The 56,112-nt window shown below is 72.5% G+C and carries 51 protein-coding genes (1 of these 51 only partly in view); 24 read left to right on the top strand and 27 right to left on the bottom strand.

Annotated elements, in window-relative coordinates; translation table 11 throughout:
• Positions 1–838, bottom strand: an 838-nt coding sequence (locus ACH4OA_RS24595; RefSeq protein WP_397970933.1) for a biotin carboxylase N-terminal domain-containing protein, incomplete at its 3' end; no start/stop codon positions are given.
• A gap of 391 nt (positions 839–1,229) precedes the next feature.
• On the opposite strand from ACH4OA_RS24595, the gene ACH4OA_RS24600 reads away from it, so the two are divergent.
• On the top strand, positions 1,230–1,790 hold the full coding sequence (locus ACH4OA_RS24600) for a hypothetical protein (protein ID WP_397941711.1): 561 nt from the start codon (positions 1,230–1,232) through the stop codon (positions 1,788–1,790).
• Here ACH4OA_RS24600 and ACH4OA_RS24605 read toward each other — a convergent pair.
• From ACH4OA_RS24605 to ACH4OA_RS24620, 4 genes are all read right to left on the bottom strand, one after another.
• The gene (locus tag ACH4OA_RS24605) at positions 1,762–2,379 is read right to left on the bottom strand and encodes a Maf family protein (RefSeq protein ID WP_397949017.1); all 618 of its coding nucleotides are present in this window, start codon (positions 2,377–2,379) and stop codon (positions 1,762–1,764) included. The genes ACH4OA_RS24600 and ACH4OA_RS24605 overlap by 29 nt on opposite strands.
• Positions 2,380–2,510: 131 nt before the next feature.
• On the bottom strand, positions 2,511–2,639 hold the full coding sequence (gene mmpB, locus ACH4OA_RS24610) for a morphogenic membrane protein MmpB (protein WP_365878601.1): 129 nt from the start codon (positions 2,637–2,639) through the stop codon (positions 2,511–2,513).
• A 100-nt stretch (positions 2,640–2,739) separates the two neighbouring features.
• A complete protein-coding gene (locus ACH4OA_RS24615; protein ID WP_397941574.1) occupies positions 2,740–2,958 on the bottom strand; it encodes an acyl-CoA carboxylase epsilon subunit in 219 nt (72 codons plus the stop codon).
• Positions 2,959–2,967: 9 nt separating this feature from the next.
• Positions 2,968–4,590, bottom strand: a complete 1,623-nt coding sequence (locus tag ACH4OA_RS24620; protein ID WP_397970936.1) for an acyl-CoA carboxylase subunit beta — start codon at positions 4,588–4,590, stop codon at positions 2,968–2,970.
• Between the two features lie 110 nt (positions 4,591–4,700).
• Between ACH4OA_RS24620 and ACH4OA_RS24625 the strand changes: the two genes are divergently transcribed.
• Both ACH4OA_RS24625 and ACH4OA_RS24630 read left to right on the top strand, forming a co-directional pair.
• A complete protein-coding gene (locus ACH4OA_RS24625; protein WP_397941576.1) occupies positions 4,701–5,561 on the top strand; it encodes a biotin--[acetyl-CoA-carboxylase] ligase in 861 nt (286 codons plus the stop codon).
• Between the two features lie 967 nt (positions 5,562–6,528).
• Positions 6,529–7,656 carry an adenylate/guanylate cyclase domain-containing protein gene (locus ACH4OA_RS24630; RefSeq protein WP_365878609.1) on the top strand — a complete coding sequence of 376 codons (1,128 nt, stop codon included), beginning with the start codon at positions 6,529–6,531 and terminating at the stop codon, positions 7,654–7,656.
• 51 nt (positions 7,657–7,707) lie between these two features.
• Here the strand turns inward: ACH4OA_RS24630 and ACH4OA_RS24635 are convergent, their stop codons facing one another.
• Entirely contained in the window at positions 7,708–8,223 is a 516-nt protein-coding gene (locus tag ACH4OA_RS24635) for a hypothetical protein (protein WP_397970939.1), read from the bottom strand.
• A 180-nt stretch (positions 8,224–8,403) separates the two neighbouring features.
• Here ACH4OA_RS24635 and ACH4OA_RS24640 point away from each other — a divergent pair, with 180 nt between their 5' ends.
• From ACH4OA_RS24640 to hutH, 3 genes are all read left to right on the top strand, one after another.
• Entirely contained in the window at positions 8,404–9,198 is a 795-nt protein-coding gene (locus tag ACH4OA_RS24640; protein WP_397970941.1) for an enoyl-CoA hydratase/isomerase family protein, read from the top strand.
• Between the two features lie 243 nt (positions 9,199–9,441).
• A complete protein-coding gene (locus tag ACH4OA_RS24645) occupies positions 9,442–10,584 on the top strand; it encodes a diguanylate cyclase domain-containing protein (RefSeq protein ID WP_397970944.1) in 1,143 nt (380 codons plus the stop codon).
• A gap of 88 nt (positions 10,585–10,672) precedes the next feature.
• Positions 10,673–12,232: a histidine ammonia-lyase gene (gene hutH, locus ACH4OA_RS24650; protein ID WP_397941713.1), complete on the top strand. Its 1,560-nt coding sequence runs from the start codon at positions 10,673–10,675 to the stop codon at positions 12,230–12,232.
• 71 nt (positions 12,233–12,303) lie between these two features.
• Here hutH and ACH4OA_RS24655 read toward each other — a convergent pair whose 3' ends face one another.
• Together ACH4OA_RS24655 and ACH4OA_RS24660 are read right to left on the bottom strand one after the other, a co-directional pair.
• Positions 12,304–13,098 (bottom strand): hypothetical protein, encoded by a 795-nt coding sequence (locus ACH4OA_RS24655; RefSeq protein ID WP_397970947.1) that lies wholly within the window; start codon positions 13,096–13,098, stop codon positions 12,304–12,306.
• A 42-nt stretch (positions 13,099–13,140) separates the two neighbouring features.
• Positions 13,141–13,473 (bottom strand): LAETG motif-containing sortase-dependent surface protein, encoded by a 333-nt coding sequence (locus ACH4OA_RS24660; protein ID WP_397970949.1) that lies wholly within the window; start codon positions 13,471–13,473, stop codon positions 13,141–13,143.
• A gap of 109 nt (positions 13,474–13,582) precedes the next feature.
• Between ACH4OA_RS24660 and ACH4OA_RS24665 the strand changes: the two genes are divergently transcribed.
• The 5 genes from ACH4OA_RS24665 (at position 13,583) to ACH4OA_RS24685 (ending at position 21,246) form a co-directional block, all read left to right on the top strand.
• Positions 13,583–13,927, top strand: a complete 345-nt coding sequence (locus tag ACH4OA_RS24665) for a hypothetical protein (RefSeq protein ID WP_397941585.1) — start codon at positions 13,583–13,585, stop codon at positions 13,925–13,927.
• A 232-nt stretch (positions 13,928–14,159) separates the two neighbouring features.
• On the top strand, positions 14,160–15,410 hold the full coding sequence (locus ACH4OA_RS24670) for an Ig-like domain-containing protein (protein WP_365942179.1): 1,251 nt from the start codon (positions 14,160–14,162) through the stop codon (positions 15,408–15,410).
• Positions 15,411–15,542: 132 nt separating this feature from the next.
• A complete protein-coding gene (locus ACH4OA_RS24675; protein WP_397970952.1) occupies positions 15,543–16,967 on the top strand; it encodes an ABC transporter permease in 1,425 nt (474 codons plus the stop codon).
• A 44-nt stretch (positions 16,968–17,011) separates the two neighbouring features.
• A complete protein-coding gene (locus ACH4OA_RS24680) occupies positions 17,012–17,695 on the top strand; it encodes an ABC transporter ATP-binding protein (RefSeq protein ID WP_397949027.1) in 684 nt (227 codons plus the stop codon).
• A gap of 302 nt (positions 17,696–17,997) precedes the next feature.
• Positions 17,998–21,246 (top strand): S8 family peptidase, encoded by a 3,249-nt coding sequence (locus tag ACH4OA_RS24685; RefSeq protein WP_397971146.1) that lies wholly within the window; start codon positions 17,998–18,000, stop codon positions 21,244–21,246.
• Positions 21,247–21,363: 117 nt separating this feature from the next.
• On the opposite strand, the gene ACH4OA_RS24690 is transcribed toward ACH4OA_RS24685, so the two are convergent.
• Entirely contained in the window at positions 21,364–22,272 is a 909-nt protein-coding gene (locus ACH4OA_RS24690) for a helix-turn-helix transcriptional regulator (protein WP_365876226.1), read from the bottom strand.
• A 173-nt stretch (positions 22,273–22,445) separates the two neighbouring features.
• Between ACH4OA_RS24690 and ACH4OA_RS24695 the strand changes: the two genes are divergently transcribed.
• Positions 22,446–23,486: an NAD(P)-dependent alcohol dehydrogenase gene (locus ACH4OA_RS24695; RefSeq protein ID WP_397941589.1), complete on the top strand. Its 1,041-nt coding sequence runs from the start codon at positions 22,446–22,448 to the stop codon at positions 23,484–23,486.
• A 67-nt stretch (positions 23,487–23,553) separates the two neighbouring features.
• On the opposite strand, the gene msrA is transcribed toward ACH4OA_RS24695, so the two are convergent.
• Both msrA and ACH4OA_RS24705 read right to left on the bottom strand, forming a co-directional pair.
• On the bottom strand, positions 23,554–24,225 hold the full coding sequence (gene msrA / locus ACH4OA_RS24700) for a peptide-methionine (S)-S-oxide reductase MsrA (RefSeq protein ID WP_397970955.1): 672 nt from the start codon (positions 24,223–24,225) through the stop codon (positions 23,554–23,556).
• Between the two features lie 94 nt (positions 24,226–24,319).
• Positions 24,320–25,438, bottom strand: a complete 1,119-nt coding sequence (locus ACH4OA_RS24705; RefSeq protein WP_397941593.1) for a hypothetical protein — start codon at positions 25,436–25,438, stop codon at positions 24,320–24,322.
• Positions 25,439–25,593: 155 nt separating this feature from the next.
• Between ACH4OA_RS24705 and ACH4OA_RS24710 the strand changes: the two genes are divergently transcribed.
• The gene (locus ACH4OA_RS24710) at positions 25,594–26,748 is read left to right on the top strand and encodes a cystathionine gamma-synthase (RefSeq protein ID WP_397941595.1); all 1,155 of its coding nucleotides are present in this window, start codon (positions 25,594–25,596) and stop codon (positions 26,746–26,748) included.
• 73 nt (positions 26,749–26,821) lie between these two features.
• On the opposite strand, the gene ACH4OA_RS24715 is transcribed toward ACH4OA_RS24710, so the two are convergent.
• The 3 genes from ACH4OA_RS24715 to ACH4OA_RS24725 form a co-directional block, all read right to left on the bottom strand.
• Complete coding sequence (locus ACH4OA_RS24715; RefSeq protein WP_397941597.1) at positions 26,822–27,076, bottom strand: hypothetical protein; 255 nt, start codon at positions 27,074–27,076, stop codon at positions 26,822–26,824.
• Positions 27,077–27,179: 103 nt separating this feature from the next.
• Positions 27,180–27,683, bottom strand: coding sequence for a sigma factor-like helix-turn-helix DNA-binding protein (locus tag ACH4OA_RS24720; protein WP_397970957.1), 504 nt, complete (start codon positions 27,681–27,683; stop codon positions 27,180–27,182).
• A 97-nt stretch (positions 27,684–27,780) separates the two neighbouring features.
• Positions 27,781–28,287 carry a MarR family transcriptional regulator gene (locus ACH4OA_RS24725; RefSeq protein ID WP_365878144.1) on the bottom strand — a complete coding sequence of 169 codons (507 nt, stop codon included), beginning with the start codon at positions 28,285–28,287 and terminating at the stop codon, positions 27,781–27,783.
• Between the two features lie 162 nt (positions 28,288–28,449).
• On the opposite strand from ACH4OA_RS24725, the gene ilvA reads away from it, so the two are divergent.
• On the top strand, positions 28,450–29,676 hold the full coding sequence (ilvA, locus tag ACH4OA_RS24730; RefSeq protein ID WP_365878130.1) for a threonine ammonia-lyase: 1,227 nt from the start codon (positions 28,450–28,452) through the stop codon (positions 29,674–29,676).
• Positions 29,677–29,780: 104 nt separating this feature from the next.
• Here ilvA and greA read toward each other — a convergent pair whose 3' ends face one another.
• Together greA and ACH4OA_RS24740 are read right to left on the bottom strand one after the other, a co-directional pair.
• Positions 29,781–30,278 carry a transcription elongation factor GreA gene (gene greA / locus ACH4OA_RS24735; RefSeq protein ID WP_365878132.1) on the bottom strand — a complete coding sequence of 166 codons (498 nt, stop codon included), beginning with the start codon at positions 30,276–30,278 and terminating at the stop codon, positions 29,781–29,783.
• Between the two features lie 190 nt (positions 30,279–30,468).
• Entirely contained in the window at positions 30,469–30,867 is a 399-nt protein-coding gene (locus ACH4OA_RS24740; protein ID WP_397970960.1) for a DUF4307 domain-containing protein, read from the bottom strand.
• 159 nt (positions 30,868–31,026) lie between these two features.
• Between ACH4OA_RS24740 and mca the strand changes: the two genes are divergently transcribed.
• Together mca and ACH4OA_RS24750 are read left to right on the top strand one after the other, a co-directional pair.
• Positions 31,027–31,908: a mycothiol conjugate amidase Mca gene (mca, locus tag ACH4OA_RS24745; protein ID WP_397941603.1), complete on the top strand. Its 882-nt coding sequence runs from the start codon at positions 31,027–31,029 to the stop codon at positions 31,906–31,908.
• Positions 31,901–32,137 (top strand): hypothetical protein, encoded by a 237-nt coding sequence (locus ACH4OA_RS24750; RefSeq protein ID WP_397941604.1) that lies wholly within the window; start codon positions 31,901–31,903, stop codon positions 32,135–32,137. Before mca ends, ACH4OA_RS24750 begins: the two co-directional genes overlap by 8 nt.
• A gap of 384 nt (positions 32,138–32,521) precedes the next feature.
• Here the strand turns inward: ACH4OA_RS24750 and ACH4OA_RS24755 are convergent, their stop codons facing one another.
• On the bottom strand, positions 32,522–33,088 hold the full coding sequence (locus tag ACH4OA_RS24755) for a Uma2 family endonuclease (RefSeq protein ID WP_397941605.1): 567 nt from the start codon (positions 33,086–33,088) through the stop codon (positions 32,522–32,524).
• A gap of 197 nt (positions 33,089–33,285) precedes the next feature.
• Between ACH4OA_RS24755 and ACH4OA_RS24760 the strand changes: the two genes are divergently transcribed.
• On the top strand, positions 33,286–35,316 hold the full coding sequence (locus ACH4OA_RS24760) for a thioredoxin domain-containing protein (protein ID WP_397941606.1): 2,031 nt from the start codon (positions 33,286–33,288) through the stop codon (positions 35,314–35,316).
• A gap of 32 nt (positions 35,317–35,348) precedes the next feature.
• Here ACH4OA_RS24760 and ACH4OA_RS24765 read toward each other — a convergent pair whose 3' ends face one another.
• The 3 genes from ACH4OA_RS24765 to ACH4OA_RS24775 form a co-directional block, all read right to left on the bottom strand.
• On the bottom strand, positions 35,349–36,068 hold the full coding sequence (locus ACH4OA_RS24765; RefSeq protein ID WP_397970962.1) for a Mut7-C RNAse domain-containing protein: 720 nt from the start codon (positions 36,066–36,068) through the stop codon (positions 35,349–35,351).
• A gap of 33 nt (positions 36,069–36,101) precedes the next feature.
• Positions 36,102–36,761 carry a TetR family transcriptional regulator gene (locus ACH4OA_RS24770; protein ID WP_365882888.1) on the bottom strand — a complete coding sequence of 220 codons (660 nt, stop codon included), beginning with the start codon at positions 36,759–36,761 and terminating at the stop codon, positions 36,102–36,104.
• A 138-nt stretch (positions 36,762–36,899) separates the two neighbouring features.
• Positions 36,900–37,613, bottom strand: coding sequence for a hemolysin III family protein (locus ACH4OA_RS24775; RefSeq protein ID WP_397941609.1), 714 nt, complete (start codon positions 37,611–37,613; stop codon positions 36,900–36,902).
• Between the two features lie 310 nt (positions 37,614–37,923).
• On the opposite strand from ACH4OA_RS24775, the gene ACH4OA_RS24780 reads away from it, so the two are divergent.
• Positions 37,924–39,747, top strand: a complete 1,824-nt coding sequence (locus tag ACH4OA_RS24780) for a phosphoenolpyruvate carboxykinase (GTP) (RefSeq protein WP_397949033.1) — start codon at positions 37,924–37,926, stop codon at positions 39,745–39,747.
• Positions 39,748–39,980: 233 nt separating this feature from the next.
• On the opposite strand, the gene ACH4OA_RS24785 is transcribed toward ACH4OA_RS24780, so the two are convergent.
• Both ACH4OA_RS24785 and ACH4OA_RS24790 read right to left on the bottom strand, forming a co-directional pair.
• The gene (locus ACH4OA_RS24785) at positions 39,981–40,472 is read right to left on the bottom strand and encodes a hypothetical protein (RefSeq protein ID WP_397949035.1); all 492 of its coding nucleotides are present in this window, start codon (positions 40,470–40,472) and stop codon (positions 39,981–39,983) included.
• 88 nt (positions 40,473–40,560) lie between these two features.
• On the bottom strand, positions 40,561–41,772 hold the full coding sequence (locus ACH4OA_RS24790) for a pyridoxal phosphate-dependent aminotransferase (protein ID WP_365873410.1): 1,212 nt from the start codon (positions 41,770–41,772) through the stop codon (positions 40,561–40,563).
• 226 nt (positions 41,773–41,998) lie between these two features.
• Here ACH4OA_RS24790 and ACH4OA_RS24795 point away from each other — a divergent pair, with 226 nt between their 5' ends.
• A complete protein-coding gene (locus tag ACH4OA_RS24795; RefSeq protein ID WP_397970965.1) occupies positions 41,999–42,889 on the top strand; it encodes a serine protease in 891 nt (296 codons plus the stop codon).
• An 18-nt stretch (positions 42,890–42,907) separates the two neighbouring features.
• Here the strand turns inward: ACH4OA_RS24795 and ACH4OA_RS24800 are convergent, their stop codons facing one another.
• Positions 42,908–44,518, bottom strand: coding sequence for an amidohydrolase family protein (locus ACH4OA_RS24800; RefSeq protein WP_397970968.1), 1,611 nt, complete (start codon positions 44,516–44,518; stop codon positions 42,908–42,910).
• Between the two features lie 9 nt (positions 44,519–44,527).
• Positions 44,528–45,823 carry an amino acid deaminase gene (locus tag ACH4OA_RS24805; RefSeq protein WP_397970970.1) on the bottom strand — a complete coding sequence of 432 codons (1,296 nt, stop codon included), beginning with the start codon at positions 45,821–45,823 and terminating at the stop codon, positions 44,528–44,530.
• 258 nt (positions 45,824–46,081) lie between these two features.
• Here ACH4OA_RS24805 and ACH4OA_RS24810 point away from each other — a divergent pair, with 258 nt between their 5' ends.
• The 5 genes from ACH4OA_RS24810 (at position 46,082) to ACH4OA_RS24830 (ending at position 50,541) form a co-directional block, all read left to right on the top strand.
• Positions 46,082–47,068 carry a sugar kinase gene (locus ACH4OA_RS24810; RefSeq protein WP_397971149.1) on the top strand — a complete coding sequence of 329 codons (987 nt, stop codon included), beginning with the start codon at positions 46,082–46,084 and terminating at the stop codon, positions 47,066–47,068.
• Positions 47,065–47,829, top strand: a complete 765-nt coding sequence (locus ACH4OA_RS24815; RefSeq protein ID WP_397970972.1) for an IclR family transcriptional regulator — start codon at positions 47,065–47,067, stop codon at positions 47,827–47,829. The genes ACH4OA_RS24810 and ACH4OA_RS24815 overlap by 4 nt, the downstream gene beginning before the upstream one ends.
• Positions 47,826–48,236: a RidA family protein gene (locus tag ACH4OA_RS24820; protein WP_397941622.1), complete on the top strand. Its 411-nt coding sequence runs from the start codon at positions 47,826–47,828 to the stop codon at positions 48,234–48,236. Before ACH4OA_RS24815 ends, ACH4OA_RS24820 begins: the two co-directional genes overlap by 4 nt.
• Positions 48,237–48,380: 144 nt before the next feature.
• Positions 48,381–49,859, top strand: a complete 1,479-nt coding sequence (locus tag ACH4OA_RS24825) for a GntP family permease (protein WP_397970975.1) — start codon at positions 48,381–48,383, stop codon at positions 49,857–49,859.
• 37 nt (positions 49,860–49,896) lie between these two features.
• Entirely contained in the window at positions 49,897–50,541 is a 645-nt protein-coding gene (locus ACH4OA_RS24830; protein WP_397970977.1) for a hypothetical protein, read from the top strand.
• A gap of 3 nt (positions 50,542–50,544) precedes the next feature.
• On the opposite strand, the gene ACH4OA_RS24835 is transcribed toward ACH4OA_RS24830, so the two are convergent.
• The 3 genes from ACH4OA_RS24835 to ACH4OA_RS24845 all read right to left on the bottom strand — a co-directional run.
• Positions 50,545–51,870: a M14 family metallopeptidase gene (locus ACH4OA_RS24835; protein ID WP_397941625.1), complete on the bottom strand. Its 1,326-nt coding sequence runs from the start codon at positions 51,868–51,870 to the stop codon at positions 50,545–50,547.
• Between the two features lie 261 nt (positions 51,871–52,131).
• On the bottom strand, positions 52,132–52,554 hold the full coding sequence (locus ACH4OA_RS24840) for a contact-dependent growth inhibition system immunity protein (RefSeq protein WP_397941627.1): 423 nt from the start codon (positions 52,552–52,554) through the stop codon (positions 52,132–52,134).
• Positions 52,555–52,577: 23 nt separating this feature from the next.
• Positions 52,578–56,112, bottom strand: partial view of a putative T7SS-secreted protein gene (locus ACH4OA_RS24845; RefSeq protein WP_397970979.1) — the 3' portion only. 1,172 nt of this gene lie beyond the right edge of the window; only the last 3,535 of its 4,707 coding nucleotides appear in the window; its start codon lies off the right edge, out of view; the stop codon is at positions 52,578–52,580.

Below are 56,112 nucleotides of genomic sequence, written 5' to 3' on the forward strand. Positions count from 1 at the left end.
CCTGGCCGACGAGGAACTCACAGGTGCCCGCGCCTTCGTAGCGGGCCTCCTTCAGGATGGCCTTCGACGCCCGGTACAGCTCCGCCACCTGCTCCTGGGTGAGGAACGGGGCGGGGGCCTCCTCCACGAGTTTCTGGTGGCGGCGCTGCAGGGAGCAGTCGCGGGTGGAGACCACGACGACGTTGCCGTGCTTGTCGGCCAGGCACTGCGTCTCCACATGCCGGGGCCGGTCGAGGTAGCGCTCCACGAAGCACTCGCCGCGGCCGAACGCGGCGACCGCCTCGCGCACCGCCGAGTCATACAGCTCGGGGACCTCCTCCAGGGTGCGGGCCACCTTCAGGCCGCGGCCGCCGCCGCCGAACGCGGCCTTGATCGCGATGGGCAGGCCGTGCTCCCGCGCGAACGCCACGACCTCCTCCGCACCCGCAACCGGGTCGGGGGTGCCCGCCACGAGGGGGGCGCCGGCGCGCTGGGCGATGTGCCGGGCGGCGACCTTGTCACCGAGGTCGCGGATGGCCTGCGGGGGCGGGCCGATCCAGATCAGGCCCGCGTCCAGCACGGCCTGGGCGAACTCGGCGTTCTCCGACAGGAAGCCGTACCCCGGATGCACGGCGTCCGCCCCCGACTCGCGGGCGGCGTTCAGGATCTTGTCGATGACGAGATAGCTGGTGGCCGGGGTGTCACCGCCCAGGGCGAACGCCTCATCCGCCGCGCGGACATGCGATGCGTCCCGGTCCGGGTCGGCGTAGACGGCCACGCTCGCGATCCCCGCGTCCCGGCAGGCCCGGGCCACGCGGACAGCGATTTCGCCACGATTGGCGATGAGCACCTTGCGCACGATTGAGGCTCCCTCCTTGAAACAAGCCGAGTTTAGGGACTGCCGACACGACACTTCGACCCGTCCCCACTGGTGAGCTTGCCCACACGGAGCGTGATACGTGGCTCGCTCGACCCGCAAAAGCCCATGTCGTACCGCGGTACGCAGGACTCCTGCGGAAAACCCTAGCCCCGTCATGTGGTCAAGGTCTCTGTGAGGGCGTGCTGCGGCCCACTCGGATTCTTTGTCGAGTCCCTACGAATGGCCCAATGATTCTTTGCTGCCGCCCGAACCCTTGTCCCCCGGTTTACCCGTGAGTAGCGTTCGCGCTGTCTCGAACGTACCTGAGGTAACAGGCTGTCGGCGTGAGAGTGGGTGGGGACCGGTGGTGCGCAGACCGGTGGCAGGGTCGGTGGCGGTCGTCCTCCTCGGGGAGGCGGTGTTCGTCACGGCGTTGAACTGGTTCCTCGGCATGGTCGTGGACCGGCAGAAGATGTCCCTGGCCGGCCTCGACCCGCACGTCATGTCGACGTCCTCGAAGGTCGCCGGGGTCCTCTTCGGGCTCTACTTCGCCCTGTGCGCGCTGGTGGCCGCGCTCGTCGCCGTACGCGACCGCGCCCCGGCCGGTTTCGGCCGGGTCCTGCTGATCAGCGTGGCCGTCGTGCACGGCCTGCTCGGCGCGTTCGCCTGGGGCCTGGTCGGCTGGCCGGCGTTCGTCTTCATGCTCGTGGTCTGCGGCCTGATCGTCCTGGTCCTGATGACCAACGACCGCGCGGCCGGTCCGGAGGAGGGCGCGGGCGGCGGCGGCACGCCCGGCGGGGACGCCGGACCGGCCGCCCGGCCCGAGCCGGGCGCGGCGCCCGTCGACGCGGACGTGCCGGCGAGCCGTACGGACGGACCGCGGGACGGCGCCGGCGGGCCGCAGGACTCCGTGCCCGGCCAGGTCAGCTCCGGGGCGCCCACAACTCCGTGATGCCCACTCCCAGTTCCGCCAGCAGCCGGCGCACCAAGGGCAGGCTGATGCCGATCACATTGCCGTGGTCGCCCTCGATGCCCTCCACGAACGGCGCCGAACGGCCGTCCAGAGTGAAGGCACCGGCGACGTGGAGGGGCTCTCCGGAGGCCACGTAGGCGGCGATCTCGGCGTCGCTCGGCTCGCCGAACCGGACGACGGTGGAGGCGGTGGCCGACACGTACCGACCGGCCTCCGTGTCCCATACGCAGTGCCCCGTCTGGAGTACCCCGGCCCGCCCGCGCATGGCCTTCCAGCGGGCGGTGGCCTCCTCGGCGTCGGCCGGCTTGCCGAGCGCCCGCCCGTCCAGCTCCAGCACCGAGTCGCAGCCGATCACCAGGGCGCCGCGCACCTGGGGCCGCGCCGCGACCACCGACGCCTTCGCCTCGGCCAGGGCGAGCGCCAGCTCGGCCGGGGTGGGCGCGGTGACGGCGTCCTCGTCGACGCCGCTGACGATGACCTCGGGGTCGAGTCCGGCCTGCCGGAGCAGGCCCAGCCGGGCGGGGGACTGGGAGGCGAGCACGAGCCGCCTGCGGGGAGTGGCAGTCATGCGGCCAGGTTAGGGCCTGCCCGGCAGGTCCCGTCCGCGGCCCCGCGGGCGACGGCGCGCAGGGCGGACAGGGCCCGGCGGGCGACGGCGCGCAGGGCCGGACAAGGCCTGGCCGGACCGCGCCGCCGGGCTCACCTCAGGCCGATCACGATCATCGCCAGGACCATCGCGAGGGCCATGAGGAGGCCGAGCCGCCGCAGCATGGCCTGCGCGTCACGCAGTTCCTTCGGCGGCTCGTCCTCCGGGTCTGACCACAGCATCCCTCCAGCGTGCGGCCTGGCGGAAGCGTGCGCCTGAGTACCGGTACTCAATTGGCGCCCCGCGCCGCGCCACTCCGCGCCGCCCCGCGTGGTCCGGAGGTCAGCCGGGCCAGTAGGTGCGGGACCAGGACGCCTGCCCGGGGCTCGGGACGCGGGCCGCCGCGATCCTGGCCGGGTCGGACCACGCGTCCCTCGGGCCGCGCGCGCCCTCCGCCGCGCCCGGCGCCGCCGCTGCCGCCGCGGCGCGGGCACGGACCACCGCCAGGGCGGCGGCCAGCTCCTCGGGGGTCGGGTTGCCCCGTACGACTCTGATCGTCACAGCGGCTCCTTAGAGGGGGATGTTTCCGTGCTTCTTCGGAGGCAGGGATTCCCGTTTGGTGCGCAGTTGACGCAGACCGCGGACGATGTGGGCGCGGGTGTCGGACGGCATGATCACCGCGTCGACGTAGCCGCGCTCGGCGGCGACGTAGGGGTTGAGGAGGGTGTCCTCGTACTCCCGGATGAGGCGGGCCCGGACCGCCTCGACGCTTTCGGCGTTCTCCCCGTTCGCCTCCGCCTCGGCGAGGGTGCGGCGGTGCAGGATGTTGACCGCGCCCTGGGCGCCCATGACGGCGATCTGGGCGGTGGGCCAGGCGAGGTTGAGGTCGGCGCCCAGGTGCTTGGAGCCCATCACGTCGTAGGCGCCGCCGAAGGCCTTGCGGGTGATGACGGTGATCAGCGGGACGGTGGCCTCGGCGTAGGCGTAGATCAGCTTGGCGCCGCGCCGGATGATGCCCTCGTGTTCCTGGCCGACGCCGGGGAGGAACCCGGGCACGTCCACGAAGGTGAGCACCGGGACGTTGAAGGCGTCGCAGGTGCGCACGAAGCGCGCGGCCTTCTCGGAGGCGTCGATGTCGAGGCAGCCGGCGAACTGCATCGGCTGGTTGGCGACGACCCCGACCGGGCGGCCCTCGACCCGGCCGAAGCCGGTGAGGATGTTCGGCGCGAACAGGGCCTGCGTCTCGAAGAACTCGGCGTCGTCCAGGACGTGTTCGATGACCGTGCGCATCTCGTACGGCTGGTTCGCGCTGTCCGGTACGACGGTGTCCAGCTCGCGGTCCTCGTCGGTGACGGCGAGATCCGCCTCCTCGGGGAAGACGGGGGGCTCGGAGAGGTTGTTGGACGGCAGGTACGACAGCAGCTGCTTGACGTACTCGATGGCGTCCTTCTCGTCGCCGGCCATGTGGTGGGCCACGCCGGAGGCGGTGTTGTGGGTGCGGGCGCCGCCCAGCTCCTCGAAGCCGACGTCCTCGCCGGTGACCGTCTTGATGACGTCCGGGCCGGTGATGAACATGTGCGAGGTCTGGTCGACCATGACCGTGAAGTCGGTGATGGCCGGGGAGTAGACCGCGCCGCCGGCGCACGGGCCGACGACCAGGCTGATCTGCGGGATGACGCCGGAGGCGTGGGTGTTGCGGCGGAAGATCTCGCCGTACGCGCCGAGGGAGGCGACGCCCTCCTGGATGCGGGCGCCGCCGGAGTCGTTGATGCCGATGACCGGGCAGCCGGTCTTCAGCGCGAAGTCCATCACCTTGGCGATCTTCTGGCCGTAGACCTCGCCGAGGGCGCCGCCGAAGACGGTGAAGTCCTGGGAGAAGACGGCGACCGGGCGGCCGTCGACCGTGCCGTACCCGGTGACGACGCCGTCGCCGTACGGGCGGTTCTTCTCCAGTCCGAAGTGGGTGGAGCGGTGCTGGGCGAACTCGTCCAGCTCGACGAAGGAACCCTCGTCGAGGAGGAGTTCGATCCGCTCACGGGCCGTCAGCTTGCCCTTGGCGTGCTGCTTCTCGACGGCGCGCTCCGAGCCGGCGTGCGTCGCCTCGTGGATGCGCCGCTGGAGATCCGCGAGCTTCCCCGCGGTCGTGTGGATGTCGATCTCTTGGATCTCGTGACGCTCTTCCGGCTCGGACATCGGGATGCGGCTCCCTGCCTGCTCAAAAGGGGGGACGGTTACTCATTCGTAGAGTAGTGGCGGGCTCACCGATCAGCAGTGCGTCGTTTACCACACCTAGGGTGGCTTGCATGACGCCCCAGAATCCCTCAGACGACAGCCGCTGGTCCGACCTCGACCGTCCGCCCCTGAACGCCGTGTCCCTGCGGCGCGGGCTGGTGCGGGAGGGGAGCCTGTACCGGGAGATCGAGGTGGTGCGGCGGACCGGTTCCACCAACTCCGACCTCGCCGCGCGGGCCGCCGCCGGGGAGGCCGGGGAGGGGGTGGTGCTGGTCGCGGAGGAGCAGACGGCCGGCCGGGGCCGGCTGGACCGGAGCTGGACCGCGCCGCCGCGCTCGGGGCTGTTCTTCTCCGTCCTGCTCGAACCGGGCGAGGTGCCGGTGGCACGGTGGGGCTGGCTGCCGCTGCTGACGGGCGTGGCGGTGGCGACGGGGCTGGCGCGGGCGGCGGGCGTCGATACAGCGCTGAAGTGGCCGAACGATCTGCTGGTGACCGTCGGCGGACAGGAGCGCAAGGCCGGCGGCATCCTGGCCGAGCGGGCCGGCGCGGACGGCGTCGTCGTCGGCGTCGGGATCAACGTCACCCTGCGGGCGGACGAGCTGCCGGTGCCGCAGGCGGGGTCGCTGGCGCTGGCCGGTGCGGTGAGCACGGACCGGGATCCGCTGCTGCGGGCGGTGCTGCGGTCGCTGGAGGACTGGTACGGGCGCTGGCGCGCGGCGGGCGGCGACGCCTCGGCGAGCGGCCTCCTGGAGGCGTACACGGCGGGCTGCGCGACCCTGGGCCGCGAGGTACGGGCGGAACTCCCCGGCGACCGGGCGCTGGTGGGCGAGGCGGTGGCCCTGGACGGGGACGGCCGGCTGGTCATCGCCACCAAGGAGGGCGTGCAGGAGCCGGTGGGAGCGGGGGACATCGTGCATGTGCGTCCCGCTTAGGAGGCGGCTGCGCGCCTGGGGGCGGCGCGGGGGGACGCCGGTGCGGCGGCCCTGGCGGGGGCGTCCGTCGTGGGGACGGCGCGGGACCGGGCACGAGCAAAGGGGCCGGTGCCGCTACGCCGGTTGCCGCGGGCGGCACCACACGGCGCGGGTGCCGTATCGCCTGCCGCGGGCGGACATCCGCCGGGGCGGGCGCCGCGTCTACGGCCGCGGGTGGTCGCCTCCCGGCGTGGACGTTGCGCCGACGGCCGTGGGTGGGCGCCTCCCGCCACGGCTGCCGCGCTGGGTGCTGTGGGTGGTCGCCTTCCGGCGCGGGCGCCGTGTCGGCTGCCGCAGGCGGACATCCGGTGGCGCGGGTGCCGCGTCTACGGCCGAAGGTGGTCGCCTCCCGGCGTGGACGTTGCGTCTACGGCCGTGGGTGGGCGCCTCCCGTCACGGCCGTCGCGCTGGCTGCTGTGGATGGTCGCCTTCCGGCGCGGGTGCCGTGTCGGCTGCTGTGGGTGGTCGCCTCCCGGTGGGGCGCTGTGTCGGCTGCCGCAGGCGGACATCCGCCGGGGCGGGCGCCGCGTCTACGGCCGCGGGTGGTCGCCTCCCGGCGCGGGCGCTGTGTCGACGTCCGCGGGCGGACGCCCCCCGGCGCGGCCCCTTCCCGCCGTACGCGACCGTGGCACCGACAGCCCTGCCGTCGACCGTCCTGCCGCCGCCCCGCCCGGGGGCGTCGGCCGCTCGTGGTGTCGGCCGGGTTCGGGGCGCCGGTGCCCACCGGGCGCCCGGGAAGCGCGGGGCAGCCAGCGCGGGATTGCCTTGGACCTGCTTCGATGCGGGGGACGGGGGTGTGGCCCCGGAGCGGTGGCGGGGGTCCGGGAGGGACCCGTCGGCCCGGCCCGACGGAGTGAGCTGGCGCACACCTGCCGTAGAGTTGAGGCCGGTCGAAACCTGACCGCGGCAGATCGGAAGGGCAGCAGGCGTGACCGTCGACGACACGGGCTCCGGCGCTGGCGGGGACGGCGACCGGGTGGATCCCCACGCCCCCGACACCGGCGAGGACCCGCTGGCCCTGCGGCTCGAACAGCTCATCCTGGGCGCCGAGCGCCGCTACACCCCGTTCCAGGCCGCCCGCAGCGCCGGTGTCTCCATGGAGCTGGCGTCCCGGTTCTGGCGGGCCATGGGCTTCGCGGACATCGGCCAGGCCAAGGCCCTCACGGAGGCCGACGTGCTGGCGCTGCGCCGGCTCGCCGGTCTGGTGGAGGCCGGGCTGCTGAGCGAGGCGATGGCGGTGCAGGTGGCCCGGTCCACCGGGCAGACCACCGCCCGGCTGGCCGAGTGGCAGATCGACTCGTTCCTGGAGGGCCTGACCGAGCCGCCGGAGCCGGGGATGACCCGCACCGAGGTGACGTACCCGATCGTCGAGCTGCTCCTGCCCGAGCTGGAGGAGTTCCTCGTCTACGTCTGGCGCCGCCAGCTCGCCGCCTCCGCCGGCCGGGTCGTGCAGGTCGCCGACGACGAGGAGATGGTGGACCGGCGGCTCGCCGTCGCCTTCGCCGATCTCGTCGGCTTCACCCGGCTCACCCGCCGGATGGAGGAGGAGGAGCTCGGCGAGCTGGTCGAGGCGTTCGAGACGACCGCCGCCGACCTGGTGGCCGCGCGCGGCGGCCGGCTGATCAAGACCCTCGGCGACGAGGTGCTGTACGCGGCGGACGACGCCGGTACGGCCGCGGACATCGCGCTGCGGCTGGTGGAGACGCTGGCGAACGACGAGACGATGCCCGCGCTGCGGGTCGGCATGGCGTTCGGCACGGTGACCACCCGGATGGGCGATGTGTTCGGTACGACGGTCAACCTGGCCTCCCGGCTGACGTCCATAGCCCCCCGGGACGCCGTCCTGGTCGACAGCGCCTTCGCGGAGGAGCTGATCCGCACCGGCGAGGCGCCGGTCTCCGAGGCGGAGGCGGCGGAGGCCGCGGCGGCGGCCGAGAAGGAGGGCGAGGAGCCGCCGGTGTACCGCTTCGCGCTCCAGCCGATGTGGCAGCGCCCGGTGCGCGGGCTCGGCGTGGTCGAGCCCTGGCTGCTCACCCGGCGCGACGCCCAGTCGTAGCCGGTCACCGTCCGTCCCGGCTGAGCACCCGCGACGGCCGGCCCCAGCCGGTCACCGTCCGTCCCGGTCGCCGAGTACGTCCACGCACAGGCCGATCACCGGCAGGCAGACCCCGTCCGGTCCGGGCCGGTCCGGACCGGGTCCCGCCGGGCCGGTGGCGGGCGGGGTGGAGCGGGTGGCCAGGAGGGACGGCGCGGGGGTGGCCGGCGGGCGCGGTGCGCGGGGCTGCTCCGGTCGGTGCGGACGGTCCGGGTACGGCGCGTCCGAGGGGCTCGCGGGCGTGCGGAGGGGGGTGCGGCTCGCGCCGGTCACGGGCGCGGGCGCCGGCGGTGGCGTGGCGGCCCGGGTGCTCGCCGCGGGGCGCGGGGAGCGGTCGGCCGGGCGGGGGACCGCGTCCGTCGTGGCGGGTGCGCCCGTGCCCGGTGCCGGGGCGGTCCGGAGCACGGCGAGCACGGCCGCGGCCAGGATCAGCGCGCCGGCCGTCAGCAGCCACGTGCGGGAGCGGGGCTTGCGGTGCCGTCCGCGGCGTACGCCCGGCGCACTTTGCGGTGCCGCCCTCGGTGTCATGGGTTTTCCTCCCCGGCGCGCGCCATGAAGGAGCGCACGTTATGCGCCACGGTGGGCGAGGTGCCGGGATACGGCCGGGTTGTCACTCGAACGGGCGTAGGGCCCTGGTCTTTTCCGGATCGGTCGCGGCTGCGATGATCGGACGTGTAGGAAGTTAACCCGCGTTAACCGGAGGGCGTCATGAGCGAGGAGCGGTTCGGGGAGTTCGTGCTGGTGCGGCGGCACGGGCCGGTCGTGGAGCTGGTGCTGGACCGGCCCAAGGCGATGAACGCCGTCTCCACGGAGATGGCCCGCTCCCTCGCCGGCGCGTGCGCCGCGCTCGCCGGTGACCGCGAGGCCCGGGTGGTCGTGCTGACCTCGTCGCACGAACGGGCGTTCTGCGTCGGGGCGGACCTGAAGGAGCGGAACTCCTTCACCGACGCCGAACTGGTGCGCCAGCGCCCGGTGGCGCGCGGGGCGTACACCGGGGTGCTGGAGCTGCCGATGCCGACGATCGCGGCGGTGCACGGCTTCGCGCTGGGCGGTGGTTTCGAGCTGGCCCTGGCCTGCGACCTGATCGTGGCGGACCGTACGGCGGTGGTGGGACTGCCGGAGGTGTCCGTGGGAGTGATCCCGGGCGGCGGCGGCACGCAGCTGCTGCCCCGGCGGGTCGGTGCCGCGCGCGCCGCCGAGCTGATCTTCACGGCGCGGCGGGTGGAGGCGGCGGAGGCGGCCGGGCTGGGGCTGGTCGACCAGGTGGTGGAGGAGGGGCGGGACCGGGAGGAGGCGCTGGCCCTCGGCGCCCGGATCGCCGCGAACTCGCCGGTGGGGCTGCGGGCCGCCAAGCGGGCGCTGCGGCTGGGGCACGGGCTGGATCTGCGGGCGGGCCTGGAGGTCGAGGACGCGGCGTGGCGGGCGGTGGCGTTCTCCGGGGACCGGGCCGAGGGTGTGGCGGCCTTCAACGACAAGCGCGAGCCGCAGTGGCCGGGCGAGTAGGCCCGGTCCCGGGCCGGGCCGCGCGGTTCGTCTGATCAGCTTCCCGGCACCCCGGAAGGGGGCAGCCGGGGCCGCGTGGCCCACCTGATCGCCTCCCCGGCATCCCGGAAGGGGACAGCCGGGGCCTCGCCGTCCATCTGCTCGCCTTCACCGGCGTCCCGGAAGGGGCGGCCTGGTCCGCGTGCTCCACCTGATCGCCCTCCCGACATCCCGGAAGGGAACATTCCTCCCTAATCTGGAGTAATGGGTGAGGACGAGCGGCTGGCCGCGGTCGTGGCGCTGGCCCAGGGCATGGCGGCGGCGCACACCCCCCGGGAGTCCTGGCGGGCCGCCGCCCTCGGCGCCTGCCACGCGCTGGACGGCGGCTTCGCCGCGCTGTCGGTGTGGGAGCGCGAGCTGGGCCGGCTCCGGGTCCTCGCGAACGTGGGGGACCGCACGCCGGACGAGGAGGAGTTCCCGGAGTCCGAGACGTATCCGGTGCACCAGTTCCCGGAGATCACCGAGTTCCTGCACGAGCGCTGGGCCGGCGGCGGCGGCCCGCACGCGTGGGTGGAGACCGCCGCCGGCGCGGCCGCCGGCACCCCCGGGTACCTCCACCAGCGGGTCGCGGCCCTGCGCCGCAGGGGCCGCGGCTGCTGTGTGGTCGCCCCCGTCGTCCTGCACGGCCGCGCCTGGGGGGAGCTGTACGTGGCCCGCCCGGTCGGGGCGCCGCTGTTCGCGCGGGCCGACGCCGACTTCGCCACCGTGCTGGCCGCCGTCGTCGCCGCGGGCATGGCGCAGACCGAGCGGCTGGAGGAGGCCCGCCGGCTCGCGTACACCGACCCGCTGACCGGTCTCGCCAACCGCCGGGCCGTGGACGTGCGCCTGGAGGAGGCCGTGGACCGGCACCGGGTGGAGGGCGTGACCGTCAGCCTCGTCGTCTGCGACCTCAACGGGCTCAAGCGGGTCAACGACACCCTCGGGCACGCCGTCGGCGACCGGCTCCTCGAACGCTTCGGCTCGGTGCTGTCGCTGTGCGGCGCGATGGTGCCGGGCGCGCTGGTCGCGCGGCTCGGCGGGGACGAGTTCTGCCTGCTCGCGGTCGGGCCGCCGGCCGGCGAGGTGGTGCGGGCGGCGGACGAAGTGTGCCGCAGGGCGGGGGAGTTGCAGCTGGGCGAGGGCGTCGCGTGCGGGGTCGCCTCGACCGAGGAGGCGATCGGCGAGGTGCGGGACGCCCGGCGGCTGTTCCGGCTCGCGGACGCCGCCCAGTACCGGGCCAAGGCGCTGCGGCTGAGCCGGCCGGTGGTGGCCGGCCGGGAGGGGCCCGAGGACCCGGTCGTACGGCTGGCCGACGAACCGCCGCCGCCGCGCGCCGAGCGGCGCCGGTTCCGCGGGCGCCGGCCGTGAGGCGAAGCCCACACCGCGCGGTAAGGGGTGACTCCGCCTTCCACTAGTGACACCGTCGCATTCAATGCGTACGCTCCTGAATATGGATATGCACACTGTGGTGGTGGGGACGTCCGGTGTCACGGCGTCCGACGTTCTCGCCGTGGCGCGCGGGGGTGCCCGCGTCGAGCTGTCGGCACAGGCGGTGGCGGCCCTCGCGGCGGCCCGGGAGATCGTGGACGCGCTGGCGGCCAAGCCCGACCCGGTCTACGGCGTCTCCACCGGCTTCGGCGCGCTGGCGACCCGGCACATCAGCCCCGAGCTGCGCGCCCAGCTACAGCGCAACATCGTCCGCTCGCACGCCGCCGGCATGGGCCCCCGGGTCGAGCGCGAGGTCGTCCGCGCCCTGATGTTCCTGCGGCTGAAGACCGTCTGCTCGGGACACACCGGAGTGCGGCCCGAGGTCGCGCAGACCATGGCCGACGTGCTGAACGCCGGCATCACCCCGGTCGTGCACGAGTACGGCTCCCTCGGCTGCTCCGGCGACCTGGCCCCGCTCTCCCACTGCGCCCTCACCCTGATGGGCGAGGGTGACGCCGAGGGCCCCGACGGCACCGTACGGCCCGCCGGCGAACTGCTCGCCGCGCACGGGATCCGGCCCGTCGAACTGCGCGAGAAGGAGGGCCTGGCTCTCCTGAACGGCACCGACGGCATGCTCGGCATGCTGATCATGGCCCTCGCCGACCTGGACACCCTGTACAAGTCCGCCGACGTCACCGCGGCCCTCACCCTGGAGGCGCTGCTCGGCACCGACAGGGTCCTCGCGCCCGAACTGCACGCCATCCGGCCGCACCCGGGACAGGCCGCCAGCGCCGCCAACATGCTCGCCGTGCTGAAGGGTTCCGGGCTCACCGGGCACCACCAGGACGACGCTCCGCGCGTGCAGGACGCCTACTCCGTGCGCTGCGCCCCGCAGGTCGCCGGCGCCGGCCGCGACACCCTCGCGCACGCCCGCCTGGTCGCCGAACGCGAACTGGCCGCCGCCGTGGACAACCCGGTCGTCCTGCCCGGTGCTCCCGGCTCCGGCGAGGACGGGCGGGTGGAGTCCAACGGCAACTTCCACGGCGCGCCCGTCGCCTATGTGCTGGACTTCCTCGCCATCGCGGTCGCCGACCTCGGCTCCATCGCCGAGCGCCGCACCGACCGGCTGCTGGACAAGAACCGCAGCCACGGCCTGCCGCCGTTCCTCGCCGACGACGCCGGTGTCGACTCCGGTCTGATGATCGCCCAGTACACGCAGGCCGCGCTGGTCAGCGAGTTGAAGCGGCTCGCCGTACCGGCCTCCGCCGACTCCATCCCGTCCTCCGCCATGCAGGAGGACCACGTCTCCATGGGCTGGTCGGCCGCGCGCAAGCTGCGCACCGCCGTGGACAACCTGACCCGGGTCATCGCCATCGAGCTGTACGCGGCCACCCGCGCCGTCGAACTGCGCGAGGGCCTCACCCCGGCGCCCGCCACCCGGGCGGTCATCGACGCCGCGCGCGCCGCGGGCGTCCAGGGGCCGGGCCCGGACCGGTTCCTCGCGCCCGACCTGGCCGCCGCCGACGCCTTCGTGCGCGGCGGTGACCTGGTCACGGCCGTGGAGAAGGTCACCGGCCCGCTCCAGTGAGCCACGGCTCCGGATGAACGCGAGGGGGCCCCGGCCATGGCCGGGGCCCCTTCCGCGTCATCGACGGAACGTCACCTCAGCTTGGCGGCCTGAGCCTTCACCACCGCGGCGGAGACCGTGTACGGCTTCTTGCTCATCATCGCGCCGATGTTGACCGTGGTGTACGTCGCGAGCGTGTTGCCGTGCCGCACCACCTCGGCGTGCAGCGGCAGCGCGCCGTCCTCGCCCGCCTCGTCGGTCGCCGTGAACGCCACCGACGCGTCACCCGTGCCGGCGGACTTCTCCTCGGCGACCTTGGTGAACTGGCCCTTCTCGCCGTCCTGCTCGCCGGCGAAGCCGTCCGCGCAGTTCTCGACCGCGTCCTGGACGGACTTCCAAGCCCGCTCGGCGCCGTCCCCGTCGTACGAGGCCAGGGTGACCACGGTGACGTCGAGGTCCATGGACTTGTTGACCGCGCCCTCGAACCTGCCGTCGGACAGGTCGTCCAGGGACGTGGCGCCGTCCGTGGGAGCCTTCTTGTCCTCGGTCGCCATACGGCTGGTGTGCGCCGCCGGGGTGCCGGGCGCGATGCCGGCGAAGGCCTGGAGCACCGGGACGCACCCGGCGTCGGCGGACGTGACCTTGCTCCGGTCGGGGACGCCGCCCTTGACCGGCCCCACCGTGTACCCGGGCACCTCGCCCTTGGCGATGATCAGCTTCTCCAGCTCGGCGGCGCTCGGCGTCCGCGCGGCCGGCTTCGCCCCGTCCCCGCCCGCGGTGCTCCCGGCGCCCGGGGACTTCTCGTCGCCACAGCCGGTGACGAGGGCGAGCGACAGCACGCTCACGACCGCGGCGGCGCACATCCGCCCGCCCGTTGATCTCTTCATGGGCGAACTATGTGCGGGCTGTCAAAGTTCAGTCAAGAAAAATCAAAACCCCAGGCGCTCGCGGCGCACCGAATACACCACGAATCCGGCGCCCACGGCGAGGAACAGGCTGCCGCCGACGACGTACGGCGTGGTGTCGAAGCTGCCGGTGTCGGCCAGTTCGGCCTTCTCCACCGCCGGCTCCGCGGTCCCGGCACTCTGCGCCGTGACCGCTCTGGCCTGCGTGACGTGCACGACCCGGGCCGGTGTCGAGACAGCCGCCGCATGACTCTCCGGGGCCTCCTGGGAGGCGTTCGCGGACGGGACGAACCACAGCGCGCACAGCAGGGTGCCGGCGGCGGTGGCGGTCAGCAGCGGGCGGCGAGCGGATGACACGGAATATCGATCCCCTTGTGACGCTGGCGAATTGGCCGTGTGAGGCGATGTTAGTGAAAGGCGCGGGTCACAGGAAAGTCACGGGAGGTTTCGGCCGTACGCTCGCGCCATGACCACAGAAGAGACCTCACGTTTTGTACGGCTTCGCGTCGAGCTGGTGCTGGAAGTGCACGACGAGGACGAGCTGACCAAGGCCGCGCTGCGCCGGCTGGCCGGGGACACCGAGCTGCCCCAGGCGGAGCGGCCCCAGGCCGAGGCCGCTGTGACGGAAGACACCGCGGAGGCCCTGGCGTATCTCGTGGACCCGTTCGACCTGGTCGGCGAGGTGCCCGGAGTGGAACTCCAGCAGGCGTCCTGGTCCAGCGAGGCGATCGACTACGACCCGGATTCGCCCGAGTGGGACCTGGACGAGGATGATAGGGAGGACGGCGAGGAAGAGGACGGCATCGGCTGAGCGTCCCGGGGCACCCAGGGCCCCGGACGGCGACCGCCGTCCGGGGTCTTCGTCGTCCCGGGGGAGCGCACGGACCACATCCCGCACCACCGGCGTCCCGCCGCGAGCCGCGGACGTGGGATGCCCCACAGCCTGAGGGGGTGGGGAACGGGACGAACCGTCCGTAGCGTTGAAGGTTCTCGACGGGGACTCTCGGGGTTATCGCGACTCGGCAACGATGGAGAAGCTTGTGATGACGGACAGTAAGCGGCGCAGGGGCCTGACGGCCGCGTCCGCTCTGCTCGGCGGTGTGCTGGTGCTCACGGCGTGTTCCGGCGCTGACGCCGATGCCTCCAGTGGCGGCAGCGGCGACACCTCGCAGGCCACGGTCGACGAGGCGGCGGCCAAGAAGTCCTCCGAGGCGCAGATCACGATCACGCCGAAGGACGGCTCGGACAACGCGTCGATCAACAACGCCGCCGGCGTCACGGTGCGCAAGGGCACCCTGACGGCCGTCACCATGACCAGCCGGGACGGCAAGACCGTCGCCGGTCAGCTGTCCGCGGACAAGAAGAGCTGGAAGCCCAGCGTCCAGCTGGAGCGGTCCACCACCTACAAGCTGGCCGCGGCGGCGAAGGACTCCGAGGGCCGCATAGCCCACGAGAACGCCTCCTTCACCACCGTCTCCCCGGCCAACAGCTTCATCGGCAGCTTCACCCCGGACAACGGCACCACCGTCGGTGTCGGCATGCCGGTGTCGATCAACTTCGACAAGGCGATCACCAACAAGGCGGCCGTGCAGAAGGGCATCACGGTCAGCTCCAGCAGCGGCCAGGAGGTCGCCTGCCACTGGTTCAGCGCCAACCGCATGGACTGCCGCCCGGAGCAGTACTGGAAGGAAGGCGCCACCGTCACCCTGAAGCTGGCGCTCGACGGCGTCGAGGGCGCCGCCGGCGTCTACGGCGTCCAGCAGAAGACGGTCACCTTCCACATCGGCCGCAACCAGGTCTCGTACGTCGACGCGCAGACCAAGCGGATGAAGATCACGCAGGACGGGAAGGTCGTCAAGACCATACCGATCTCCGCCGGCTCGCCCGACAACAAGACGTACGAGGGCCAGATGGTGGTCTCCGAGAAGTTCACGGAGACCCGGATGAACGGCGCGACGGTCGGCTTCACCGACGACGACGGCAAGGGCGAGTACGACATCAAGGACGTGCCGCACGCCATGCGCCTGACCACCTCCGGCACCTTCATCCACGGCAACTACTGGGGCGCGCCCTCGGTGTTCGGCAACGTGAACACCAGCCACGGCTGCGTCGGCCTCCAGGACAAGAAGGGCGCGAGCGACCCGAGCACGCCCGCGGCCTGGTTCTACGACCACACGCTGATCGGCGACGTGGTGGTCGTCCAGCACACCGGCGACAAGACGGTCTCGCCGGACAACGGCCTCAACGGCTGGAACATGGACTGGGCGCAGTGGAAGGCCGGTTCGGCCGTCTGACGCCCCCTCATCCCGTCCGCCGGTGCCGCCCCCAGGGGCGGCACCGGCTTTTTCACCTTCGGCCGCGGCCTTCTCATGCAGCTCTTATGGCGGCCTTATGGTGGCATCACGGTCCGTGCCTAGCTTGCGGCCATGTTCTTCACCTACCTGAGGCGCGAACTGCGCCGCCGCAGAAAGGCGGCCCTCGTCGTCGCCTCCGGCCTCGCGCTGGGCATCGCGCTCGTCATCGTCGTCGACTCCGTGTCGAACGGCATGGGGAAGGCGCAGGACAGGGTCCTCCAGTCGCTGTACGGGCTCGGCACGGACATGACGGTGACCAAGGCGGCGTCGGCGCCCACCGGCGACGCCCAGCGGCCCCGGTTCCGGTTCGACGCGCGCGGTGACGACGACAGTTCCGCCCAGAGCAGCGACCGCGTCATGGTGCAGGGCTTCCAGACGCTGTCCGCCGTCACGGTGGGCAAGGTCGGCGCGCAGCCCGGCGTCTCGGACGCGGTCGGCGGGCTGAGCCTCCAGGTCGTCAAGGTCAGCGGCCAGTTCACCCGGGGCAAGGTCCAGCAGGACGGCGGCGGCTTCCAGCGCGGCGGCGAAGGCGGCCCGGGCCAGGTGCAGGGCGGCGGCGCCGACTTCGACGTCAACAGCTACTCCGTCTACGGCACCGACGTCACCAAGCCCGGCCTCGGCCCGCTGACCTCCTCCAAGATCACCAGCGGCCGCGCCTTCCGGCCGGCGGAGTCGGACGCCGAGGTCGCCGTCGTGGACTCCGCCTACGCCCGGCAGAAGAAGTACAAGGCCGGCTCCACCGTCACCGTCAAGGGCGTCGCGTTCACGGTGATCGGCATCGCCACCGCCGACAGCGGTGACGCAGCCGCCGACCTGTACCTGCCGCTGAAGCGGGCCCAGGCCCTGGCCGGCGCCAAGGACAAGGTCACCACGGTCTACGTCGAGGCGACCGACTCCACGAAGATCGGCAGCGTCCGGTCCGCGATCCGGAAGAACGTCCCGGGTACGACGGTCACCACCTCCGCCGACCTCGCGGACACCGTCTCCGGCTCCCTGTCCACCGCCTCCTCGCTCGCCGCCGGCGTCGGCAGGTGGCTGTCCGCCGCCGTGCTGGCGGCCGCGTTCCTGGTGGCCGGCCTGCTCACCTCCTCCGCCGTCTCCCGGCGGGTCCGCGAGTTCGGCACGCTCAAGGCCCTGGGCTGGAAGTCCGGCCGGGTGACCGGCCAGGTGATCGGCGAGGCCGTGGTCAACGGCCTGGTCGGCGGCGTCCTCGGCATCGCCCTGGGCCTGGCGGGCGCGTACGCCGTCACCGCCGTCAGCCCCGGCCTCGAGGCCCAGCTCGGCGGCGGCGCGGGCGGCACCACCGGCGGCGGCTTCGGCGGACCGGGCCGGCAGCCGGCGAAGACGCTGGAGGTGGCGCTCACCGCCCCGGTCAGCGTCACCACGATCGTGCTGGCGGTGGGCCTGGCGGTGGCCGGCGGTCTGGTCGCGGGCGCGTTCGGCGGCTGGCGCGCGTCCCGGCTGCGCCCGGCGGACGCGCTGCGGCGGGTGGAATGACCCGGCTTTCCGACCCGTCCCGTAAACCACTCAGGAGCCATCCCGTGTACGAGCTGAAAAACGTCACCAAGCGCTACACCAGAGGCAAGGACACCGTCCACGCCCTCGACGGAATCGACCTCACCATCCCGGACGGCGACCGGCTCGTCATCCAAGGCCCCACCGGCGGCGGAAAATCCACCCTGCTGCAGATGCTCGGCGGCCTCGACCGCCCCACCTCCGGGGAAGTCCTCCTGGACGGCACCGACCTGGCGGGGCTCGGCGAGACGCGGCTGACCCGGCTCCGCAGCCAGAACATCGGCTTCGTTTTCCAGTCCTTCAACCTCATCCCGACGCTCACCGCCCAGGAGAACGTCGAGACCGCCCTCGTCCCCCTCGGCGTCAAGGCCGGGGAACGGCGCGAACGCGCCGCGCGGGCGCTGGAATCCGTCGGTCTGGGCGAGCGGCTCGGGCATCTGCCCGGCGAGATGTCCGGAGGTCAGCAGCAGCGTGTCGCCATCGCCCGCGCCGTGGTGAAGCAGCCCAAGGTGCTGCTGGCCGACGAGCCGACCGGCAATCTCGACGAGGGCATGCGCGACGAGATCATGGACGTGCTCGAACGCCTGTGGAAGGAACACGGGCTGACCTTCATCATGGTCACCCACGACTCCGCGCTGGCGAAAAAGGCGCCGCGACTGGCCACGCTGCGCAAGGGCAAGATCACGGTGAAGGAGAACGCCGACGCCTGACGGTCCATAACACCCTTTCCGGTAAAGGGACTTCGCGGTTGTGTAACGGTATCCGGGGCGACGTGTAACAGTTTCCGGTCGCTCTTTCTCACCGTCCTCTCATCTATTGAGCCGCGTGATCACCCCCCGGCATACTTCGTGATCCGGGGGGTTGGCGTGCAGATGTGCGAGTCCGCCCCCGGCCGGGCGAACGGGGAATTCGCCCGTTACCTCATCTCCAGGGGGAGAACTTGCGCAGACAAGTGAAGAACGCGGCCGCGGCCACCGTGGCGACGGCCGCGGCGGTCGCCCTCGCAGCGGGTATGACCAGCCCCGCGTCGGCGAAGCCGGGCCGCACCACGACCGCGGCCACCGCCGCCTCCAAGCTCACCGCCAAGCACCACGTCACCCTGATCACCGGTGACCGCGTCGCCCTCGACGCCAAGGGCCGCGTCGTCGGCCTGGAGCGGGCCAAGGGCCGCGAACACATACCCTTCCAGGTCCGCAAGACGTCCGGACACACACTGGTCATCCCCGCCGACGCGGCCCACCTGGTCGCCTCCGGCACGCTCGACCAGCGCCTCTTCGACGTCACCGAGCTGAACAAGGCCGTCACCCGCGCTTCGCAGAAGAACGGCCTGAAGGTCATCGTCGGCTACCGCGGCACCGCCACCGCCGCCAAGGCCGACGTCCGGGACGCGGGCACCCTGCGCCGCAGCCTGACGGCGCTCAACGCGGACGCCGTGCAGACCCCGGTCAAGGACACCGCCGGACTGTGGGACGCGCTCACCAACGGCGGCAAGACCGCCTCCGGTATCGCGCACGTCTGGCTCGACGGCGTCCGCAAGGCGAGCCTCGACAAGTCGGTCCCGCAGATCGGCGCCCCCACCGCGTGGAAGGCCGGTTACACCGGCAAGGGCGTCAAGGTCGCCATCCTGGACACCGGTGTGGACACCCGCCACGCGGACCTGAAGGACCAGGTGGCGCAGTCCAGGAACTTCACCACCGCCGCCGACGCCACCGACCACTTCGGGCACGGCACGCACGTCGCCTCCATCGTGGCGGGCACCGGCGCCAAGTCGGGCGGCAAGTACAAGGGTGTGGCCCCGGACGCCAAGCTGCTCAACGGCAAGGTCCTGGACGACGACGGCTACGGTGACGACTCCGGCATCCTCGCCGGCATGGAGTGGGCGGCCGACCAGGGCGCCGACGTCATCAACCTGAGCCTCGGCGGCTACGACACCCCCGAGATCGACCCGCTCGAGGCCGAGGTCAACAAGCTCTCCGCCGAGAAGGGCGTCCTGTTCGCGATCGCCGCGGGCAACGACGGCCCGCAGTCGATCGGCTCGCCGGGCAGCGCGGACGCCGCGCTCACCGTCGGCGCCGTCGACAAGAAGGACGTCCTGGCGGACTTCTCCTCCACCGGCCCGCGTGCCGGTGACGGCGCCATCAAGCCGGACGTCACCGCGCCGGGCGTCGACATCACCGCCGCCGCGGCCGAGGGCAGCGTCATCGACAAGGAGGTCGGGGAGAAGCCCGAGGGCTACCTGACCATCTCCGGCACCTCGATGGCCACCCCGCACGTCGCGGGCGCCGCCGCCATCCTGAAGCAGGAGCACCCCGACTGGGGCTACACCGAGCTGAAGGCCGCCCTCACCGGCTCCGCCAAGGGCGGCAAGTACACGCCGTTCCAGCAGGGCACGGGCCGCATCCAGGTCGACCAGGCCATCAAGCAGTCGGTCGTCGCCGAGCCGGTGTCGCTGAACTTCGGCGTGCAGCAGTGGCCGCACACCGACGACAAGGCCGTCACCAAGAAGCTGACGTACCGCAACCTCGGCGACAAGGACGTCACGCTCACCCTCACCAGCACCGCCACCAACCCCAAGGGCGCCGCCGCCCCGGCGGGCTTCTTCAAGCTGGGCGCGACCCAGGTGACCGTCCCGGCGCACGGCACGGCCGCGGTCGACCTCACCGCCGACACCAGGCTGGGCGGCACCGTCGACGGCGCCTACTCCGCGTACGTGACGGCGAAGGCCGACGGCCAGACGGTCCGCACCGCCGCCGCGGTCCAGCGCGAGGTCGAGTCCTACGACGTCACGCTGAAGTTCATCGGCCGCGACGGCAAGCCGGCCCCGTATTACGACGCCGACCTCAGCGGCGTGGCGGGCCTGGCCAACGGCACCTGGCTGAACCCGTACGACAAGTCCGGCACGGTGAAGGCGCGCGCGCCCAAGGGCACGTACATCCTCAACACCGCCGTCTACGGCGCCCTCGACAACCCCGCCAAGGGCATCGACTGGATCGCGCAGCCGAAGCTGACCATCGGCAAGAAGCAGACGATCACCATCGACGCGCGCAAGGCCAAGCCGGTGAACATCACCGTCCCGGCCTCGGGCGCCAAGTCCGAGTTCGTCTCGCCGGAGTTCGACGTCACCATCGGCGACGGCCAGTACGGCTACGGCTGGTTCCTGGACTCGTACAAGAACTTCCGCACCGCCCACCTGGGCGCGCAGCTGCCCGCCGGGACGCTGTGGCAGCAGTGGGACGGCCACTGGACCAAGGGCGCGACCGAGGAGTACTCCGTCGTGGGCGGCGCCCAGGTCAGGCAGCTCGCCACCGGCTACACCAAGCACTACAAGGCCGGTGACCTGGCCACGGTGAAGGTCCGCATGGGCGCCGCCGCACACGGCAAGAAGGGCTCCGTCGACGCGGTCGGCTGGCTGCCCGGCAGCACCAGCGGCAGCTCCATCAGCGTGCCGCAGAGCCTGCCCGGCACCCGCACCCTGCACCTGTCCGCCAAGGGCGGCGTCGGCTGGGAGCTGGAGTTCGGCCAGGAGGGCAAGCCGGACAAGGATGGCTTCCCGGCCTCCGACTCCGGCTACTCGCTCGGCCAGTTCGCCTTCAAGGCGGGCCAGAGCTACACCAAGACGGTCAACACCGCGGTGTTCGGCCCGCACCTCACCAAGGACTTCGGCCTCTTCCGCGACGGCAACGAGATCTACGGCATGCTGCCGCTGCTCGCCGACGGCGCGAAGCACGCCGGGTACTCGACGTACACCTCGGTGAAGACCACCCTGTACCGCAACGGCACCAAGGTCGGCTCCAACGCCGACCCGCTGTACGGCGACAAGACCTTCAAGGTCCCGGCCGGCGACGCGGCGTACAAGCTGACCACCTCGGTCAAGCGGTCCGCGGAGGTCTCCGAGGCCTCCACGCGGGTCGACGCGACGTGGACCTTCCGCTCGAAGAAGCCGTCGGGCGCCTCCGCCCAGCTGCCCGCCTCCGCCCTGCACTTCGGGGCCACCACGGGCCTGGACAGCCGCGTCGCGGCCGGCAAGAAGGTCACCTTCCCGGTCACCGTGGAGGGCGCCGCTGCCGGCGGCAACCTGAAGTCCCTCGCCGTCTACGTCTCCTACGACGGCAAGACCTTCACGAAGACCACCGTGAAGAACGGCAAGATCACCATCAAGAACCCGGCGAAGAACAAGGCCGTCTCGTTCCGCGCCAAGATCACCGACAAGAAGGGCAACACGTCGGAGATCACGATCTACCACGCGTACTACGGCAAGTGAGCCCTCACCGGCCCCGGTAACGCGTGAGGACGGCCCGCGGCAAGCGTCTGCTTGCCGCGGGCCGTCCGCCGTCCTGCCCCTCCCGCCCGGTGTCCCGGGACGACACCGCCCGGTGTCCTAGGACGAGACCGTCCGGGTCGCGTCCGCGCCCCAGCTCGCCAGCAGGCGCAGCGACTCGGCGGTGGGCGTGTCCGGCGCCGCGTGGTAGGTGATCAGGGACTGGTCCGAGCCGTCGGTCAGCCGGAAGCTCTCGAAGTGCAGCGCGAGCGCGCCCACCAGCGGATGGTGCAGCTCCTTGACGCCATGGCTCTTCTCCTTGACGTCGTGCGTGGCCCACAGCCGGCGGAACTCCTCGCTCTTCACCGACAGCTCGCCCACCAGCGCCGACAGCCGGGGATCGTCCGGATAGCAGCCCGCGTCCATGCGCAGCGCGCACACGATGTCGATCGCCTTCTGCTCCCAGTCGACGAACAGCTCCCGGTACTCCGGGCGCAGGAAGACCAGCCGCGCCCAGTTCCGCTCGGCCGGCACCAGCTCCGCCCAGTCGCCGAAGACGGCCGCCGCCATCCGGTTCCAGGCGAGGATCTCCGCCCGCCGGCCCACCACGTACGCCGGCACCCCGTCCATCGTCTCCAGGAGCTGCCGCAGCGCCCCGCGCACCTGCTGCTGGCGGGCCGCCGGCTTCTTCTTGTGCGCCGTCGGCTTGGCCAGATGCGTCAGGTGCGCGTGCTCGGCGTCCGTCAGCCGCAGCGCCCGGGCGATCGAGTCCAGCACCTCCGCCGACACGTTCCGGCCGTTGCCCTGCTCCAGCCGGGTGTAGTACGCCACCGACACCCCGGCGAGCTGCGCCAGCTCCTCCCGGCGCAGCCCCGGCACCCTGCGGTGCCGTCCGAAACCGGCCAGTCCCACGTCCTCCGGCTTCAGCCGGGCCCGCCGGCTGCGCAGGAACTCGCTCAGCTCCGCCCGCCGGTCCAGGGTCCGGCCGGTGGCCGTCGTCGCGTCCGGCTGCTCGTCCCTGCTCTCCATGCCCTCCAGTATTCCTGGTCCTACGCACCGGAGCCTGACACTGCTGGTGGTACGCACAGCGGTCGTACGTAAGACCGTGGTCTGGGTGAACGCCCGCCCACGCGGCAGGCTGGACGCCGTGCCCGGCGGAAGGCAGCCGGGCGCGAGACCCCCCTCGCTAGGAGATCCCCGGCATGACCACTGTTGCCGCGTACGCCGTGCCCGCCGCGAAGGCCCCGCTGGAGCGGACGACCATCGAGCGGCGCGCGGTCGGCGAGCACGACGTCCTGATCGACATCAAGTTCGCCGGCATCTGCCACTCCGACATCCACCAGGCACGGGAGGGCTGGGGTGAAGCCATCTTCCCGATGGTCCCCGGTCACGAGATCGCGGGCGTCGTCTCCGAGGTCGGCCCCGGCGTGACGAAGTTCAAGGCCGGCGACCGGGTGGGCGTCGGCTGCATGGTCGACTCCTGCCGCGAGTGCGAGAACTGCCTGCGCGGCGAGGAGCAGTACTGCCTGCGCGGCATGGTCGGCACCTACAACGCCGTCGGCAAGGACGGCCGGCCCACCTACGGCGGCTACTCCGAGAAGATCGTCGTCGACGAGAACTTCGTCCTGCGCATCCCCGACGGCCTCTCCCTGGACGTGGCCGCGCCGCTGCTGTGCGCGGGCATCACCACCTACTCCCCGCTGCACCACTGGAACGCGGGCCCCGGCAAGAAGGTCGCGGTCGTCGGCCTGGGCGGGCTCGGCCACATGGCCGTCAAGCTGGCGCACGCCATGGGCGCCGAGGTCACCGTCCTGTCCCAGTCCCTGCGCAAGAAGGACGACGGCCTGAAGCTGGGCGCCGACCACTACTACGCCACCAGCGACCCGAAGACCTTCGAGGACCTGGCCGGCACCTTCGACCTGATCGTCTCGACCGTGTCCGCCCCGATGGACTTCGGCGCGCTGCTGTCGCTGCTGAAGGTGGACGGCGCGCTGGTCAACGTGGGCGCCCCCGAGGAGCCGGTCGAGCTCAACCTGTTCTCCCTGATCGGCGGCCGCAAGACCCTCGCGGGCTCCATGATCGGCGGCATCCGCGAGACCCAGGAGATGCTGGACTTCTGCGCCGAGCACGGCATCGGCGCCGAGATCGAGCTGATCGACGCGGCGCAGGTCAACGAGGCGTACGAGCGGGTGCTGGCGAGCGACGTCCGCTACCGCTTCGTGATCGACACGGCGACGATCTGACGATCAGCCGTACGACCGTCCGGGGGCGGGACCGGGCACCCGCCCGGCCCCGCCCCCGGCGCACGACTCAGCCCTCGGCGCGCGCGAGCCCGATCGGGCAGGACACGCCGGTCCCGCCGAGGCCGCAGTATCCGCCCGGGTTCTTGGCGTCCGAAAGGTACTGCTGGTGATAAGCCTCCGCCGGGTAGAAGACGCGGCCCTCGGCGGGGAGGATCTCCGTGGTGATCGTGCCGTGGCCGGAGCCGGTCAGGACCTTCTGGTAGGCCTCGCGGGACGCCTCGGCCGCCGCGGCCTGCTCCGGGGTGTGGGTGTAGATCGCCGAACGGTACTGCGTGCCCACGTCGTTGCCCTGGCGGAAGCCCTGGGTCGGGTTGTGCGACTCCCAGAAGGTCTTCAGCAGCTGGTCGTACGAGATCAGCCGCTGGTCGTAGACCACCCGGACCGCTTCCGTGTGGCCGGTCAGGCCCGAGCAGACCTCCTCGTACGTCGGGTTCTCCGTGTAACCGCCCTGGTAGCCCACCAGGGTCGTGTACACACCCTCCGGAAGCTGCCAGAACGCGCGCTCCGCGCCCCAGAAGCAGCCCAGGCCGAAATCGGCGGTCTCCAGGCCCTCGGGGTACGGTCCGAGCAGCGGCGTACCGAGGACGGTGTGGCGGTCGGGGACCTCGTAGGCGAGTGCGGGGCGGCCCTTGAGCGCCTGCTCGGGGGTGGGCAGCTGGGGGGTGCGGCCGAAGAGCATCGGGTCTCCCTGTCGGTCGGGTAGGAGTGCCGGCCGCCTGCGCGGCGCCGACACCCTCACAACGTCCGGCGGACGCCGGGCATTCCGGTCCTGATCAGCCCGGCAGGCCCGCCGGGGTGCCGCCGTTGGCCTCGTAGCCGCCGACCGCCAGGGCGCGGTGGAGGGCGAAGGCGGCGGCCGGGTCGTCGGACAGGGTCCACGGCAGCGCGCCGACATGCCCGTCCACGTGGAGGAGCTGGTCCATGGCCTCCGCCCAGCGCTCGGCGCGGACCAGGAAGCAGACCAGCAGGTGCCGCACGTGCGGGAGCGTCGGGTCGTCGGGGAGGGCCGCGTGCGCCGCGTGCAGGGCGCCGTGGATCGCCTTGGTGACGACCTCGCTCTGGTAGAAGCTCCTGACCAGGTTCACCTCCGGGAGGTGCTCGAACACCGCGAACAGCGGCAGCGCGGCCAGCAGTGAACCCTCAGGAGCGCGGGCGGCGGCGGTCTCGGCGAAGGCGTACGCCTGCTCGCGGGAGCCGTGCCACTTCTCGCACCAGTGGTGCAGCGCCGCCAGATGCGCGCCCATGTGGTGCGGGGCGCGGTCGAGGATCTTCCGCCACAGCCGCTCGAACTCGTCCGGCGGATAGGCCAGCCCGCGCGCGACGGACAGTTCTATGACGTACGGCACCGGGTCGCCGGGGGCCAGCAGGGCGGCCTCGGCGCACAGCGTCCGGGCCTCCTCCATGATGATCCGGAACTCGTCCGTGCCCGGCGTCGCCGTCCGCCACGCCTGCTGGACCAGGAACTCCGCGTGCACGGCGGCGCCGCCCGCGTCCTTGGGCCGCTCGGCCCGCCACACCCGCAGCCACTGGCCGCCCGGCGTCTCGTGCACCCCGCCGGGCCGCTGCCGCAGCTCCAGGGCGGCGGCGCCGGCGAACGCCTGCACCCGCTGCCAGCGCAGTTCGCCCGCGGTCTCGGTGCCGGCCAGCAGCTGGGCCGCCGTCCGGTAGTCCTGGGTGCGCTGCACCAGGTCGAGGGCCTGGAGCAGGTCCTCGTCCGGGCCGGGCAGGCGCACGTCCAGGTCTTCCTGGCGCACGAAGCCGTAGGCCGCCGGGTCCGCGGCGTCCGGGTGTCCGGGGTGGACGCGCTCGATCACGCCGCGCCTGCGCCGCAGGAGCGGGAGCAGGACGAAGCCCAGCATGAGCAGTGCCGTCAGCAGCCAGAGAGTCGCCATGCCTCAAGCGAACCAGACCCCGCGGACAAATGGCGAACCCCGCCGCCCGCCTGTGGATAACTCCCGATCAGAGCTTGACGGCAAGCGGGCGGAACCCGGCGAGCCCCCTCTTGGCGTACGTCACGATCCGGCCGGGCGCATTAGGCTCGATGCACATGAGCGACAGGCATATCAGTGACCACTTCGAGACCCTGGCGATCCACGCGGGCAACACCGCGGATCCCCTCACCGGCGCGGTCGTCCCGCCGATCTACCAGGTCTCCACCTACAAGCAGGACGGCGTCGGCGGGCTGCGCGGCGGCTACGAGTACAGCCGCAGCGCCAATCCGACCCGGACCGCGCTGGAGGAGAACCTCGCCGCGCTGGAGGGCGGTCGCCGCGGCCTGGCCTTCGCGTCCGGCCTGGCCGCCGAGGACACACTGCTGCGTACGCTGCTCAGCCCCGGCGACCACGTGGTGATCCCGGACGACGCCTACGGCGGCACCTTCCGGCTGTTCGCCAAGGTGATCACCCGCTGGGGCGTGCAGTGGTCGGTCGCCGACACCAGCGACCCGGCCGCGGTCCGCGCCGCGATCACCCCGAAGACGAAGGCCGTCTGGGTGGAGACCCCGTCCAACCCGCTCCTCGGCATCACCGACATCGCCGCCGTCGCCCAGGTCGCCCACGACGCGGGTGCCAGGCTGGTCGTCGACAACACCTTCGCCACCCCCTACCTCCAGCAGCCGCTGTCGCTCGGGGCGGACGTCGTCGTGCACTCCCTGACGAAGTACATGGGCGGCCACTCGGACGTGGTCGGCGGTGCGCTGATCGTCGCCGACCAGGCGCTGGGCGAGGAGCTGGCCTACCACCAGAACGCGATGGGCGCCGTCGCCGGCCCCTTCGACTCCTGGCTGGTGCTGCGCGGCACGAAGACCCTCGCGGTGCGCATGGACCGGCACAGCGAGAACGCCACGAAGATCGCCGACATGCTGACCCGGCACCCGCGCGTGACCGCCGTCGCCTACCCGGGGCTGCCCGACCACCCCGGCCACGACGTCGCCGTCAAGCAGATGAGGGCGTTCGGCGGCATGGTGTCGTTCCGCGTCGCGGGCGGCGAGGAGGCCGCGCTCCAGGTGTGCGGCCGTACCGAGGTGTTCACCCTGGGCGAGTCCCTCGGCGGTGTCGAGTCCCTCATCGAGCACCCCGGCCGGATGACGCACGCCTCCGTGGCCGGCTCGCAGCTGGAGGTCCCGGACGATCTGGTGCGTCTGTCCGTCGGCATCGAGAACGTCGACGACCTGATCGAGGACCTCAAGCAGGCCCTCGGCTAGAGCCCGGCCTGCCGTTTCCCGTCCGGCCGTTCCCGTCCGCCTCCGGGCGACGGCGCGGTCGGCCGGCCGGGCCCTAGGGCTGCCAGCCGGTGACCGGTGGGGTCGTCCCCGAGGGCGGCTCCGCCCACGGGCGGGCGCCGGCCGCCCATACGGCGAACGCCACGGCCGCCGCGCACGCCAGCAGCCCCAGCATCCGGCGGACGAGCCGGCGGCGGCGCAGCAGCCGGTCGCCGTGGCGGACCGCGTCCGCGTGCAGCTCCGGCGGCACCGGCACGGCCGCCCGCTCCATGACCCGCCGTACCGCGGCCTCCCGTTCCCCCCGTTTCACCGCGCGCTCCGGTTCCGGCCGGGCGCGGGGACTGCCGCCCCGCCCGTCCCGCCGTCGCGCGCGAAGCGGCCGCGGGGTGCGCCGCGGGGCGGCCGTGACCGGGTCATGAGGGTGCCGCCGTCGGGGCCGCCGGATGGGGTGGTGTCCGCCGGGCGGGGTGCAGCACGGTGGCCGTCGCCCGGTCGCAGAGGGTGCGCACGCGTTCTGCGGGCAGCCCGAGCAGCGCCGCCGTCTGTTCCTCGGCCACCCCCTCGTACAGCCGCAGGACGAGCACCAGCCGCTCGCGCGGGGTGAGCGCGGCGAGCGGGCCGCGCGGCTCCGGCCGGGCGTGGCCGGGGACGGCGCAGCGGTGCCAGACGGTGCGCGCGAAGCGGGTGGCGAGGTGCTGGCGGGCGCGGTCGTACGGGTCCTCGCCGCGCAGCCGGTCCCAGTCGGCGTAGGTGTGGGCGAGCGCGAGGGTCAGCAGGCGCCGTGCGCGCGGGTTGGCGTCCGGCGGCTCCGCGGTGAGCAGCGTGGCCGTGTGCAGCAGCCGTCCGGCCGCGCCCGCGACGAACGCCTCGAACTCCCGGGCCCGGCGGTCACCGCGGGCCCGCTGCCGCTCACGCACCGCGCCTCCCCCCGACGGGGTCCTGTCCGGACCCGGTCTCATCATCAGGCCGGTGGCGGCCCCGGGGTCAAGACGTCGGACCTGCCCGGATACGCGCTCAGGAGGCCGGAGGCTGCTCCGCCGCCGGAACGGCCTGCACCGTCATCCGCGCGGAGAGCGCGTCGTTGAAGCGGGTCAGGAGCGCGCAGAACTGCTCGCGCTCCGCCGGCGCCCAGTCGTGCGTCAGCTCGTCCATGAGCCGGCGCCGGGACGAGCGCACCTCCTCCAGCCGGGCGGTGCCGCGCGGCGACAGCTGGAGCACCACCGCGCGCCCGTCCTCCGGGTGCGAGGTCCGCTTCACCAGCCCGCTGTCGACCAGCGGCGCCACCTGCCGGGTCACCGTGGAGGAGTCGATGCCCATGCTGGCCGCGAGTGCCTTGACCCCCATCGGGCCTTCCTTGTCCAGGCGGTTGAGCAGCAGGTAGGCGGCACGGTCCATGGAGTTGCGCACCTGCCCCACGCCGCCGAGCCGGGTCTGTTCGGCGCGGCGGGCGAACACCGCCACCTCGTGCTGGAGGGTATCGAGAAGACCGGTGTCACCGACGGTCGTCATGTCCATCGACATTTCTGGTGTTGTGGGCATGGCCGGAGGCTCACTTCATGAGGGCTGCTGGGTTGGGGGACAGGGTACGCGGCCCGGCGGCGGGCCGTACCGGCGCTGCGCAAACCCGGTCTCGCAGCTTGGGCACACCCGTCGCGCGCACGGGCGAACTGCGATGCTGGAGTCATGAGCTACCGCACGGCCTTCCTGTCCTCCGTCACCCTCGACGACGTGCGCGGCGCCCGGAAGATGCTCTCGGGCGTGGCTCGCGAGACCGCGCTGGAGAGCAGCCGGTACCTGTCCCGGACGGTCGGCGCGCCGGTGCACCTGAAGTGCGAGAACCTCCAGCGGACCGGCTCGTTCAAGCTGCGCGGCGCCTATGTGCGGATCGCCGGGCTGCTGCCGGAGGAGCGGGCGGCCGGAGTGGTGGCCGCGAGCGCGGGCAACCACGCGCAGGGCGTGGCGCTGGCCTCCTCGCTGCTGGGCGTGCACGCCACGGTGTTCATGCCGCGGGGCGCGCCGCTGCCGAAGGTCAGCGCCACCCGGGAGTACGGCGCGGAGGTGCGCCTGCACGGTCAGGTGGTCGACGAGACGCTGGCCGCGGCGCAGGAGTACGCGGCGGCGACCGGCGCGGTGTTCATCCACCCCTTCGACCACCCGGACGTGATCGCCGGCCAGGGCACGGTCGGGCTGGAGATCCTGGAGCAGTGCCCGGAGGTGCGCACGATCGTCGTCGGCATGGGCGGCGGCGGGCTCGCGGCCGGGATCGCGGTGGCGGTGAAGGCGCTGCGGCCGGACGTGCGGATCGTCGGTGTGCAGGCGGAGGGCGCCGCCTGTTACCCGCCCTCGCTGGCCGCCGGGCATCCGGTGTCGCTGGAGAGCCCGGCGACGATGGCCGACGGCATCCGGGTGGGCCGGCCGGGCGCGGTGCCGTTCGGGATCGTCGGCGAGCTGGTGGACGAGGTGCGGACGGTGAGCGAGGACCAGTTGTCCGCGGCGCTGCTGCTGTGCCTGGAGCGGGCCAAGCTGGTCGTGGAGCCGGCCGGGGCGAGTCCGGTCGCCGCGCTGCTGGCCGCGCCGGAACGTTTCGACGGCCCGGTCGTCGCGGTGCTGTCCGGCGGCAATGTCGACCCGGTGCTGATGCAGCGCGTGCTGCGGCACGGCATGGCCGCGCAGGGCCGGTATCTGGCGGTGCGGCTGCGGCTGACCGACCGGCCGGGCGCGCTGGCCACGCTGCTCGGGGTGCTGTCGGCGGTCGACGCCAACGTGCTCGACGTGAGCCACGTCCGCACCGATCCGCGGCTCGGGCTCACGGAGGCCGAGGTGGAGCTGCACCTGGAGACCGAGGGGCCGGAGCACTGCGCGGAGGTCGGCCGGGCGCTGCGGGACGCCGGTTACCCGGTCATCGCCTGACCCGTCCGGCCGGCCGCCTTCCGGTCGGGGCGCCGGGGGCCTGTGACGAAGCCCCCGGCCGCCCTGAGGGCGCCGGGGGCTTCGAAGCGGGCCGGGAGGCCGGCTCAGCTCGTGTAGGGCTCGGCCTTCAGGATCCGCACGGAGGCCTTCTTGCCGTTCGGCAGTTCGTACTGCGCGTCGTCGCCGACCTTGTGGCCGAGGACGCCCGAGCCCAGCGGGGACTGCGGGGAGTACGTCTCGATGTCGGAGCTCGCGTACTCGCGGGAGGCGAGCAGGAACGTCAGGGTGTCGTCCTCGTCACCGTCGAAGGCGATCGTGACGACCATGCCGGGCGCGACCACGCCGTCCGCGGCCGGCGCCTCGCCGACCTTGGCGTTCTCGAGGAGCTGGGTCAGCTGGCGCACACGCAGCTCTTGCTTGCCCTGCTCCTCCTTGGCCGCGTGGTACCCGCCGTTCTCGCGCAGGTCGCCCTCCTCGCGCGCGGCCGCGATCTTGGCGGCGATCTCCGTGCGCGCAGGACCAGTAAGGTACTCAAGCTCGTCCTTGAGCTTGTTGTACGCCTCCTGGGTCAGCCAGGTGACGTTCTCGCTGGTCTGGGTCACAGGGTGCTCCTCGTCGGTACTGGGAATACAAAGCATCGCCCTACCCAGAAGAATGTTCCCTCATGGATGGGCGAAACCACGAGCCTAACAATTCATGGGCGAAAGGGGGAGGACATAAGCCGTCAAAGTTACATCAACGCAGGTGAGGATGTACGTATTCCGGGTGAAACCGGGGAGTGTCCGGCAGTCGTCAGCCGGCGTGACAGCCCAGCAACTGGGCCGTGGTGCCCCGCGCGGTCGTACGGAGCGTGACCACCTTGTCGATCCGGGTGGCCGGCCCGGAGAAGCGGAAGTCGGCCCGGCCGACCTCGGCGCCGTCGCCCGACTGGGACCGCACCGTGCAGTAGCCGGCGGTGCCGGCGTCCTTGCGGACCTCCAGATGGATCGCGACCGCGTCGTCGGACGCCTGGAAGGTGATGACCTCGCCGCTGATCTCGTTCTGCGCGACGTAGTGGTAGGCGAAGTAGCCGACCAGTGCGAGCAGCGCCGCGCCCAGCACCGTACCGGCGATCTTGAGCTTGCGGTCGGCGCGCTCGTCCGAGGGGCGGCCGTAGCGGCCCTCGGGCAGCCGCGTGCTCGCGGTACTCATGATCGTCCTCTCCGCGGAATTATTAGCCCCCCGATTGGGTCACTATAGAAGCCTCCCGACCGCGACCCGACCGCCACCCCTCAGGGATGTCCCTTCGGGACGACACCAGTTTGATCGCGCCCGAAGCCACGGGGGCGCCGAGTTACCGAGGATTGAGTCTTGACTGACCAGTTGCGACTGATGGCCGTTCACGCGCACCCCGACGACGAGTCGAGCAAGGGCGCGGCCACCATGGCGAAGTACGTGTCCGAGGGGGTGGACGTGCTGGTGGTGACCTGCACCGGCGGCGAGCGCGGGTCCATCCTCAATCCCAAGCTGCAGGGCGACAGGTACATCGAGGAGCACATCCACGAGGTGCGCAAGAAGGAGATGGACGAGGCGCGCGAGATCCTCGGCGTCAAGCAGGACTGGCTCGGCTTCGTCGACTCCGGGCTGCCCGAGGGCGACCCGCTGCCGCCGCTGCCCGAGGGCTGCTTCGCCCTGGAGGACGTCGACCACGCGGCCGGCGAGCTGGTGCGCAGGATCCGTGCCTTCCGCCCGCAGGTGATCACCACCTACGACGAGAACGGCGGCTACCCGCACCCCGACCACATCATGACCCACAAGATCTCCATGGTGGCGTTCGAGGGCGCGGCGGACACCCTGAAGTACCCGGAGGAGGAGTTCGGGCCCGCCTGGCAGCCGCTGAAGCTCTACTACAACCAGGGCTTCAACCGCCCGCGCACCGAGGCGCTGCACCAGGCCATGGTCGACCGCGGCCTGGAGTCGCCGTACGGGGACTGGCTCAAGCGCTGGGACGAGGTGCAGCGCACCGAGCGCACGCTGACCACGCACGTCCCGTGCGCGGAGTTCTTCGAGATCCGTGACAAGGCGCTGATCGCCCACGCCACGCAGATCGACCCGGACGGCGGCTGGTTCAAGGTGCCGATGGAGATCCAGAAGGAGGTCTGGCCGACCGAGGAGTACGAGCTGGCGAAGTCTCTCGTCGATACCTCCCTCCCCGAGGACGACCTCTTCGCGGGCATCCGGGACAATGCCTGACATGAGCGCAAGCGTGAGCCTGGCAGTGACGCACCTGGTCCCCCTCGCCAAGGAGGTCGACCAGAACAAGGTCACCCCCGGCATCCTCGGCTTCATCGTCTTCGCGGTGATGGCCCTGGCCGTGTGGGGGCTGATGAAGTCCATGAGCAAGCACATGCGGAAGGTCGACTTCAAGGAGGCCCCGGAGGCCGGCGCGGAGCCGGCCGGCTCCGCGCCGCAGCGGGGCTGACCCGGGGGCCGGCGCCCCGCCGGTGCCGCCACACCCGTCACCGCACGGGCGTGGCGGTCCGCAGCCGTGCGCGGCCGCGCGGGCTTCCGGCGGTGGGGGCGCACGCCGGGACCCGGTCGTCCGACTCCTCGTCCCAAGGGCGCGCTGCCGACGGTGCGGCCACCCGCGCGGGGAGGCGCCGGCCGGGGCGCGGCCTGACAGCCGAGGCCGGCTTCGAGGGGCGATCCCGCGGAGGGCCGGCGCCCTCAAGGCCGAGCGGTACGTGGAAACGACCCTCAGGCCGCGCCCCGCCGGGTACCTCAGGTTGCGGAAGATTCCGTCGGCTCTCGGCGTCCTGCCCTCGCCGCCGTCGAGGGCTGCCCCGCAGGCACGGCGCTGAGCGCGCTACATGACCCCGAGATCGACCGTGACGGAGAAAGGCACAGTGGCTTTCACCGTGCCGGTGAACATCTCGCCTTCCCTGTAGGCCTTGGTGGCGGGATCGAGAACGTAGGTGTAAACGATCGGGACCCCTGTGGCGGCCTGCTCGACCCGCCAGTAGAAGGGGATGCCGGCCTTGGCGTACTGGTCCACCTTCACGATCCGGTCAGTGGTCTCCGAGCCGGGCGACACGACTTCGACGACCAGCAGTACATGCTCCGGGCGGGTAGGTGTGACGTCGATGGTCTCCGCCCGGTAGACGATGACGTCCGGACGGCGGTTGGTGAGGGGAACGTCCTGCAGGCGGACGTCGAAGCCGGTGTCCGCGTTCCAGTCGGGGCCTGCAGCGGCGTCCAGGGCATTGGCCAAGATCCGAGCGAGCCGGTTGTGCCGCTTGGAGGCGCTCGGACTCACGACGACCATCCCGTCCACGATCTCGATGCCGGCGCACTGCTCCTCGGACCAGGAGTCGTACTGCTCCGCGCTGATCTGCGTATGCATCCACGCGGGCGCCACCATCTCGGCGGTCATGGTGTACCTCCTTCGAGGAGCCTCGGCAGGTCCAGCGCCACTGCGCCCAGCCTACTGTTCCGAGGTGCCGGGTCGTCCGGTCCGCAGAGGGATGGAAGCACCCGCTACGTGAGGGCCCACAAGTGCAATGCGGCCAAGCGAGGCGGGCACGTGAGCGTTTCCCCGGTCGTGCCAGCCGCTGTGAGAGGCTGGGTCGTATGAACCGGCTGGCTGGTATGACCTCGCCTTATCTGCTACAGCATGCTGACAATCCGGTTGACTGGTGGCCCTGGGGTCCCGAGGCGTTCGAGGAAGCAAAACGGCGCGGTGTGCCCATCCTGCTCTCAGTCGGATACTCGGCGTGTCACTGGTGCCACGTCATGGCGCACGAGTCGTTCGAGGACCAGGCCACCGCGGACTACCTGAACGAGCATTTCGTCAGCGTCAAGGTCGACCGCGAGGAGCGGCCGGACGTGGACGCCGTCTACATGGAGGCCGTGCAGGCGGCCACCGGGCACGGTGGCTGGCCCATGACCGTCTTCCTCACGCCCGACGCCGAGCCGTTCTACTTCGGCACCTACTTCCCGCCCGTCCCACGGCACGGCTCGCCCTCCTTCCGGCAGGTGCTGGAGGGCGTCCGGCAGGCGTGGACCACCCGGCGCGACGAGGTCGGCGAGGTCGCCGGGAAGATCGTCCGCGATCTCGCCCAGCGCGAGATGGTCCGGCAGGCCGCCGAGGCGCCCGGCGAGCAGGAACTCGCCCAGGCCCTCCTCGGGCTCACCCGCGAGTACGACCCGCAGCGCGGCGGATTCGGCGGCGCGCCCAAGTTCCCGCCGTCCATGGTGCTGGAGTTCCTGCTGCGCCACCACGCGCGCACGGGCGCCGAGGGCGCGCTCGAGATGGCCCGGGACACCTGTGAGCGGATGGCGCGGGGCGGGATCTACGACCAGCTCGGCGGCGGCTTCGCCCGCTACTCCGTGGACCGCGACTGGACCGTGCCGCACTTCGAGAAGATGCTGTACGACAACGCCCTGCTGTGCCGGGTGTACGCGCATCTGTGGCGGGCCACCGGATCGGATCTGGCCCGGCGGGTCGCGCTGGAGACCGCCGACTTCCTCGTCCGCGAACTGCGCACCGAGCAGGGCGGGTTCGCCTCCGCCCTCGACGCCGACAGCGACGACGGCACCGGACGGCACGTGGAAGGGGCGTACTACGTCTGGACGCCCGGGCAGCTCGCCGACGTCCTCGGCGACGACGCCGCACTCGCCGCCCAGTACTTCGGCGTGACCGCGGAGGGCACCTTCGAGCACGGGCAGTCCGTCCTGCAGCTCCCGCAGACCGAGGGCGTGTTCGACGCCGACAAGGTCGCCTCCGTCCGGAGCCGGCTGCTCGACGCCCGGGCGCGGCGGCCCGCACCCGGCCGGGACGACAAGGTGGTCGCCGCCTGGAACGGCCTGGCCGTCGCCGCGCTCGCCGAGACCGGCGCCTACTTCGACCGGCCCGACCTGGTCGAGGCCGCGCTCGGCGCCGCCGATCTGCTCGTCCGCGTCCACCTGGACGAACACGCCCGGCTCGCCCGCACCAGCAAGGACGGCCGGGTCGGCCCCAACGCCGGCGTGCTGGAGGACTACGGCGATGTCGCCGAGGGCTTCCTCGCGCTCGCCGCCGTCACCGGGGAGGGCGTCTGGCTCGACTTCGCCGGACTGCTGCTCGACCACGTCCTGGCCCGGTTCACGGACCCGGCGACCGGCGCCCTGTACGACACCGCCTCCGACGCCGAGCAGCTCATCCGCCGGCCGCAGGACCCCACCGACAACGCCGCGCCCTCGGGCTGGACCGCCGCGGCCGGCGCGCTGCTCGGCTACGCCGCGCAGACCGGCTCCGAGCCGCACCGGGCCGCCGCCGAGCGGGCGCTCGGGATCGTGAAGACGCTCGGCCCGCGCGTGCCCCGGTTCGTCGGGTGGGGCCTGGCCGTCGCCGAGGCGCTGCTCGACGGGCCGCGCGAGGTGGCCGTCGTGGGCCCCGCGGGGGCCGACGAGCGGACGGCCGCCCTGCACCGTACGGCCCTGCTCGGCACCGCCCCGGGCGCGGTCGTCGCCTGTGGCGTCCCGGACGGCGAGGAGTTCCCGCTGCTGGCCGGCCGCACCCTCATCGACGGCGCACCGGCCGCCTACGTCTGCCGCGGCTTCGTCTGCGACCTGCCGGTGACGGACCCGGAGGCGCTGCGGGCGAGGCTGACGGCGCCCTGACCGGTCCCGGCCCGCCGGGCGGGCCGGGCGGCTCAGCGCTTTCCGAGGGCGCGTTCCACGATGGCCTGGAGCTGATCGTGGTGCGCGCCCTTCCAGTACGCGCGCCCGCAGTCCGCGCACTGGGCGAAGACGTCGTAGGAGCGCAGGGTGCCGCCCTCGATGCGGTCGGCCACCTCCTCCTTGGCGGCGTCCCTCAGCGGACCGTTGCAGGCGGTGCAGCGCGACCAGGGGCGCAGCTCGGGAGCGAAGCGGTCCAGGACGTCCTGGAGCTGGTCGTCGGGCCGGGTGCTGTAGACGAACGCGCCGGCCCACAGCTCCCGGCGGCGCAGCAGACCGCGGTCCCGGCTGAGCATGACCCGCTTCTCGGCGGCGGAGCGGGCGGCGAGCGCCGGGTCGCCGATGTCCGTCGACTCGTACGCCGTGTCCACGCCGAGCAGCCGCAGCCGGCGGGCCAGCGTGCCGAGGTGGACGTCGAGGAGGAAGCGCAGCGGCGCGCCGGGCACCCGCTGGGGCCGCTCCACCGGCCGGACGGCGACCCGCTCGGCCGGTCCGGGCACGTGCGAGGGCGGGACGGTACGGCCGTTCACGACGAGGGCGCCGACCTCGGTGAGCGGGACGCCGAGGGACTCGACGACGTGGCCGAGGGTCGAGACCCCGTCGGTGGCCAGCGCGGTGGCCGTGCCGCGGCGGGCGGCCGGCACGAACAGACTCAGTTCGGGGGCGACTTCGACGTGGATCTCGGGACCGTTCACTCCGTCAGGATCGCACGGCGCGCGGCGCGGGCCTCAGCGGTTCTCCCGGGGCAGCCCGTGCTCCAGGACGTCCAGGGTGCGGTCGACGAGGGCCGGCAGATCGTCCTGGTGGTCCCGCTCGGCCCAGTACAGGAAGGTCTCCAGCAGACCGCCGATCAGCGACATGGCGTAGACCCGCACCTCCAGGCCGTCCGGGTCGCGGCCGGTGCGCTCGGCGACGGCCTGGCAGAGCGTCCGGCCGGTGACCGACATGCTCTCCGTCATCCGCGAGCGCACCGCGGGCACCCGCACCATGAGGCGGGTGCGCAGCCGGACGGTCCGGGTGTCCTGCGCCATGCTCAGCCGGACGGCCCGCCGCAGCGCGTACCGCAGGGTCCGCGGCCAGGGCTCGTCCGCGGGCCGCCGCCGGATCTCCTCCAGGATCAGCGGGTCGTACTCGTGGGTGAGGACGATGTCCTCCTTGGTGGGGAAGTACCGGAAGACGGTCGACGGCGACACCTCGGCCCGCTCGGCGATCCGGTCGATCGTCGTGGCGTCGTAGCCCTGCTCCTCGACCAGCGCGTACATCGCCGCGCGGATCGCCTCCCGGGTCTTGGCCTTCTTGCGCTCCCGCAGGCCGGGACGGGGCCCGCCGGGCGGGGCGGCGGGGGCGGCGGGGGTGGCGGAGGAGGTGGGGGAGTGTACGGCCGTCATGCCGGTCATTGTCCGGCATCCGCCGTCCGCCGTGCCGGCGGTCACGGCCGGAACCCCTCTTCCGTGCCGTGCGCCGGGCGGACGGCGAACGGCCACGGCTCGCGGGGAGCCGTGGCCGTGCGTGCGGGCGGACCGGGGCTACGCGTGCTGGTACGCCACCAGCGAGATGCCGACGTAGTGGACGACGAACGCGGCGAGGGTGAAGGAGTGGAAGACCTCGTGGAAGCCGAACCAGCGCGGTGACGGGTTCGGGCGCTTGATGCCGTAGATCACCCCGCCGACGCTGTACAGCAGGCCGCCGACGACCACCAGGAGCAGGACGGCGACGCCGCCTGTGTGCAGGAAGTCCGGCAGGAAGAAGACGGCCGCCCAGCCCATCGCGATGTAGCAGGGCGTGTAGAGCCAGCGCGGGGCACCGACCCAGAAGACGCGGAAGACTATGCCGGCCGCCGCGGCGGCCCAGATGCTCCACAGCAGCCAGCGGCCCTTCGAGCCGGGCAGGAGGAGCAGGGTCAGCGGGGTGTAGGTGCCCGCGATGATCAGGAAGATGTTGGCGTGATCCAGGCGGCGCAGCACGCCGTCCATCCGGGGGCTCCAGTCGCCCCGGTGGTAGAGCGCGCTGACGCCGAAGAGGAGGCAGGCCGTCAGGGCGTAGACACCGCAGGCGATGCGGCCTCTGGGGGAGTCGGCGAGGGCGGTGAGCACGAGGCCCGCGATGAGTACGGCCGGGAACATGCCGAGATGCAGCCAGCCGCGCAGACGGGGCTTCACCGGGTGCGGCAACGAGAGCGGGACGGGACCGCGGCCGGCGGCCGGCGGGTCCGTGGGCACGTCGGGAACGGACGCAGTCATGTGCCGCATCGTACCGAGGCCGTCGTGAAGCGACCGTCAGTGCACCGGCATCCGGGCCGCCGTGCCCCGTCGGGCAAAAAATCCTTCAGATGTACTCCACGAGAACGCAAAGGACCGTGGAAGTGGTCGCAAAAGCCCGTGGACATCGTGGGATTCGTCACTCCGCTCACCTGTGATGCCCTCTGGACATATGGGCGCTAACCTCGGATGATCAAATGAGTGCGGTCGGCACCGGATGAGCGGCTACGAAGCATCCGGGTCGCGGCCCCCACGGGGCGAACCAACAAAAAACCCTCACTTAGGAGCAATCGTGGCGCGCGACAACGCGGCTCCCACCGTCGTCCCCACCCACCACCGGGAACTGGTCTCGTGGGTCAACGAGATCGCCGAACTGACGCAGCCGGACAGCGTGGTCTGGTGCGACGGCTCCGAGGCCGAGTACGAGCGGCTGTGCGAGGAACTGGTCGCCAGGGGAACGTTCAAGAAGCTGGACCCGGTCAAGCGCCCGCACTCCTACTACGCCGCCTCCGACCCGACCGACGTCGCGCGCGTCGAGGACCGCACCTTCATCTGCTCCGAGCGGGAGGAGGACGCGGGCCCGACCAACCACTGGAAGGCGCCCGCCGAGATGCGGGAGATCTTCACCGGCGACAACGGCCTGTTCCGGGGCTCGATGCGGGGCCGCACGATGTACGTCGTGCCCTTCTGCATGGGCCCGCTCGGCTCCCCGCTGTCCGCGCTCGGCGTGGAGATCACCGACTCCGCGTACGTGGCCGTCTCCATGCGCACCATGACCCGCATGGGCAGCGCCGTGCTCGAAGAGCTGGGCGAGGACGGCGAGTTCGTCAAGGCCGTGCACACCCTCGGCGCCCCGCTGGAGCCCGGCCAGGAGGACGTGCCCTGGCCCTGCAACCGGACCAAGTACATCTCGCACTTCCCGGAGGCCCGCGAGATCTGGTCCTTCGGCTCCGGCTACGGCGGCAACGCCCTGCTCGGCAAGAAGTGCTACGCCCTGCGCATCGCCTCCGTCATGGCCCGCGACGAGGGCTGGCTGGCCGAGCACATGCTCATCCTGAAGCTCACCCCGCCGCAGGGCGAGGCCAAGTACGTGGCCGCCGCCTTCCCCTCCGCCTGCGGCAAGACCAACCTCGCCATGCTGGAGCCCACGATCTCCGGCTGGACCGTGGAGACCGTCGGCGACGACATCGCCTGGATGCGCTTCGGCGAGGACGGCCGGCTCTACGCCATCAACCCCGAGGCCGGCTTCTTCGGCGTCGCGCCCGGCACCGGCGAGCACACCAACGCCAACGCGATGAAGACCCTGTGGGGCAACGCGGTCTTCACCAACGTCGCGCTCACCGACGACGGCGACGTGTGGTGGGAGGGCATGACCGAGGAGCCCCCGGCCCGGCTGACCGACTGGAAGGGCAACGACTGGACGCCGGCCTCCGCGACCCCGGCCGCCCACCCCAACGCCCGCTTCACCGTGCCGGCCGCGCAGTGCCCGACCATCGCGCCCGAGTGGGAGGACCCCAGGGGCGTGCCGATCTCGGCGATCCTCTTCGGCGGCCGGCGGGCCACGGCGGTGCCGCTGGTGACGGAGTCCTTCGACTGGAACCACGGCGTCTTCCTCGGTGCCAACGTGGCCTCCGAGAAGACCGCCGCGGCCGAGGGCAAGGTCGGCGAGCTGCGCCGCGACCCGTTCGCGATGCTGCCGTTCTGCGGCTACAACATGGGCGACTACATGGCCCACTGGATCGAGGTGGCCAAGGACCGGGACCGGTCGAAGCTGCCGAAGATCTACTACGTCAACTGGTTCCGGAAGAACGACGAGGGCGCGTTCGTCTGGCCGGGCTTCGGTGAGAACTCCCGCGTCCTGAAGTGGATCGTGGAGCGGCTGGAGGGCCGGGCCGAGGGCGTCGAGACCCCGATCGGCATCCTGCCGGCCAAGGAGGCGCTGGACACCGACGGGCTCGAACTGTCCGCGTCCGACCTGGACTTCCTGCTCACGGTCGACAAGGAGGTCTGGCGCGAGGAGGCCGCCCTGATCCCCGGGCACCTGAACACCTTCGGCGACCACACCCCGAAGGAGCTGTGGGACCAGTACCACGCGCTGGTGGAGCGCCTGGGCTGAGCCCGCGCCCGCGAGACTCCGCGGCCGGCCCGGATGTGCCCTGACCAGCGATCGTCACGGCCGGCCGCGGTGAACACCCGCCCGGGGCCCCGCACAACGGCGTGCGGGGCCCCGGGTTCTTGATGTGTGGCGCCCGGTCCGCGCGTCGCTGCGGGTGCACGCGGACCGGGGCCGTCGGAGGGACCCCGGGAGGGGTCGGCGGGCCGGGGCTGACCAGGCGCCTTCGGGCGGGGTCAGCCGGCCGGGGTGAGAGTCTTCGGGCCGGTGGGACCGGCCGGGCTGAGCGTCTTCGGGGCGGCGGGGGCGAGTCCCGTCGGGGCGGCGGGGCCGGCCGGGGCCAGGGCGGCGTCGTGGGCGTCCATCCGCTCGGCCGCGAGGATGGCCGCCGCCGTGTCCGCACGCGAGGCGGCGACCACGAGCGCCCGGCCCGCGAGCGCGTGCGCCCGCCGGTGCAGCGCGTCCGGATCGCCCGCCGCGGCCGGCGCCGCGCGCAGCGGTGCACGTCCCGCGCGCAGCCGGGCCACCTGGGCCGCCAGCCGCTGCGCGGCCGTGTCCAGGTCGGCGGACGGGGTCAGGGCGCGCAGCTCGTCGGTGACCGTGAGCAGCGCGGCGAGGTGCCCGGCGAGCTGGATGTCCAGCTCCTCCTCGCGCGACCGGTGGGGGAAGTCCGAGGGGGTGCCGGCCATCGTGCTGTGCACCGACTTGGTGCGGATCGGTTCGTACATGGGGATGGCCTCCTGTGCGCTGACAGGAAACCATCTTAGCTTAGATTTCGTCTAAAGTTGAGTCGGGTCACGGAAGGCGGTCCGGCGGCTACGCCCGGCCGTACCGGTCCAGGAACGCGCCGATCCGGGTGATCGCGTCCTTCAGGTCGCCGACCGTCGGCAGGGTCACCACCCGGAAGTGATCCGGTTCCGGCCAGTTGAAGCCCGTGCCCTGGACGACCATGATCTTCTCCTGGCGCAGCAGGTCCAGTACGAGCTGCCGGTCGTCCTTGACCTTGTAGACGCTCGGATCCAGCCGCGGGAAGAGGTACAGCGCCCCCTTGGGCCGTACGCAGGTGACGCCCGGGATCTGGGTGAGCAGGTCGTAGGCGACGTCCAGCTGCTCCTTCAGCCGGCCGCCGGGCAGCACCAGGTCGTTGATCGACTGGCGTCCGCCGAGTGCGGCGACCACGCCGTGCTGGCCCGGCATGTTGGCGCACAGCCGCATGTTCGCCAGGATCGTCAGGCCCTCGATGTAGGAGTCGGCGTGGGCGCGCGGGCCGGAGACCGCCATCCAGCCGACGCGGTAGCCGGCCACCCGGTACGCCTTCGACATGCCGTTGAAGGTGAGGGTCAGCAGATCGGGCGCGACCTTCGCGGTCGGGGTGTGCGTGGCGCCGTCGTAGAGGATCTTGTCGTAGATCTCGTCGGAGCAGACCAGCAGGTTGTGCCGGCGGGCGATGTCCGTCAGCCCGCGCAGCACCGTCTCGTCGTATACCGCGCCCGTGGGGTTGTTCGGGTTGATGACGACGATCGCCTTGGTGCGGTCGGTGACCTTGCGCTCGACGTCGGCGAGGTCGGGCATCCAGTCGGACTGCTCGTCGCAGCGGTAGTGCACGGCGGTGCCGCCGGACAGCGAGACGGCCGCCGTCCACAGCGGGTAGTCCGGGGCCGGGACCAGCACCTCGTCGCCGTCGTCCAGCAGGCCCTGCATCGCCATCACGATCAGCTCGGAGACGCCGTTGCCGATGAAGACGTGCTCGACGTCCGTCTCGATGCCGAGGGTCTGGTTGTGCATCACGACCGCGCGGCGGGCGGCCAGCAGGCCCTTGGCGTCACCGTAGCCGTGCGCGGTGGAGACGTTGCGGAGGATGTCCTCCAGGATCTCCGGGGGGCACTCGAAACCGAAGGCGGCCGGGTTGCCCGTGTTCAGCTTGAGGATGCGGTGGCCCGCCGCCTCAAGCCGCATGGCCTCTTCGAGAACCGGGCCCCGGATCTCGTAACAGACGTTGGCGAGCTTGGTCGACTGGATCACCTGCATGTCCGCGAGCTTACGGCCCGGTTACCCCTCATGGACGGTGTTTCCCGCCACGTGAGACACCGCGTCCCGCCGGAGCCGCCGCCCGGCCGCCGCGCCGCACAGGGAAACCCCTATGACCTGACGCTGCTTCTTGTCCCCGCCCCTTCGTGCTGCTGAGAATGCGCATGACAACCGAGTGGGGCGGCCGGAAGACCTCCGGTCGCCCCCGTCGTAAGGGGACCCCCACGTGAAGAAGCCTCTCCTTGCCGTCCTCACCGTCCTGGCGACAGCCGGACTGGGCGCCACGCCGGCGCTCGCCGCGCCGCACAGCGCAACCCCGCACAGCGCCGCCCAGGCCACCGCCGTCCAGGCCGCCGCCCCGCACGCCGCCAAGGCCGCCGCCGTCACCGTCGACTTCGCCGGCACCGTCTCGCTCAGCAACTGTTCCGGCTCGGTCATCCGCTTCCCCAACTCCGCCGACACCGACCCGGCCCTCGTGCTGACCAACGGCCACTGCCTGGAGACGGGCATGCCGGGCGCCGGCCAGGTGATCACCGGCCAGTCCTCCAGCCGGACCTTCGGCCTGCTGAACTCCGCCGGCACCAAGATCGCCACCCTCCGCGCCAACCAGGTCGTCTACTCGACCATGACGGACACGGACGTCACGATCTACCGCACCACCACGACGTACGCGGCCATCAAGAGCTCCTACGGCATCAGCCCGCTCACCGTGCAGAACACCCACCCGGTGGCCGGCACCGGCATCAAGGTGGTGTCCGGCTACTGGAAGCGGATCTACAGCTGCAACATAGACGGGTTCGTGTACCGGCTGAAGGAGGGCGACTGGACCTTCAAGGACTCGGTCCGCTACACCTCCGCCTGCGACACCATCGGCGGCACCTCGGGCTCGCCGGTGATCGACACCGCCACCGGCAAGGTCGTCGCCGTCAACAACACCGGCAACGAGGACGGCGAGCGCTGCACGGTGAACAACCCGTGCGAGGTCGACGCGAGCGGCAACGTCACCGTCCGCCAGGGCATCAACTACGCCCAGGAGATCTACAACATCCCGGCCTGCTTCACCACCGGCAACAAGCTCAACCTGAGCGCGGTCGGCTGCACCCTGCCCAAGCCGTGACCGCCGCCGGGCGGGCGGTCACACCGGAGTGCGGCGGACCGCCCGCCCGGCCAGGACGTCCGTGCGCCGGCCGTCCTCGATGACGAACCGGCCGTCGACCAGCACGTACGGGATGCCGGACGGCAGCGCCCGGGGCTCCGCGAAGGTGGCACCGGGCGCGACCGTCTCCGGGTCGAACAGGACCAGGTCGGCCCGGTACCCCTCGCGCACCAGCCCGCGGTCCGGCAGCCGCAGCCGCGCCGCGGGCCGGGAGGTGAGGTGGGCGACGCACTCCTCCAGCGTCAGCACCCCCAGCTCCCGTACGTAGTGCCCGAGGTAGCGCGGGAAGGTGCCGTACGCCCGCGGGTGCGGCTTGCTGCCGCGCAGGATGCCGTCGGAGCCGCCGGTGTGCGCGCGGTGGCGCATGATGGCGCGGACGTTCTCCTCGTGCCCGACGTGCTGGAGGACCGTCGTGCCGAGCCGGTCCCGCACCAGCAGGTGCCGGGCCGTGGCCCAGCAGGACTCGCCGCGCAGGCCGGCCGCCTCCCGCACGGTGCGGCCCACGAAGTCGCCGAACGCCGGATCGGCCACCCCGGAGATCTCGACGGTGTCCCAGTCCACGGGCACACCGTGGCAGCCGTCGGAGCCGGTGACCTCCAGGTCGTGCCGGATGCGCGCGGCCGTCGCCGGGTCGGCGAGCCGGGCCAGGATCTCCTTGGGGCCGCCCTCGCTCGCCCAGCTCGGCAGCAGCGCCGCCAGGGTGGTGCAGCCGGGCGTGTACGGATAGGTGTCCAGCGTGATGTCCGCGCCCGCCGCCAGGGCCCGGTCGAGCAGCGCCAGCAGGTCGGGCGCCCGGCCCTCGTTCACGCCGAAGTTCATCGTCGCGTGCGCGAGGTGCAGCGGGCAGTCCGCCTCCCGGGCGAGGGCGACCATCTCGGCGTACGCCTCCAGCGCGCCGGCGCCGTAGGAGCGGTGGTGCGGGCAGTAGTAGCCGCCGTAGGACGCCACCACCCGGCACAGCTCGGTCAGTTCGGCCTCCTCGGCGTACATGCCGGGCGTGTACGTCAGCCCCGACGACATGCCCACCGCGCCCTGCTCCAGCCCCTGGGCGACCAGCCGCCGCATCCGGTCCAGCTCCGCCGGGGTGGCTTCGCGGTCCTCCCAGCCGACCACCAGCGCCCGGACCGTGCCCTGCGGGACGAGGTAGGCCGCGTTCACGGCGATCCCGCGGTCCAGCCGGTCCAGGTACCCGCCGACGTCCCGCCAGTCGAAGTCGACGTCGTCGCCGTACCCGTTCCAGCCGGTGATCGCCCGCCGCACCTCCTGGAGCGTGCGGTCGTCCACCGGCGCGTACGACAGCCCGTCCTGCCCGAGCACCTCCAGCGTGACCCCCTGCGCGGCCTTCGCGCTGTGGTCGGGGTCGCGCAGCAGGGCCAGGTCGGAGTGGGCGTGCATGTCGATGAAGCCCGGGGAGAGGACCAGGCCCTCCGCGTCCAGCTCCCGTGTCGCGCCGGGCCGCTGGCAGCCCGCGGCGGCGGCCTCCTTGACGATTCTGACGATCCGGCCGCCGTCGAGGACCACGTCGGCGCGGTAGGAGTCCGCCCCGCTGCCGTCGACGACCTCGGCGTCCCGGATGACCAGGTCCTCCACGCGGGCCTCCTAGAAGAACGTACGGATGTAGTCGACCACCGTGCCGTCGGCCTCGGCGACCGGGATGAGCTGCCATTTGTCGAAGGACGTGCACGGGTGGGACAGGCCGAACCCGATCCAGTCGCCGACCTCGACGTCCGCCTCCGGGTCCGTGCGCAGCCAGGTGTGCTGGTCGGACAGGCCGGTGACGGTGACGCCGGTCGCCGGGCGTTCGACACCGTCCCGGCGTACCACCTGGGCGGCCGGCAGGTCCAGGTCGTGGGCGGCGTCCCGCTTGCCCGCGTTGGCGAACGCCTGCTCGCGGGTGGGCCGGGAGACGACCTGCGCCCACAGCCGGAAGGCAGGTTCCAGGGCGCCCTCCTCCGGGACCCGGGTGAACGGCGTGAGCCTGCGGTAGTGCCCGTCGTCGTGCGAGACGTACGCGCCCGAGCGCAGCAGCTTCAGCACCGGCCGGGACAGCGCGGGCAGCTCGGCGAAGACCTCGGCCACCGCGTCGAACCAGGCGCTGCCGCCCGCGCTCACCACGATCTCCTCGGTCCCGGCGAACCGTCCGGCGCCGTCCAGGGCGGCGGCCAGCGTCACCAGCCGCCGCAGATAGGCCCGTACGCGCTCCGGATCGGCCCCCGGCACCTCGCCCTCGTAGCCCGCCACCCCGGCCAGCCGCAGCGCCGCCGCGCCCGCCACCGCCGCCGCGACGGCCGCGCCCTCCGCCGCGTCGCGCACCCCGGTCCGCGCGCCCTCGCCCGCGCCCAGCTCCACGACCACGTCCACCGGGCGGACGGCGCCGCGCAGGGCCGCGTCCATCCGCTCCACCCCGGTCACGGAGTCGACGTAGCAGACGAAGCGGAACTCCGGGTCGGCGGCCAGCTCGGCGGCGATCCAGCGCAGCGCGGCGGCGTCCACCAGCTCGTTGGCGAGGAAGATCCGCCGGACGCCGAACGCCCGTGCCACCCGCACCTGGTGGGGCACCGCCAGCGTGATGCCCCAGGCGCCGCGCCGGAGCTGGCGGTGGAAGAGCTGCGGGGCCATGGAGGTCTTGCCGTGCGGGGCGAAGGCCAGGCCGTGCCGGGCGGTGTACGTCTCCATCAGCGCGAGGTTGTGCTCCAGGCGCTCGGCGGACAGGGCGAGGAGCGGCGTGGTGAAGCCGTCGGACTCCCGGAAGAGGTTGCGGCGCTGGGCGGCCAGATCGGCGACGGTCAGCCCGTCGGCGTCCGGCGGGAGGCCCTTGAAGCGGTGGTCGACCCGTTCCCCGGCCAGACGGGCGAGGCGGTCCGCGGCCTGCTGGGCGAGCGCTTCGGTGCTCATGGAGCCCCTCTCTCGGCTATTGCGCGGTGTGCAACGGCCATTGCATGCGGTGCTGAGTGGTGTCTAGCATCTCGCCGAACACCGGGTCAACGACGACCGTCAACCGGACCCCGGCGCCGTCACCCGCACGGGCCGCCACCCCCAGACCCCGGCGGCCGTCCTCCCGAACTGACAGGAGTCATCATCGACGACGCTGCTCACGCCTCGCCCGCCGTGCGCCCACCGGACGTCGTGGACGTGGCCGCGCTCGGCGAGTCCATGGTCACCTTCCTGCCCGGCCGCCCCGGCCGCCTCGCCGACGTGCCCTCCTTCGACCGGGCCATCGGCGGCGCCGAGTCCAACGTGGTCTGCGCCCTGGCCGCCTTCGGGCACCCGGTCCGCTGGATCAGCCGGGTCGGCGCGGACGGCTTCGGCGACCACCTGGTGGAACGGATCGCCGGACACGGGGTCGACGTGTCCGCGGTCGGCCGCGACCCGCGCCGCCCGACCGGCGTCTACTTCCGCACGGCCGGCGAACGCGGCACCGGCGCCCACGAGGTGGCGTACTACCGGGCCGGGTCGGCGGCGTCCGCGATGTCGGCGGACACCGTGGACCTGGCGGCGGCGGACGCGGCCCGGGTGCTGCACCTGACCGGGATCACGGCCGCTCTGTCCGAGCCGTGCCGGGAGCTGGCGCGCGCGCTGACCGCACCCCGCGCCGGACGCCCCCTGGTCTCCTTCGACGTCAACCACCGCCCCGGCCTGTGGCGGGACACCGACGGCGGCGCGATCCTGCTGGAACTGGCCCGGCGCGCCGACCTCGTGTTCGTGGGCGCGGACGAGGCCGCGCAGGCCTGGGGGGTCACCGGCGGCCCCGCCGCCGTCCGCCGGCTGCTGCCCCAGCCCCGCCTGCTGGTGGTGAAACAGGGAGCGCGCGGCGCCACGGCCTTCGCGCCCGGACACCCCGGCGGCGTCTTCCGGCCCGCCCTGCACACCGCCGTGGTGGCCGCCACCGGCGCCGGGGACGCCTTCGCCGCCGGCTTCCTCTCCGCCACCCTCCGCGGCCTGCCCCTCGCGGCCCGGCTGCGGCACGGCCACCTCTTCGCCGCCGCCGCCCTCACCGCGCCCGGCGACCTCGCGCCGCCCCCCGCCCGCGACCACGCCGACCGGCTCGCCGCCCTGGACGACGGCGCATGGGAGAGACTTCGACTCGGCCCCGGCTGGACGCAGGCCGAGCGGGCCCCCAAGGAGGCGAACATCCCATGAGTCAGACCGTCGACCGCGCCCTGAGCATCCTGCCGCTGCTCGCCGAGGGCCCAGCCGACCTCGGACAGGTCGCCGACCGGCTCGGCGTGCACAAGTCCACGGCCCTGCGCCTCCTGCGCACCCTGCACGAACACGGCCTGGTCTACCGCCAGTCCGACCAGCGCTACCGCCTCGGCGCCCGCCTCTTCGCCCTCGCCCAGGAGGCGATGGAGAACCTCGACATCCGCGAGATCGCCCACCCCCACCTCGTACGCCTCAACGAGAGCTGCGGACACACCGTCCACCTCGCCGTCTACGAGGAGAACGAGGTGCTCTACATCGACAAGGTGGAGAGCCGCTACCCGGTCCGCATGTACTCCCGGATCGGCAAGCCGGTGGCCATCACGGTCGCGGCCGTCGCCAAGCTGCTCCTGGCCGACCTGCCGGCGCCCGAGCGCCGCGCCCTCGCCGAGCGGCTCGACTACCCCCTGTACACGTCCCGTTCGACACCCCACGCCGAAGCGTTCCTGAAGGAGCTGGCCACGGTGCGCGAACAGGGCTGGGCCACCGACCTCGGCGGCCACGAGGAGTCCATCAACTGCGTCGCGGCGCCCGTCCGCGGCGCCGACGGCCGGGTGGTCGCCGCGATGTCGGTCTCCGCGCCGAACGTGGTCGTCACGGCCGAGGAACTCCTCACCCTGCTCCCGCTGGTCCGCCGCACCGCGGACGCCGTCAGCGGCGAGTACTCCGGAAGAACGCCAGTGAAGGGCACCCCCGCATGACCGAGAAGACCGCGCTCACCCCGAAGACCCACACCACCCCGCCCGCGCAGTTCTCGCACGGCGTGAAGAAGGGCAACATCCTCCAGGTCGCCGGCCAGGTCGGCTTCCTGCCCGCCGAGGAGGGCAAGCCCCCGACGCCCGCCGGCCCGGGCCTCGTCGAGCAGACCCTCCAGACCCTCGCCAACGTCCAGGCGATCCTGGAGGAGGGCGGTGCCACCTGGGACGACGTGATGATGATCCGCGTCTACCTCACGGACGTGGACCACTTCGCCGAGCTGAACCAGATCTACAACGCCTACTTCGAGGAGCAGGGCCTCACCCAGCCCCCCGCCGCCCGCACCACGGTCTACGTCGGCCTGCCGGCCGGCCTCCTCATCGAGATCGACGCGCTCGCCGTCCTCGGCTGACGTCCGCGCCGCACCCCGGCCGGCCCTGCCGGCCGGCCTCCGCACCGCACCCGCGCCTCCCGCACGGCACGGCACCCTCCGGGGCGCCGTGCCGCGATCCGCCCTGCCCGAAAGCAGTATGCGAGCCCCGAAGAGGACCCCGTCATGTCCCTCCCGCTCTCCGCCCCCGCCCCCGCGGCCCCACCGCACACCGGGGGTCTGCTCCTCCTGCTCGACGGCACGCCCGGCCTGCTCACGGTCGCCGGCCTCGGCATAGCCCTGCTGCTCTTCCTGATCATCAAGGTCCGGCTCCAGCCGTTCGTCGCCCTGCTCGCCGTCTCGGTGGCCGTCGGCCTGCTGGCCGGGCTGTCGGTGACCGAACTCTTCGGCACCGTCCAGCGCTCCGACGCCGTCTCCACCATCGAGTCCGGCATGGGCGGCATCCTCGGCCACGTCGCGATCATCATCGGCCTCGGTACGATGCTCGGCGCGATCCTGGAGGTCAGCGGCGGCGCCGAGGTGCTGGCCGCGCGCCTGCTGGCCCTGTTCGGCGAGCGCCGCGCCCCGCTCGCCATGGGCCTGACCGGACTGCTGTTCGGCATCCCGGTCTTCTTCGACGTGGGCATCTTCGTCCTGGCCCCGCTCGTCTACGCGGCGGCGAAACGATCCGGCAAGTCGGTGCTGCTCTACTGCCTCCCGCTCCTCGCCGGCCTGTCCATGACCCACGCCTTCCTGCCGCCCCACCCCGGCCCGGTCGCCGCCGCCGGCCTGCTGCACGTCCAGCTCGGCTGGGTCATCCTCATGGGCGCCGTCTGCGGGCTGCCCGCCGTACTGGCCGCCTGGGCCTACGCCGCCTGGATCGGCCGGCGGATCTTCGTCGCCGTACCGCAGGACATGGCCGAGGCGGCCCAGGAGGCCAGGCGCGCGGTGCTGGCGGAGCAGCGCGCCCAGGGCGTGGCGCCGGAGGAGCGGCCGGTGCCGCTCGGCGCGGTCCTCGCCATCATCGGTACGCCGCTGCTGCTGATCCTCGCCGCCACCTTCTCCTCGATCGCCCTGGACCCGTCCGGGGGCCGCTCGGTGCTGGAATTCCTCGGCAACCCGTTCGTCGCCCTGACCCTGGCCCTGTTCCTCGCCTACTACCTCCTCGGCATCCGCCGCGGCTGGTCCCGCGCCTCCCTGGAGAAGGTGTCGACCTCCTCCCTCAAGCCGGTCGGCAACATCCTGCTGGTGGTCGGCGCGGGCGGTGTCTTCGGTGCCGTGCTGAAGGCCTGCGGGGTCGCGCAGGCGCTGTCGGACACCTTCCACGGCGTCGGCCTGCCGGTGATCGTCCTCGCCTATCTGATCGCGCTCGTGCTGCGGGTCGCCCAGGGGTCGGCGACGGTGGCGATCGTGACGACGGCGGGCATCGTCGCTCCGCTGCTGACGGAAGGTCACCACTCGCAGGCGTACGGCGCGCTGGTCATCATGGCCATCTCGGCGGGCTCCATCTTCGCCTCGCACGTCAACGACGGCGGCTTCTGGATGGTGGCCAAGTACTTCGGCATCGGCGAGCGGGACACGCTGCGGACCTGGACGGTCCTGGAATCGGTGCTGTCACTGGCGGGGTTCGCGGTGGCCGCGGTGACCGGCGTGTTCGTGAGCTGACTGGTTCCGGCACAGGAAAGTCGTCCATACTGCCGCCGTGGAGCAGCGCATAGGAGCGAGCAGCAAGCCGTCCGAGGCCGAGCCGTCCGAGGCCGAAACGTCCGAGGCCGGAACGCCGAAGGCCGGACCCTCGAAGGCCCAGCCGTCGAAGGCCGCGCCGTCGAAGGCCGCGCCCTTGAAGGTCGACCTGGTGAAGGCCGAGCCCGTGCCGGGCGCCGTCCTGGACCCGGCGTTCATCCCGGGCATCACGCGTCCTGCGCCGGCCGCGGCGGTGACCGCGGAGCCGGCGGACGACACCGCGGCGGAGGAGCCGGCGGAACCCGGGCGGCAGGAGCCGGCCGGGGAACCGGAGCCCGGGGAACCCGCCGAGGACCGCGTGGACGCCGACGAGGCCGCCGAGGACGGTCCGGTCTTCGAGGCGGCCGACCGGCGGGCGCGGATCGTGGCCGACCGCCGGGGCGTCCGCCTCAGCCTGGACGAGGAGGCCTGCGACTTCCGCTGGGACGAGATCGCCGCGGTGGAGACGGAGGCGTCCCGCTTCGGCAAGCGCTTCACGATCACCGTGCACACCCCGGACCGCCGCTGGTTCCCGATCGAGATCGAGGCGACGGCCCGGGCGCGCTTCAAGGAGTGGGACGAGCGGCTGGACGCGGTGCTCGACGCCTACTTCGAGGAGGCGTAGCCGTCAGCCGCAGTACTGGGCGGCCTTGCCGATCGACCGGTACATGCAGTCGGCGTTCTCCAGGAGCTGCAGCACGGCGTCCTTGTTCCGGGAGGTCTCCCGCTCGATGACTTCGTCGGGCGGGTAGAAGCCGCCGCCGGAGGACGAGGCCGGGTACATCTCGAAGGTGTAGTCGAAGATCTTCTGCGTACCCCACAGATAGTCGTCGATCGAGCCGTCCGTGATGTACAGGTCGCTGGACTGCTCGGGCGTGTAGCCGTTGCTGGCGGCCATCTTCCGCCCCACGGCCTGGAACGCGGCGGCGTCGTCCGCGGTCATCCCGGTGGCCGTGTCCGCGGACGTGTACCCGAACGGCCACAGCACCAGCTCGCTGTAGGTGTGGAAGTCGATCCCGGCCTTGATCTGCTGCCTGCCGCCGACGACCCGGCCGCGCACGAAGTCGGCGACGACCTTCACCTCGGGCGCGGACTCGGCGGCGGACCCGCGGTAGGTCTCGGAGGACGCCGATCCGGAGGACCCGCCGCAGCAGCCCCACTTGTAGTTCCAGTTCCGGTTCAGATCAGTCCCGACGTAGGAGGAACCGGAGTTGGGCTGCCGGTTCTTCCGCCACGACCGGTACGACCCGCTGGCGATGTCGTACTCGCCCCCGTCCGGGTTCAGATCGGGCACGATCCAGATCTCCCGGCTGTTGACGATGTCCGTGATCCGGGGGTCGGTGCCGTAGCCGGCGCCGAGTTCGCGCAGCAGATACAGCGCCATCTCCACGGTCAGGTGCTCGCGCGCGTGCTGGTGGGCGGTGAACAGCACCTCGGGCTCGTTCTCGTCGGTGCCCACGTTGTCGCTGACCTTGACGGCGATGATGTCCCGGCCCTGGTACGACTTCCCGATCACCCGCTTGCTCATGATGCCCGGGTAGGCGGCGAGCCGCTGGTCGATCTCGGTGTTGGCCTCGGCGTAGTTGTGGTACTTCGCGTCGGCGCTGGGGAAGTCGTGCAGCCGGATCTCCGAGCGCTGCGGCGCCGCGCCCAACGGCCGCACGTCGTACCCCATCCGGCGCAGCTCGCCGATCTGCTCCGCCCGTCCCGAGACGACGACGCTCTCCTCGTCGGCCTCGTCCACGCTCACCCCGGCGGCCTGGATGGCCGTACGGGACACGGGGGTCGTCCGCTGCTGGATCTCGTACTGCCGGACGTCCTCGGCCGAGGGCGCCGCCCTGCGCGCGCTGTCGGCACCGGCCTGGCCGGCACCGGCCGAGACGGGGGCGGCGAGGGCGAGGGCCAGGAGGGCGCCGAGAGCGGCGGTACGTCTGCCGCGGATGCGAAGTCGCATGAACTCTCCTCGTGGGGGTGGGTGGAGACGGGATCATTCCCGTTGCGACGTGCTGGACACGGACCCACCGGGGGCCGTCGGCGGGGCTCCCTGTGAGCCGGCTGTGCGGGTCGGGGCTCATGCTGCGCGCCTGACATGATCAGGTCAAGCACACGTCACGGGGTCCGTCCGAAACCGGCCGGACGCCCCACACCCGACGACCCCTCCACTCACCGGAACGGGCGACAGAACAGAAGCCGCCGCTGACGTCCAGTCGTCCTCTCAGCCCAGCACGTCGGAGAGGGCGGCCCGGTAATCGTCCACTTCCTGCTGCACATAGGGTGAGAGATCCGTCAGCATGCGCACCGTCTCGTCAAGGTGGCGTGCGAGGTGAGGAGCATTCCGCCACACCTCTTCCTTGCGGGTCAGCACTGCGGAGAGCAGGTCATCGTCATACCAGCCCGTCTCCGCCTCTTGCGGCGCTGTTTCGCGCAGGAAGTCGAGGGCGACGGGCAGGAGCCAGCGAAGACCGACGTCCTGGGTGATCAGCCGGCGCAGGTCCTCCACGGACAGGTCCTTGATGGCCTGCCGCCTCAATGCGTGCACGCGTCGGACCAGATGGGTGCTGTCACCGGGAGGATCGGGCCATCGGCTTCCCTCCAGGTCCTCGATAGTGCTGTCCCGGTCGACGAACTCGGAGAGCATTCGGATTCCCATCCCTGACCGACCTATTTCCGATGTCCGATGGAATGCAGGAACCCGTTGAGGCGGTCAAGCTCCTCGATGACATGTTTGCGCTTCGTCACGAGTACGTCCAACCCTCGATCCGTCAGTGAATCCGGTGGGGTGCCGATCTCGCGTTCCAGTACTCGCCTCACTCGGTCCAAGCCGTCTCGCGCCTGTTGCAGTTCACTGATGTGGTCGAACGGTGTGCCGTCCGGCCTCATGGCCACGACCTCTCCATTCGCCTCTCGCCGGGCCGCGTCGTAGTGATTGTGGTTGGCCTGCGAGTTCACCTCACCCAGTGGGTCCTGCCTGATGTTCTCGAACTTCTCAATGGCTCGCTGTGCGGCCGGAGAAAGCCCCAACTTACGACATTCCTCCGGTGCGAGGCCCAGTGAATCGGTCGCGAGGTGCGGGTTGGGGACGTAGGTCGAGGGGTTGGGGGCGGGGGTCAGGCCCAGGGGGTCTGGGGTGAGGTAGCGGGCTGTTTGTGGGTCGTAGTGGCGGTAGTAGTTGTAGTGCAGGCCCGTTTCCGGGTCGTAGTACTGGCCGGGGAAGCGCAGGGGGGTGTACGTCGTGCTCGTCGTCGACCATGCCGTCGTGCCCCACAGGGTGCTGCGGGTGTGCCAGGCGATGTCCCCCTGTTCGTCGACCAGTTCGCTCGGGGTGCCCACCAGGTCCGTGACGATCGCGAAGAAGCGGGAGTCGATCTCCTGGCGGGGGTCGTGGGCCGTGGTGAGGCGTTCCGTCTGGGCGAGGGGCCGCAGGCCCTGGTGGTCCCAGGTGAGGGTGACCGGGTGGGGGAGGTCCGGGGACGTCGTGGTCTGCTCGCACAGTGTCGTGCCGTCCCAGGTGAACTCCACCCGCTCCGCCACCGTCTCGCCGTCCTCCGCCAGCCGGAGCTTCGCCGTGCGGCGGCCCAGGGCGTCGTACGTGTAGCGCCAGCGGGTGCCGTCCGGGGTGGTCACCGCGGTCAGGCGGTCCTCGGCGTCCCAGGTGTAGCGCCAGACGTCCGGCCCGCGGGACAGACGGGTCTTCCGGCGGAGCGTGACACGGCCCAGGGCGTCGTGCTCGTAACGGACGCCGCCCGCCCGGGTGATGCGGGTGCCGGCGTAGGCGCGGGACCCCGTGGCCTCGCCGCCCGGATGGTCCGGCGGCCAGGACGCCTCGGTCTGGTTGCCCGCCTCGTCGTAGGCGTACCGCTCCGTCCAGCCGGCCGCGTGGACCGCCGTCACCCGGCCCGTCGCGTCCAGGTCGAAGCGGCGGGAGCCGGACAGGTGGTCCTCGATGCCGGTCAGGTTGCCGTCGGCGCGGTAGGTGTACGCCCGGTGCTGGATCCTGCGGCCCCCGGCGCCGGTCACCGACTGGAGGGTCAGCCGGCCCACCGGGTCGAAGGCGTGTTCCAGGGCCACCGTCCCGCCGACGCGGCGGGTCAGTTCGCGGCCCGCGTCGTCGTACGTGAAGTCGATCGTCCGGCCCGACGCCACCATGCCCGTGCGGCGGCCCGCCGCGTCGTACGACCACGTCGTCACCGCCCCGGCCGGCGTCACGCGGCCCACGCGGCGGCCCAGGGCGTCGTACGCGTACGTCACCGTGCGGCCGTCCACCGTCTCCGCACGCAGGCGGCCGAGGCGGTCGCGGAGGAGCGTCAGGGTCGTGCCGTCCGGGGTCGTCGCCCGGGCGAGCCGGCCGGTCAGGTCGTAGGCGTAGGCCGTGGTCCCGTCCGCCGTGGTCTTGCGGAGCACCCGGCCGAGTGCGTCGCGCTCGAAGGCCGTCACCTCGCCGCGGGCGTTCCGCCGTGCGATGAGCCGGCCCGCCGCGTCGTAGGCGTAGGTGAGCGCGCGGTCGTCGAAGTCCTTCTCCCGCACCAGGCGGCCCGCCGCGTCGTACTCGTACGTCCACGTCAGGCCCTGCGGGTTCGTGACCTTCGTCAGGCGCAGTTCGCTGTCGTGGCCGAACTCGTAGCGGACGCCGTCCGGGCCGGTGCGGGCGGTCAGCAGGTCGAAGTCCGTGTACGCGAAGCGGGACACACCGCCGAGCGGGTCCGTGTGGCTCGTGCAGTTGCCCTCGCCGTCGTACGTCCACGTCTCCGTCGTGCCGTCGGGGGCCGTACGGCGGGTCAGCCGCCCTTCCACCGACCATTCCAGGCGGGTGGTGGCGCCGGTGGGATCCGTGACGGCCGTCGGACGGCCGAGGGCGTCCCGTTCGCAGCGGGTGACGGCGCCGAGCGGGTCGGTGATCTCCACGGGGAGGCCCGCGCGGTCGCAGACCACCCGCGTGGTGTGGCCCAGCGGGTCCGTCACCGACGCCGGGTGGCCGGCGTCGGTGTAGGTGACGCGGGTGGTCAGGCCCGCCGGGTCCGTGACCGACGTGCGGTTGCCCCGGTCGTCGTAGGTCTGGCGGATCACCGTGCCGTCCGGGCCGACGACCTTCACCGGGAGCCCGAGGGCGTCGTACTCGGCCGTCGACGCGCGGCCGTCCGGGCGGACCACCCGCACGAGGTTGCCCGCCTCGTCGTAGGCGAACGTCGTCGTGTGGCCCAGCGGGTCCGTCGTGGCCAGGAGCTGGTGGTGGCGGTCGCGGACGTGGCGGGTCGTCGCGCCCAGCGGGTCCGTCTCGGCGACGACCTGGAAGGTGTCGTTGACCAGGTAGCGGCGGGTGTGGCCCTCGGCCGTCGTGGCCGTCGTCGTCCGCAGGCCCGTGGCCGGGTCGGGGTCCTCGTAGGTCAGACGGAGGGTCATGTGGCCGGCCGTGCCGCCCTGCGCGACGCACCGGTCCCGGTCGTCGTACGCGTAGGTGTAGCCGCGGTCGTTCGTGTCCGTCCAGGAGGTGACGCGGCCCGCCTCGTCGTAGGTGAAGCGCAGCGGCAGGCCCGAGGAGCCGACGACCTCCGTCAGGTCGCCGTCCGTGTAGGCGAAGCGCTTCAGTTCCTCGCCGGTCTCCGCGAGGTGGTACGCCGTGACGCGGCCCGCCTCCGTGCGGACGCGGACGCCCTGTCCGGCGCTCGTGTGCACGCCCAGCGGGGTGCCGTCGGCGTCGTACTCGAAGGTGATCCAGTTGCCGTTGCGGTCGTCGATCTGTTCCAGGACGGCCAGCCCGGGGCCCCGGTCGGCGAAGTGCCGGGTGACGCGGGTCCGCGGGTCGGTGAGGGTGTAGCCGCCGTCGACCCGGTCCAGCGGGAGGCGGGGGCCGTGGCTGGCCAGGGTGGGCAGGCCGGGGGCCGGGTGCGGGTACGGCAGGAGCCGGCCGTCCTCCGTGACGTGGACGACTCCCTCCGCGTCGATCTCCAGGCGCTGGTCCAGCGTCGAGGACCAGGACGGGCCGAACCAGCGGCCCAGGCGGTAGCCGGACTCCACCCGGCGGGTCAGCAGCAGCGGCAGGACGCCGGGGAGGGCGACGTCCGTCTGCGGCAGGTACATCGCGCCGGTGGCCACGTCGACCGGGTCGCCGCACTTGGTGGTGCTGTCCTCGTCGTGCGAGTACCGCGGCGGTTCCCGGTCCACGGTGTCCCGGGCCGTCTTCCCGGCCGCGCCCTCGGCT

The sequence above is a fragment of the Streptomyces sp. NPDC017095 genome (assembly GCF_044332325.1).
Taxonomy (GTDB): Bacteria; Actinomycetota; Actinomycetes; order Streptomycetales; family Streptomycetaceae; genus Streptomyces.

What these genes read in the sequence shown, in the direction of transcription:
- ACH4OA_RS24815 (WP_397970972.1), top strand. Translation starts at nt 47,065, where the DNA reads ATGAGTCAGACCGTCGACCGCGCCCTGAGCATCCTGCCGCTGCTCGCC.
- ACH4OA_RS24755 (WP_397941605.1), bottom strand. Translation starts at nt 33,088, where the DNA reads ATGACCGCCGAGATGGTGGCGCCCGCGTGGATGCATACGCAGATCAGC.
- ACH4OA_RS24760 (WP_397941606.1), top strand. Translation starts at nt 33,286, where the DNA reads ATGAACCGGCTGGCTGGTATGACCTCGCCTTATCTGCTACAGCATGCT.
- ACH4OA_RS24750 (WP_397941604.1), top strand. Translation starts at nt 31,901, where the DNA reads ATGCCTGACATGAGCGCAAGCGTGAGCCTGGCAGTGACGCACCTGGTC.
- ACH4OA_RS24665 (WP_397941585.1), top strand. Translation starts at nt 13,583, where the DNA reads ATGACCACAGAAGAGACCTCACGTTTTGTACGGCTTCGCGTCGAGCTG.
- ACH4OA_RS24625 (WP_397941576.1), top strand. Translation starts at nt 4,701, where the DNA reads ATGACGCCCCAGAATCCCTCAGACGACAGCCGCTGGTCCGACCTCGAC.
- ACH4OA_RS24605 (WP_397949017.1), bottom strand. Translation starts at nt 2,379, where the DNA reads ATGACTGCCACTCCCCGCAGGCGGCTCGTGCTCGCCTCCCAGTCCCCC.
- ACH4OA_RS24785 (WP_397949035.1), bottom strand. Translation starts at nt 40,472, where the DNA reads ATGTACGAACCGATCCGCACCAAGTCGGTGCACAGCACGATGGCCGGC.
- ACH4OA_RS24825 (WP_397970975.1), top strand. Translation starts at nt 48,381, where the DNA reads ATGTCCCTCCCGCTCTCCGCCCCCGCCCCCGCGGCCCCACCGCACACC.
- ACH4OA_RS24640 (WP_397970941.1), top strand. Translation starts at nt 8,404, where the DNA reads ATGAGCGAGGAGCGGTTCGGGGAGTTCGTGCTGGTGCGGCGGCACGGG.
- ACH4OA_RS24805 (WP_397970970.1), bottom strand. Translation starts at nt 45,823, where the DNA reads ATGAGCACCGAAGCGCTCGCCCAGCAGGCCGCGGACCGCCTCGCCCGT.
- ACH4OA_RS24775 (WP_397941609.1), bottom strand. Translation starts at nt 37,613, where the DNA reads ATGACTGCGTCCGTTCCCGACGTGCCCACGGACCCGCCGGCCGCCGGC.
- ACH4OA_RS24670 (WP_365942179.1), top strand. Translation starts at nt 14,160, where the DNA reads ATGACGGACAGTAAGCGGCGCAGGGGCCTGACGGCCGCGTCCGCTCTG.
- ACH4OA_RS24790 (WP_365873410.1), bottom strand. Translation starts at nt 41,772, where the DNA reads ATGCAGGTGATCCAGTCGACCAAGCTCGCCAACGTCTGTTACGAGATC.
- ACH4OA_RS24725 (WP_365878144.1), bottom strand. Translation starts at nt 28,287, where the DNA reads ATGTCGATGGACATGACGACCGTCGGTGACACCGGTCTTCTCGATACC.
- ACH4OA_RS24655 (WP_397970947.1), bottom strand. Translation starts at nt 13,098, where the DNA reads ATGAAGAGATCAACGGGCGGGCGGATGTGCGCCGCCGCGGTCGTGAGC.
- ACH4OA_RS24695 (WP_397941589.1), top strand. Translation starts at nt 22,446, where the DNA reads ATGACCACTGTTGCCGCGTACGCCGTGCCCGCCGCGAAGGCCCCGCTG.
- ACH4OA_RS24770 (WP_365882888.1), bottom strand. Translation starts at nt 36,761, where the DNA reads ATGACGGCCGTACACTCCCCCACCTCCTCCGCCACCCCCGCCGCCCCC.
- mmpB (WP_365878601.1), bottom strand. Translation starts at nt 2,639, where the DNA reads ATGCTGTGGTCAGACCCGGAGGACGAGCCGCCGAAGGAACTGCGTGAC.
- ACH4OA_RS24835 (WP_397941625.1), bottom strand. Translation starts at nt 51,870, where the DNA reads ATGCGACTTCGCATCCGCGGCAGACGTACCGCCGCTCTCGGCGCCCTC.
- ACH4OA_RS24675 (WP_397970952.1), top strand. Translation starts at nt 15,543, where the DNA reads ATGTTCTTCACCTACCTGAGGCGCGAACTGCGCCGCCGCAGAAAGGCG.
- ACH4OA_RS24690 (WP_365876226.1), bottom strand. Translation starts at nt 22,272, where the DNA reads ATGGAGAGCAGGGACGAGCAGCCGGACGCGACGACGGCCACCGGCCGG.
- ACH4OA_RS24635 (WP_397970939.1), bottom strand. Translation starts at nt 8,223, where the DNA reads ATGACACCGAGGGCGGCACCGCAAAGTGCGCCGGGCGTACGCCGCGGA.
- ACH4OA_RS24820 (WP_397941622.1), top strand. Translation starts at nt 47,826, where the DNA reads ATGACCGAGAAGACCGCGCTCACCCCGAAGACCCACACCACCCCGCCC.
- hutH (WP_397941713.1), top strand. Translation starts at nt 10,673, where the DNA reads ATGCACACTGTGGTGGTGGGGACGTCCGGTGTCACGGCGTCCGACGTT.
- ilvA (WP_365878130.1), top strand. Translation starts at nt 28,450, where the DNA reads ATGAGCTACCGCACGGCCTTCCTGTCCTCCGTCACCCTCGACGACGTG.
- ACH4OA_RS24710 (WP_397941595.1), top strand. Translation starts at nt 25,594, where the DNA reads ATGAGCGACAGGCATATCAGTGACCACTTCGAGACCCTGGCGATCCAC.
- msrA (WP_397970955.1), bottom strand. Translation starts at nt 24,225, where the DNA reads ATGCTCTTCGGCCGCACCCCCCAGCTGCCCACCCCCGAGCAGGCGCTC.
- ACH4OA_RS24840 (WP_397941627.1), bottom strand. Translation starts at nt 52,554, where the DNA reads ATGCTCTCCGAGTTCGTCGACCGGGACAGCACTATCGAGGACCTGGAG.
- ACH4OA_RS24645 (WP_397970944.1), top strand. Translation starts at nt 9,442, where the DNA reads ATGGGTGAGGACGAGCGGCTGGCCGCGGTCGTGGCGCTGGCCCAGGGC.
- ACH4OA_RS24685 (WP_397971146.1), top strand. Translation starts at nt 17,998, where the DNA reads ATGACCAGCCCCGCGTCGGCGAAGCCGGGCCGCACCACGACCGCGGCC.
- ACH4OA_RS24740 (WP_397970960.1), bottom strand. Translation starts at nt 30,867, where the DNA reads ATGAGTACCGCGAGCACGCGGCTGCCCGAGGGCCGCTACGGCCGCCCC.
- ACH4OA_RS24705 (WP_397941593.1), bottom strand. Translation starts at nt 25,438, where the DNA reads ATGGCGACTCTCTGGCTGCTGACGGCACTGCTCATGCTGGGCTTCGTC.
- ACH4OA_RS24620 (WP_397970936.1), bottom strand. Translation starts at nt 4,590, where the DNA reads ATGTCCGAGCCGGAAGAGCGTCACGAGATCCAAGAGATCGACATCCAC.
- ACH4OA_RS24810 (WP_397971149.1), top strand. Translation starts at nt 46,082, where the DNA reads ATGGTCACCTTCCTGCCCGGCCGCCCCGGCCGCCTCGCCGACGTGCCC.